This window comes from Halorussus rarus (assembly GCF_003369835.1).
Lineage (GTDB): Archaea > Halobacteriota > Halobacteria > Halobacteriales > Haladaptataceae > Halorussus > Halorussus rarus.
Window position 1 is genome coordinate 876,596 of sequence record NZ_QPMJ01000002.1, and the last position, 57,671, is coordinate 934,266.

Sequence of the window (57,671 nt, forward strand, 5' to 3'; positions counted from 1 at the left end):
CCGATCTCGCGGAGCGCGCCGTCGTGGGTCGGCGTGTCGGTGAGCGCGACGGTCCGGAGCGAGGCGTTGCGCCGGAGCGCCGTCAGGACGACGCTGACGTTCCGGTCTCCGGCGTCGGCGACGAGCGCGCTCGCATCGCCGATCACGGCCCGCTCGAGCGTCTCGCCGTCCTCGGCGTCGCCGTGGATCGCCTGGTAGCCGTCGTCCGAGAGCCGCTTGGCCTCCTCGGTGTCGGACTCGATCAGCACGTAGTCGACGTCCAGGCGCTCGAGTTCGTCGAGCAGGACGCCCGTGTCCCGGCGGTACTCGCAGACGACGACGTGGTCGTCCTTCGCGGTCAGGCGGTCGCTCAGATCGAGCGGCGCGCGCTCGAACAGCGGGATGACCAGCACCCGGAGGGTGGCGAACCCGATGGCGACGCCCGTCAGCTGCATGAAGGTGACGAACACGTTCATGGCGGGGGTCTCCCACGGCGCGTCCGCGCCGTACCCGGTCGTGGTCATCGTCTCGACCACGGTCTGGAACGACCGGAACAGCGAGTGGTCGTGGCCCTCGAGCGTCCGCATCCCGTAGTTGTAGAGGACCGTGTACACCAGGAGAACGGCGACGAGAGCGGCGGCGTACGCCATGACGAGGCGCTGGCGCCGGGTCAGCCACGGGAGCAGCGAGTCCTTACCCTCGAACCAGTTCGACCAGTCGGTCCTCATCGCCGGAGCAGCTCCCGTCGGGACCGACTATCGGACGCGCGAGCGGACATCTCGCCTGCCCTTGGCCGTCGAGCGTCATGAGTCGTACGACCGGCGACAGGTCGGCTCGCGGACTCACGACCTCCTGCGGAGGTTCTCGGTCCGGAGTTCGTCGCGGGCGTGCCACGTCCGGGGCCGGAGCGCGACCCCGGCCGCGAGGAGGTACCCCGCCGCGACGACCGCGGTCACCGCGAGGCCGGAAATCTGGCCGATGGCGGCGCTCGCGGGCCACGCCAGCGGGTCGAACGCGAGGACCCGAATGAGCCAGGCCGCGAGCAGCACCGAGAACAGCGGGAGGTACACCCGGCGGAGCCGGTGGGCCAGCGCCTCCTCGGCGGTGATCTTGATGGTCGGCGTCCGGTAGTCGTCGGCGAGGGCGGCCCGCCAGTTCTCGTCGACCAGCCCCTTCGTGGGGTCGAGTCCGTAGGCCCAGACGTTCTCCTGGAGGGTCCGGACCCGCGAGCGCCAGACGTCGTAGGCCCGGTAGCGCCGCGCCTCGACCACCAGGAACAGCCCGACCGCGGCGGCGCCGACCAGCAGGACGTAGTGGGGGTTGCCCGCGCTGGAGAACGCCCACGTCAGGACGCCCGCCATCACCAGCACCGCCCAGTTGGTCGTCCGGTCGAGCCGCTCGCGCCAGAGCTTCATCCGGTGGATCTCGCCGCGGTAGAGGTGGGCCAGCGCCGAGCTCGGCCCCATCTCGGCGTCGAGCAGTCCGCGGCCGACCTCCGGGTCGGCCGGTACGTCGTCGCCTGACGGCCGGTCCGACGCCTCCGCGTCTGGTCCCGAGTCCGGATTCGAACCCGCGTCGTCGGGCGTCTCCGCGTCCGGGTCGAGGGGGTTCGTCGACCCCGGCGCCCCGTCGTCCGAATCGCCGCCGCTCATTCGGACGACCCTCCGCGACGTCGATAGTCTTGTGCGTTCATCCCTATATTAGACTAATCCCTCGAGGTTGAAGTATTTCACTACGCGCTCTCGTTCGGCCGCGACCCGCGCTCGAAGCTATCGCGCCGCGACGGTCTTGGGAAGTCCGCGTACGCCAGTAGAGGGCGTCGAAACCAGAAGCGAGAAACGAGTCAGGCGAAGTCCGGGAGGTCGTCGTCGGTCTCGGCCATGTTGATGTTGACCTCGATGACGTTGGCGGCGTTGGTCACCTTCTCGACGATGCTGTCGTGGTAGTCGGGGTCGTTCATCCGCCGGAGCGGGCCGGAGACGCTGAGCGCCCCCAGGACGTCGCCCCCGCGGTCGCGGATGGGCGCGCCGATGGCCTGCAACCCCTCGATCTCCTCCTCGTCGTTGTAGGCGTAGCCGCGCTCGCGGACGTCGTCGAGTTCCGCGAACAGCTCCTCGCGGTCGGTGATGGTGTTCTCGGTCTTCCGGGCGAGCCCGTAGCGGTCGACGATTCCCTCGACCCGCCCGCGGGGCATGTACGCGAGCATCGACTTGCCGGTCGCCGAGAAGTGGAGGTAGTCGGGCTTCTGGAGCTTGCTGGTCTGGTAGTCGCTGCCGACCGCCTTCTCGCCTTTCACCTTGTAGAGGTTGACGCTGAGCCCGTGCTGGACGGTCGCGAGGTGGGCGTACTCGCCGGTCTCCTCGGCGAGTCGCTCGATCTCGCCCTTGCCGGTCTCGTAGAGGGTGTGCTGGTTCCGGACGTACTCGCCGAGCATCAGGAACTGGAGCGACAGCGAGTAGGTGTTGCCCTCCTTGACGACGAGCCGCTGGTCCTCGAGGGTCATGAGGTAGTTGTACGCCGCGCTCTTGGAGACGTCGAGGTGGTCGGCGACCTCCGTGACGGTGGCCCCGTCGAGTTCCTCGAGCGCGCGGACGACCTCGAGCGCGCGCGAGACCGTCTGCAGGATGCGCGGCGACTCCCCCGAACTCTCCTCGGTCATGGGTGTCCGTATCCCCCGGAGGTTCATAGGTGTTCGCGTATCGTGAATCGAGAGAACGGTAGCGTGAGTCCGAACGTGACCCGGCACCGGTCCGTCGAGCTCGGGACACCGACTCGGTGTTGTTCTTCATTCACCGCCAGAATCGACCGTTGATACCTCTTGTCCCGTTTCTCGAGATTAGGCGCGTCTGCGACCCGGTCGAACCGTGGCGTTCGCATTTCGTGCAACGGAGAAATCGGGGCGGTCCGGACGCCGAATCGTGATTTCGGCCGGGAAATATCGCGATTCCCCACTCCCGCTCGCAGCGTTCTCGCCGCAGCGTCGCCCCTACTCGACCGCCAGCCGCGCCATCGCGCCGGCCAGCACCCGGGTCGCGGCCGCGCAGTCCTCCCAGTCGGTCCACTCCAGCGGATTGTGCGAGACGCCGTTCTCGGAGGGCGCGAACAGCAGCGCGGCGTCGGTCGCGTTCGCCACGTGCATCGTGTCGTGGGCCGCCCCGGAGTGGAGGTCGAGCGTCTCGATGCCCGCGCTCGCGCCCGCCTCGTGGAGCGCGTCGCGGCACCGCTCGCTCATCGGCACCGGCGCGCGGTCCCACGGCCGGTCGAGGCTGGTCTCGACGCCGCGCTCGGCCTCCAGCCGGTCGAGGCTGGCCCGGGCCTCGTCGACGATGCGGTGGACCGAGTCGTGCCGGACGTCCCGGACGTCGATGGTCAGTTCGACCGCGTCGGCGATGACGTTGGGCGCGTTCGGACGGACGTCGAGCTTCCCGACCGTCGCGACCGCGGTGTCGCTCTCCGCGGCGACGACGTCGTTAGCGGCCGACTCGACGTCGAGGACGAACTCGCTCGCGGCCGCGAGCGCGTCGCTGCGCTCGTCCATCGCGGTCGACCCGGCGTGGTCGGCCTCGCCGCGGATCTCGACCTCGCACCGCGAGAGCCCGGTGATGGTGGTCACGACGCCCGCCGGCGCTCCGGCCCGTTCGAGGCGCTCGGCCTGCTCGACGTGGAGCTCGAACCAGGCGCGCCAGTCGCCGGCGTCCACCCGCCCCTCGCCCCGGGCGTCGATGCCGTCGAGCGCGGCTTCGAGCGAGACGCCGTCGTCCTCGAAGGCGAGCGCCTCTTCGACGCTGAGGTCGCCGGCCGCCACGCTCGACCCGACGAGACCGCCGTCGAACCGCTGGCCCTCCTCCTCGGTGAACGAGACGACCTCGACCGGGCGATCGGGCTCGACGTCGGCGTCCTGCATCGCCCGGACCGCTTCGAGCGCGGCGTAGACCCCGAGCGGGCCGTCGAAGATCCCGCCCTCGGGCACCGAGTCGAGGTGGCTCCCGGCCGCGACCGGGGCGGCGTCCGGGTCGGCGCTCGCGGGCACCCACCGGCCGACGACGTTGCCCACCGCGTCGACCCGCACGTCGAGCCCCGCGTCGCGGAGGCGCTCGATCAGGTACTCGCGGGCCTCGCGGTCGGCCGCCGTCCCGGTCAGCACGGTCCGTCCCCTGCCCTCCTCGACGGGCACGGCACCGAACTCCCCGTTGGTCTCGATGTCCTCCCGGAGCCGCGTCGTCCGTACGTCCATGGTTGACACGCCTCCGTTTCACCGACCGGTACTTGATTGTTTCTCACTACCGCGGTTTCCATACGCGACGAAGGCCCGAAACCCCCGAATTCGCCGCTTTCTGTCGGCGACGAACGTTCGTTTTTATACTTCCGCCCGCATCGCGGCCGAATCGGGTCGACGGCCGGCCGATGCCCCGTTCACATTTCGACAAACGTTTGGTGTATATGGGGTTTAGAAAAACGGTGGAAGGATTAACCGAGATATAACTTGATTTCCAGAAGTTTTATGAGCCGTAACCCTGAACCGGTATGTATGCCAAGAGATAGCAATGAAGGCGATGGGAGCGACTCGGGTCTCCCGCTCAATCGGCGGCAGTTCGTCGGCGCGGTCGGGACGTCGGTCCCGCTGGCGCTCGCCGGGTGTACGAGCGGCGGCGACTCGGACGGGAGCCAGAACACCACCACGAGCGGTGGCGGGGGCGGAACGACCCAGTCCGACGGTGGCAGTGGGGGCGGGTCGCCCAAAGCCGGCGGGACGCTCCAGTGGGGCGGCGCGGTCCCGGTGCAGGGCCTCGATCCGCACCTCGACAGCGCGGCGGCGTCCAAGCGGGTCCTCGAGAACATCTACGAGGAGCTGGTCCAGCTCCAGCCCGACTACTCGCTGAAGCCCCATCTGGCGAAGAACCTGAAGAAGCAGGAGAACAACACGCTGCTCTCGATGGAGCTCCAGCAGGGGGTGACGTTCCACGACGGCACCGAGATGACCTCGGAGGACGTCGTGGCCAGCTACCGGCGGGTCGCCGACGGCGACTACCTCGCCAGCGGCTTCTTCAAGTTCGTCGACAGCATGTCGGCCCCCGACGACTACACGTTCGAGATCAAGCTCAAGGAGCCGTTCGCGCCGTTCATCGCGAAGATGGCGACCGCCGAGCTCGCCATCATGCCGAAGAAGGAGGCCCAGAAGGAGAAGATCGGGAAGCCCGTCGGCACCGGCCCGTACCAGTTCGAGAGCCGCGAGATCGAGTCGTCGTTCACCATGACGAAGTTCGAGGACTACTGGGGCGCCGGCGACGGCGGGCCCTACCTCGACAAGATCGTCAAGAGCGAGATCACCGACCCGAGCGTCCGGCTCCAGTCGTTCCAGGCCGGCGAGTACGACTTCATCAACGGGGTCGCGCCCAAGGACGTCAGCACGGTCAAGAACATGCCCCAGACCCGCTTCGAGAAGCAGTTCCCGAAGTCGCTGGTCTACCTCGGCATGAACTGCAACCAGAAGCCGTTCGACGACAAGCACGCCCGGCTGGCGCTCGACTCCGCGCTCGACAAGCAGAAGATCATGCAGGCGGCGCTGTACGGCACCGGCCAGACCACGGCGACGCCCGCGACGCCGGGCAGCCCGTGGGTCAACGAGGACATCCAGCCCCGGCCGCGCAACACGGAGAAGGCCAAGGAGCACCTGGAGAAGGCGGGGATGCCCGACGGCTACAAGGCGTCGTTCAAGATCCCACAGTCGTACCCGACGCAGGTCCAGGCCGCGAAGGTCATCTCCGACCAGGCCAGCGACGTGGGCATCCAGCTCAACATCCAGAAGATCACCTGGAACAGCTGGCTCTCCGACGTCTACTCCAACCAGAACTTCCAGGCGACGACCAGTTCGTACCTCGCGCTGTGGTACCCCGACGTCTCGTTCTACAAGTTCCTCCACCCCGAGGGCGCGTTCTTCTTCACCGGCTGGACGAACGAGGAGTACAACACGCTGGTCGAGGAGGCCCGCCACATGTACGACCAGCAGAAGCGCGCCGAGAAGTACCACCGGGCGACCGAGATCCTCCACAACCAGCGGGCGGGCCACCTCTTCCTCTGGTGGCAGGCGAACCTCTATGGGGCCAAGAACCAGTACAAGGGCGACATCGGCGCGCCCGACGGGTCGACGCTCCGCTTCCAGGACAACTGGCTCGAGAACTGACGGTCGGCGGTCTCTCTCCTACCAATGTCGATGTACAACTACGTTGCTCGGCGGGTGGCGTTCATGGCGGTGACGCTGTTCCTCGTGACGGTCATCGCGTTCGTCGTCACCAACATCCTCCCCGGGAACGTCGCGCTGCTCATCCTGGGGCCGAACGCCTCCCCCGAGTCGATACAGGCGCTGAAGGCACAGATGGGTCTCAACCAACCGCTCTACCTCCAGTACTTCGACTGGGTCCTCGGGCTGCTCCAGGGCGACATGGGAACGTCGCTCCGGTACGAGGAGCCGGTCGTCGCGCTCATCACGGAGAAGCTCCCCCGGTCGCTCCTGCTGGCGTTCGCCGCGACGTTCGTCGCGGTCACGCTGTCGATCCCGCTCGGGGTCTACTCGGCGGTCCACCAGAACGAGCCCTCGGACGTGGCCACCTCGCTGTTCGCGTTCGTCGGCATCTCGCTCCCCATCTTCCTCTGGGGGCTGGTGTCCATCCTGGTGTTCGCCGTCTGGCTCGACCTCCTGCCGACCGGCGGCTACGTCTCGCCGATGGAGTCGCCGGTGCGCGCGCTGAAGCACCTCGTGCTGCCGGCGGGGTCGATGGGGTTCGCGCTGACGGCGTACATCATGCGGATGACCCGGTCGTCGATGCTCGAGGTGTTGAGCGAGGAGTACATCAAGCTGGCCCGCGCGAAGGGGATGACCCAGCGGGTCGTCGTGCTGCGCCACGCGCTCCGCAACGCCATCATCCCGGTCATCACGGTCATTGCCTTCCAGTTTAGCTACGCCTTCGGCGGGGTCGTCGTCCTCGAGAAGGTGTTCTACTGGCCGGGCATCGGCCAGCTCACGCTGACCGCCATCCAGAGCCGGGACATCCCCCTGATTCAGGGGTGCATCATCGTCGTCGCACTGATATACATGGCCTCGAACTTCGCCGCCGACCTGCTGTACGCCTACTTCGACCCGCGCATCCGCTACGGGGGTGAGGAGTGATGTCGACCGAGCCCGGGAACGCGCTTCGCGCCCGGCTGTCGATGTCCGAGTCCCAGCGCGAGCGCGTCTCGACGTTCGTCCGGAAGTTCCGCGGCAACACCAAGGCGATGGTCGGCCTCGTCCTCGTCGTGACGCTGATCGTGGTCGCGATCTTCGCGCCGATAATCGCGCCGTACTCCATCTCGGAGACCGACATCGACGCGCGGAGCGAGGCGCCGTCGCTCGACCACCCGTTCGGGACCGACGAGCTCGGCCGCGACATCTTCAGCCGGGTCGTGATGGGGAGCCGCATCTCGCTGTACGTCGGCTTCGGCGCCATCGGCGCGGCGCTGGCGGTCGGCACGCTCATCGGGGTGGTCGCGGGCTACTTCGGCGGCCTCACCGACGAGGTCCTGATGCGGGTGATGGACGCCGCGATGGCGTTCCCGCCGGTGCTGCTGGCGCTGACGCTGATGGTGGTGCTGGGACCCGAGCTCCGGAACGTCATCCTGGCGCTGGCGTTCGTCTACACGCCGTACATCGCCAGGGTCGCACGGAGCGCGGCGCTGACCGAGCGCAACGAGGCGTACGTCGAGGCCGCGGTCGCGCGCGGCGAGTCCGACACCCGAATCGTCTTCGGCGAGGTGCTGCCCAACTGCGCCGCGCCGCTGCTGGTCCAGGGGTCGCTCAACGTCTCGTTCGCCATCCTGGCCGAGGCGAGCCTCTCGTTCCTCGGCCTGGGCGCACAGCCGCCGACGCCGTCGTGGGGACTCATCATCGACACGGGCCGCGGGTTCATCGAGACCGCCCCGTGGATGATCCTGTTCCCGGGACTGGCCATCGGCATCACCGTCATCGGGTTCAACATGCTCGGCGACGGCCTGCGAGACGTCCTCGACCCGAAGGTCGACACGGAGGAACGATGAAGGTACCACGGACTGCGAATCCACGAGCGAGTCGAGCGGCTACCGAACGAGGAGCGTCGAGGACGGTGGCAGCATGAGCGCGCACACGCCGAACGACGAGGAATCGGCCGGAGTCGCATCGCCGAGGGACGACGAGGGCCACCTGCTCGACGTCCGGAACCTCCGCACGGAGTTCCTGACCGGGGAGGGGTCGGTCGTCGCCGCCGACGACGTCTCGTTCGCGCTCGACCGCGGCGAGACGATGGGCATCGTCGGCGAGTCCGGCGCCGGCAAGAGCGTGACCGCCCGGTCGATCATGCGGCTCATCGACTCGCCCGGCGAGATAACCGGCGGGCAGGTGCTGTTCGAGGGCAGGGACCTGCTGGAACTCGCCGAGTCGGAGATGCAGGGCGTCCGGGGCAAGGACATCGCGCTCATCCCCCAGGACCCGATGTCCTCGCTCAACCCCGTGCTGACGGTGGGCTCCCAGATAATCGAGACCATCCGACACCACCAGGGGCTCGGCGAGGAGGAGGCCCGGCGCCGCGCCGTCGAGGCGATGCGGGAGGTCGGCATCCCCGACGCCGAGGCCCGCATCGACGACTACCCCCACGAGTTCTCCGGCGGGATGCGCCAGCGCGTCCTGCTGGCCATCGGGCTGTCGTGCGAGCCCGACCTCATCATCGCCGACGAGCCGACCACCGCGCTCGACGTGACGACCCAGGCCAAGATGCTCGACCTCCTGAACGAGCTCCAGGAGGAGATGGGGATGGCGGTGCTGATCATCACCCACAACCTCGGCGTGGTCGCCCAGACCTGCGACCACGTCGGCGTGATGTACGCGGGCAACCTGGTCGAGACCGCCGAGCTCGGCGACCTGTTCGACGACCCGCAACACCCCTACACCCGGGCGCTCATCGACTCGATTCCCGAGGTCGACGCCGACTACGACGAGCTGCCGACGCTGGAGGGCGCGATGCCCGACCTGACCGACCTCCCGGAGGGCTGCAACTTCGCGCCCCGGTGTCAGTACGCGACGGAGGCGTGTCGCACCGGCGGGGACCCGCCGCTCGAACCGGTCCCCGGCACGAGCTCGAAGGCGGCCTGCATCCACGCCGAGGAGCTCGACCTCTCGGAGAGCGACGTCCGCGAGACCGGCGCGGGCCGGGCGGACGTCGACCGCAGCGGCGACCCCCTGTTCGAGGTCAGGAACCTGAAGAAGCACTTCAGCGCGGGTGACGGCGTGCTCGGGGACCTCAGCCTCTCGTTCGACGGCGGCCTGCCGTCGGTCGAACGGCAGTACGTCAAGGCGGTCGACGGCGTGAGCTTCGACATCTACGAGGGCGAGACGCTCGGGCTCGTCGGCGAGTCGGGCTGCGGGAAGTCGACGGTCGCCCGGACCGCGCTCAAGCTGCTCGAACCCACCGACGGCGAGGTGTACTTCGAGGGCGAGCCGGTCCACGAGATGGGGAGCTCGGACGTCCGGAGCCTCCGCCGGGAGATGCAGATGGTGTTCCAGGACCCCCAGAGCTCGCTCAACCCCCGCAAGACCGTCGGCCAGATCGTCGGCCGGGCGATGGAGAAGCACGGCATCGCCACCGGCGAGGAGAAGGACGAGCGCGTGCGGGATCTGCTGGAGCGGGTCGGCCTCTCGCGCGACGCGGCCCAGCGGTACCCCCACGAGTTCTCGGGCGGCCAGCAGCAGCGGGTCGCCATCGCCCACGCGCTGGCGGTCGAGCCGAAGCTCATCGTCTGCGACGAGCCGGTGTCGGCGCTCGACGTGAGCGTGCAGGCCCAGATCCTCAACCTGCTCAACGACATCCAGGCCGAGCGGGGCATCTCGTTCCTGTTCATCTCTCACAACATCGGCGTGGTCCGCCACATCTGCGACCGAGTGGCGGTGATGTATCTGGGCACCATCGCCGAGATCGGCACGGTCGAGCAGGTGTTCGGCCCGCCGTACCACCCCTACACCGAGAGCCTGCTGTCGGCGGTGCCCCACGCCGACCCCGACCGGGAGACCGACCGCATCCTGCTGGAGGGGTCGGTCCCGAGCCCCATCGACCCGCCGTCGGGCTGTCGGTTCCACACGCGCTGTCCGAAGAAGATCGGCGAAGTGTGCGAGCGGGAGGTCCCGGAACTGGAGGAGAAGCGGGCCGGAACCGGCCACGAGATATCGTGTCACCTCTCGGTCGAGGAGATGAGCGAGCGCGACTTCGAGACCGAGTCCGAGACTGCGGTGCGGGGCGACTGATTCTCAGAAGTCGGTCAGCTTCGCCTCGGTCGCCCCCTTGGCGTCGGTGTCGAACTCTTCGAGGCCGACGAACTCCAGGCCGTTGTCCCGGAGCGCCCGCTGCACGCGCTCGGAGGCCGCGGGCGCGACGAGCATCCCGCGGACCTCGTCGTTGGTCTCTTCATACAGCGAGACGTACCGCTGGAGCTGGTCGAAGTGGTTCAGCGTCGCCTGGATGCGCTTGACCTCCACGACGACCGGCGTGCCCTCGGCGTCGCGCGCGAAGAAGTCGATGAAGCCGTACTTGCTCTCGCGCTCGTGCTCGACGATGCGCAGCCCCTCCTCCAGCACGTCGGGGTTGGCCTCGATGTACTCGTGCATCTCGGCCTCGGTGCCCGACTCCTCGTAGGTCGCGCCGTCGGTGGCGTCGAACCGGGTCAGGCCGTAGGCGTCCAGAATTCTCGCCTCGACGCGCTCGCTCGGGTTGGTCCGCCGGGCGAGCAGGACCGCCACTCGCGGTTCGTCACCGTCGTCGCGCGGCGTCGCCGCTTGACTGTCCGCGGAGCCTCGCTCCGCGCTACTCGTCGATTCCGCGGCGGTGCCCGCCGCGCCCCCGTCGCTGGTGCGCGCGGAGACGCTGCCGCCGCCGGGCATCCAGTTGACGGGCTTGTGCCCGGTGGGCTGGTGGACCAGGAAGGTGCCGTCGGGCTTGGCGACCAGCACGCGGTCGCCCGGGCCGAGGTAGCCCGAGGTCCGGCCGTCGTACTCCACCTCGCAGCGGGCCTGCACGGTCAGCATCGCGCCGTCCCGGAACGCCGCCTTCGCCTCGGCGACGAGGGCGTCGGGGTCGGGCGCGTCGAGTTGCTCGGCGACCATCGGTCGTTGCGGGGTGGTCAGCACCGGAGCAAAAAGGTATGGGATTCTGGGTCAGGGTTTCGAGGAATCTGAAAATGAGCTACAGACGCGGCAGTCTGGAGGAAGCTAACTACTGCCATCACCTCTGTACCGTACAACACCGCAACCGCGGGCCTCACGCCTCCCCAGCCTCCTGCGGTGCTTGCGGTGCTGCGCTCCTCGTCCACCGTCGGAGGCAAGCTCCGACGAGCCTTCGGTCACTTCGTTCCCGAAGACCTCGCACGCACTGGCGCGGCACGGAGGCCGCGCCAGCGCGCGCCGGACAGTTTGCCGAGGAAGCGCCAGAGAACGGATGCGTCAGTCTTCAGAACGCCTCGTCGACCTGCCGGGCGGTCGCGTCGCGGCCGTCGGAGTTGTCGACCGTCACGTGGTCGGTCGCGATGGCGTCGAACTGCTCGCGGTACAGCTCGTGGACCTCGAAGTCGGCGTCGCTCGCGTCGCCCTCGCGGCGCGCGATCCGCTCGCGGACCACGTCCTCGGCGCACTCGACCTTGACCAGCCGGAACTCGGCGCCGAGCGATTCGGACAGCTCCGCGGCGCGGTCGCGGTCGCCGGCGTCCTTGAACGTCCCGTCGAGCACGGCGCTCCGGCCCGCCTCGACGATTTCGCTCGCGCGGTCGAACAGTTCGCGGTAGACCATCCGGGACTCCTCCTCGGTGTAGTCCGGGTCGGTCAGGAGCTCCTTGCGGACCACGTCGGTCCGGAGCAGGCGTCCGTCGAGGCGGTCGGCGATGTCCTCGGCGACGGTGGTCTTGCCGACGCCGGGCAGGCCGCAGACCACGATCAGTCGGGGCGTCTCGGGCCGTCGGTCGAGGGCGTCGGTCTCAGCCACGGTGACCACCGACCGCCACTGTACGCTGTGTCGCGCGGGTCCGGGTCATCTCGGTTACTGTACTCCACGAAGTCGACTCTTTATCAAAGTGTGGAAACGGCGTCGGGCGGGCGCGGTCGGAACTCGGCGTGCGGGGTTCCCCGTCCCCGCAAATCGGTCCTTAGAAACTCCCGGCCGCCACCGCGGCTTTCCCGACCGGAGCCGTACGAGCGGTGTTCACCATGGCGCGCAACTCCGACGCGGACGGACTCGTCTCGGTCGTCGTCCCGACCCACTACCGCAACGACCGGCTCCGCCAGGCGCTCGACAGCGTCGCGGCCCAGGAGTACCGACCGATAGAGGTCGTCGTGGTCGACGGCTCGGACGACGAGCACGCCCGGCCGGTCGTCGCCGAGTACGAGGCGGCCCGGTACGTCCGCCAGCGCCGCGACGAGGGGCCCCAGGCGGCACGGAGCATCGGTGCGGAGGCGTCCGACGGCCGGTACGTGCAGTTCCTGGACGACGACGACCGGCTGGCGCCGTCGAAGATCCGCAAGCAGGTGGCCCTGCTCGACGACGCGGAGCGAGTCGGCGTCGCCTACTGCGGCATGCGCGACGAGGTTCGGGGCGAGATCCCCCCGAACCCGGTCGTCCGGGGCGACGTCATCGAGCGGGCGCTGGAGATGCGGACGTTCCCGTGCATCAACTCCACGATGCTGATCGACCGCGAGGTGCTCGCCCGGGCCCTCCCGCTCCGGCACCGCCACGGCGCCGACGACACGGGCCTGAAGGTCGACCTCGCGCTCCAGACCGAGTTCGACTTCGTTGCCGAACCGCTGGTGGTCCGGGGCCGGCCCGGGGGTTCGCTGTCGGAGTCGTGGGGCTACCTCGACGGCCGGCTGGAGGTCATCGCCACGTACGACCGGCTCTACCGACAGTTCCCCGACCGAGTCCGTCGGCGCGCGCTCCGGGAGACCCGCTACCAGGCCGGCCGGAAGCTCCTGGCCGAGCGCGGCTGGTCGCCCCGCGCCACCGCCCAGTTCGCCCGGTCGGCGCGCCTGACGCCAGACGACCGCGCCTACCACCTCGCGGCCGCGCTCGGGTCGCTGGCGGGGCGGCCGGGGCTGGCGGCGGTCGACCGGCTGTTCGGCCGCGACGGCACCTGATCCAGGAGTCTTGCGACCAAGGCGGACGTGCCGACACCACCGGGACTACTATCGCCCTGGGAGCCAAAGCGCGACCTGTTACCGATGACCGCTTCACGCGACGAGCTCGCCGACCTCGCGGGCGATCTCGTCGCCATCCCGACCGAGAATCCGCCGGGCGACGAGCGCCCGGGCGCCGAGTTCGTCGTCGACTGGTTCGACGAGCGCGACATCCGGGCCCGCCTCGTGGAGGAGCCCGACCCCGACCGCGCCCAGGCGGTCGCGTGGGTCGGCGACGACCCGCGGGACGCGCGCTCGGACCCCGACGCCACCGCGCTCGTGCTCAACGGCCACCTCGACGTGGTGCCGGCGGGCGACCGCGCTGAGTGGCACCACGACCCCTTCGCGGGGACCGTCGCTGACGGCCGGCTCTACGGCCGGGGCAGCGCCGACATGAAGACCAACCTCGCGGCGGCCATGCTGACGCTCCGGGACCTCGCGCCCGCGTTCGAGGCCGGCGACCTCGACGGGTCGCTCGTCTTCCACGCCGCGATGGGCGAGGAGACCGGCGACCCCGGTACCCGGACGCTCGTGGAGGCGGGCTACGGCGGCGACTGCGCCGTCGTGCTGGAGCCGACCGATTGCCGGGTCGGGACCAGCGCGAAGGGCGTCGTCACGTATCGCGTCGGCGTCTCCGGGGCGTCCTCGCACGCGAGTCGCCCCGACCAGGGCACCAACGCCATCGACGCCGCCAGGCCGGTCCTCGCGGCGATAGACGACTACGACGCTCGACTCCGCGAGCGCGAGGACCCCCTCGTCGGCCGGGCATACGCGACCGTCACCGAGTTCGAGGCCGGCACCGACTCCAACATGGCGGTGGTACCGGGCCGGGCCGAGTTCCTGCTCGACCGACGCATCCTGCCCGACGAGGACATCGACACGGTCCAGGGGGAGGTCGAGGACCTGCTCGCGGCCGCGGAGCGCGAGGCGGGCGTCGAGACCGACCTGACCCGGATCATGCACTACGCCTCGGCTGGGATTCCGACCGATCATCCGCTGGCCGAGCGGTTCCGGGCGCTCTCTGCCGAGCGGGCGGACGCGCCCGGCGAACCGTGGGGGCTGGAGGCCGCGACCGACGCCCGGGAGTTCGTGGCGGCCGGAATCCCGGCCATCATCTGGGGGCCGGGCGAACTCGCGCAGGCCCACACCGCCGACGAGCACGTCGACCTCGACGACGCCGCGCTCGGCCTGGAGATCCTGCGGGAGGCCGCGGGGGAGATTCTAGCCGGTGAGTCCGGCGGATTCAGAGACGGACGCGAGACGGAGGAGCGGTCGGACGGCTCCTAGAGCGACACGCCGTCGAGGCTCGCGTCGAGGTCGTCGACGTACTCGTTGAACGCCTCGACGAACGCCGGCACGTCCTCGGCGAGGTTGCGCACGTCGGGGGCCGACGGCGGCTGGTACTGCGAGAGCAGGTAGATTCCGCCCTCGCCGCCGACCCGGAGGTACGACGCCTCGCCGCCCTCCCACTTGAGCTCCCACCGGTCGCCGGCGACCCGCGACGCGAACGACCCGTAGTCGCCGCCCTCGTAGCGGTAGAGCTGGTGGGCCATCTTGTTCGCGACGTCCCGGACCCGGCCGAGGATGCGCTCCCGCTGGGCCACGACCGACTCGGTCGAGGCGACCGCCGGGAAGTCGGTCGGCACCTCGTCGAGCACGCCGTCGAGCGACCGGACGTGGCGGTTGAACGCCGCGACGAACGCGTCGTAGTCCTCGAGCGCGGTCTCGAGCGCCTCGGGGTCGGGCGGCTGCTTGGTCGAGACGACGTAGGTGTCGGTCCGGCCGCCGTCGAACCGGAGGTACTGGAGGTCGCCGGCCTCGTACTTGACCGTCCACTCGCCCTCGTCGGTCTCGAAGGTGCGCTCGCCGTAGTCGCCGCCCTGGAGGAGCGCGAGTTCGCGGGCGATCGTTCCGGCGTGCTCGCGGACCTGCGCGACCACCTCGTCCCGGCGCTCGGCGGGGTCCCCGGCCGACTCGACCGGGAGGTCGAACTGCTCGGTCATTGGTGTCGGGAGGGACGCAGGGGGTAAAAGGGGCGCGACATCCCGGTTCGGAGGCGGCCGGTCCCGTCCTCGCCGGGCAGCACGCCCGCCGGCCGGATTACGGTCCGTCGCTGCGACGGCGAAAATTCCAGTAAGTTTTGCGACCTATCCCCGTTTCCGATAGATATTTACGGCGATTCTGCTACGGTCTGGACAGTATTGGTCAGAACGCATGAATCACAAGCGACGTGAAATCTGCCGAACGGTCGGAGTCGGACTCGGAACGGGCGCGCTGGCCGCGTCTGCGTCGGGCGCCGCGGCGGCCGGCGGAGGGTCGGGCGGCGAATCGGCGGCCGCGCGCGAGGTAGGTGCGGTCGCGACGGGCGCGGACCTCAGGATCAAGTCGGTCACGCTCCCGGACGAGATAGTCCTCGGCGAGCCGTTCTCGGCCGGCGCGGTGGTCGAGAACGCGGGCGACGCCGCGGTGACGACCGAGGTCAACTACACCTTCCGGAACCGGATAATCGCCGGCGTCGAGAAGGAGTTCGAGCCGGGGTCGGAGGTGATGGCCAGGCTCCCGAACATGAAGTCGGAGTGGCTCGAACGCGACGCCGACCTCGACCCGGGGACGTACACGCACGGAATCGGGATCGAGGCGGGGCCGCGCGAGTCGGCGTCGGTGAAGGTGACCGAGTCCTCGGGGACCGCCACCGAGACGGCGACCGGCGGGAATCTCGCGATCGACTCGGTCAGACTTCCGGACGTCATCCGACCGGGGTCGTCGTACAGCCCCTCGGTCCGCATCCGGAACACCGGCGACGACCCCGTGAGCGCGAAGGGCTCGTACAAGTTCGACGGACAGATGGTCATGGAGACGATGTCCGAGACCATCCAGCCGGGCAGGACCGAGTCGTTCAGCTTCCCGGAGGTGACCCTCGACATGATCGAGACGAGCGTCGGGTCCGTCGAGGCCGGCGAACACACCCACAGCATGGGGAAGACCGGCGGACCGCGGGCGTCAGAGACGGTCGTGGTCGGGGCGGACGCGACCGCTTCGTCCGATCAGTCGTCCGGGACGACTGACTACGAGACGGGAGGATCGGACGGGACGGACTCCGAGTCGGCCGGGCTGAGCGCCGAGGGGAGCCGGTCGGAGCGCCCCGAGCGGCGGACCCGCGGGTTCTTCTCGAACGACGGCGACGCGCCGGCGTTCCTCGGCGACGTGTTCAACCTCACGTTCGCGGGGTTCCTGCTGTCGGTCGCCGGGATCGTCCACCAGATGCTCAAGGGGTGACAGAGATGGCACGAGGACTACCAGCCGTCTGGAGCACGCTCGTCGGGTTCCCGTTCGTCGCGACCGGCGCGTACGTCGCACTCGGGAACGCGAACGTCCCGTCGAACGTCGGGATCCCGACCGCGATATTCGGGCTGTTCGTCGTCGTCGTCGGGATCTACATCCACGTCGTCGCGACCCCGGACCCGCCCACGATGCGGGACGGCGAGGAGGTCGTCGACAGCCGCCACCCCGCCCAGCGGGCCGCGCTCGCCAAGATTCTGGTCGGGTTCGCCGGCCTCGCGGTCACGGCGTACCTGCTGTTCTTCACGTTCGTCCCCTACGTCTACCCGACGGCGTCGTTCGCGGTCGGGCTCTACCTGTTCTCGACGGGGCTGTACACCTACTGGACGAACACGCTGACGACCTACTACGTGACGACCGAGCGACTCATCAAGGAGTACCGGTTCGTCTCGCTCGTCCGCCAGGAGCTCCCGTTCGAGAAGGTCCGCGGCGTCGAGGAGCGCCGGTCCATCTGGGAGGCGCTCGTCGGCCTCGGCAACGTCCGGGTCGCGTCCGGCGGCGGCGGGACGCTCGAGATCGTCGTCCGGAACGTCTACTCGCCGACGCGGTTCTCCGACGAGATCAGGGACCTGCTCTGACCCGTCGGAGGCGCAGCGACGCTCCCGTTCTCTCCTCCGCTCGACGGATTCACTCCGCGTTCAGCGGGTCGGCCAGCGCGTCCTCGACGGGCTCGTCGCCCGAGAGCACCTCGAACGTGAGCCCGTAGGTGGCCTCCATCTCCAGGGCGGCGACCAGCGTCTCGGCGGCGTCCTCGCGGGGGATGTCGCCGTCCTTCCGGTCGAGGTCGGCGCCGGTCCGGATGCGGCCGGTGCCGTCCTCGTTCGTCAGCGCGCCCGGCCGGACGATGGTGTACGTCAGGTCGCTCTCGCGGAGTCGCTCGTCGGCCGCGGCCTTCGCGTTCAGGTACGGTCGGAGCTCTTCGGGGCTGTCCTCGGGCGAGTCGGCGTTGATGGAGCTCAGCATCACGAACCGGTCGGCGTCCTCGCGCTCGGCGGCCTCGATGAGGTTGATGGCGCCGTCGCGGTCGACGCCCTCCACGTCCTCACCGCCCGAGCCCGCGGCGAACACGACGGCGTCGCACCCCCGGACTGCGCTGGTGACGTCCTGCGTCAGGTCGGCGAGGACCGGCTCGGCGCCGAGCTCCTCGACGTCGGTGGTCTGGGCCTCGTCGCGGACCATCCCGTGGACCTCGTGGTCCGACGCGGCCAGCAGCCGGGTGACGTGCTGGCCGACCTGCCCGTGCGAACCGGCTACGAGTACGTGCATGCGATACGAGAAGGGCTCGCGCTCGCAAGAGGCTTGTGACCGGGCGGGCGGCAGTCCCGTCGCGTCCGGTCGACGAGCGTCGGTCCCGCGGCGCGAGCGGTCGGGGGACACGGTCGAGGAAAACCGGGGTGAGCTTCGAGTCGATGCGCCGGTCAGGCGCCGGTGGCGTTGTAGACGACCACCGCGTCCGCGGTGACGGTGACCGACCCGCTCTCGAAGGAGGTGGGCGCGCCGTTGCCGCCGGCGCTGGCCGCCGCGTAGTCGAGCGACTGCCGGATGACCGGGGAGGTCGAGACGTCGACCGTACTGACGGTGTGGACGCCCGCGAGTTCGAGTCCGGTCCCGTTCGCGGCCACGGCCGCCTTGCCGCGGGCGTTCTCGATAGCCTTGGCCAGCGCCCGCTCGCGAAGGTCGTTCCGGGTGTCCTGGGTGATTGTGAACCGGACGTCCTCGACGCGGGTCGCGCCGTTCTCGACCGCCGTGACGACGATCTCGCCGGCGCGCTCGGTCTCGTCGACCGTCACGACGAACGCGTGCTGGCCCCGGAACTTGGGCTCGGACGGGCTCTCCTCGTGGCGGTAGTTCTGGCCGATGTCGTACCGGGTCGACGTGACCTGGTCGTCGCCCAGCCCCGCCTCCTCGAGCGCGCTCCGGAGCTGCGAGGCGTTCTCGGCGAGTCGCTGCCGGACGGTCTCGACCGAGTCGGCCCCCGCCGTGACGGCGACCCGGACGACCGCCCGGTCGGGCGCGGTCTGGACCTGTCCGGATGCCGACACCTGAACGGTCCGGTCGGCGTTCTGCGTCGGTCCGTCGACCGACTGCGGCGATGCGTTCGTGCTCAGCGAGCCGAATCCGGCGCAGCCGGCCGTCGCGGTCAGCAGCGCGAGCGCGAGGACGGCGAGTTTCCGTCTCATACGCACGGCGGTTGTGCGGGATGGAAGAAAGCAGTACCGTAGAGTGAAAGAAACGTTTGAGCCATCGCGCCGCGAGCGAGAACTGTCGACCGTAGGGGCCCCGCGACCGCGGCCGGCGCGCAATTGAGGGGAACTTACAAATCAGCGGCCCCTCAGTCCGACGCATGGCCGGGACTGAGGGAGAGCCCGAGGTCGACTTCGAGCTCAAGGAGCGCGCGATGGACGAGGCCCCGGTCGGGATCACGATCTCCGACCCGGACCGCGAGGACAACCAGCTGATCTACGCCAACGAGGCGTTCGAGCGCCTGACGGGCTACCCCAGCGAGGAGATCCTGGGCCGGAACTGCCGGTTCCTCCAGGGCGAGGAGTCGGACTCCGAGGCCGTCGCGGCGATGGGCGAGGCGGTCGCCGCCGAGGAGGCGGTGACGGTCGAACTGGTGAACTACCGGGCCGACAGCGAGGCGTTCTGGAACGAGGTGACAATCGCGCCCCTCAGGGACGGGGACGGCGAGGTCACCCACTTCGTCGGGTTCCAGAACGACGTCACGGCCCGCAAGGAGGCCGAGCTGGAGGTCGAGCGGCGCAAGCGCGACCTCGAACACCTCGTCGGTCGCATCAACGGACTGCTCGAGGACGTCACCGAGACGCTGATGCGCTCGACCTCCCGGGCGGAGGACGAGCGCGGCGTGACCGAGCGCCTCGCCGCCGCAGACCCGTACGCGTTCGCCTGGTTCGGCGAGCTCGACCTGGTCGCGGAGGCCGTCGTCCCGTCGGCGTGGGCCGGCGAGGGCGACGCGCTCGACGGCGTCGCGATAGACGTCGACGCCGACGACCCGACCGCTCGGGCGTTCGACGCGCAGTCGATACAGACGGGCGTCGTCGACGGGACCGCCTGCGCCGACCGCGTGCCGGGCGCCCGGTCGCTGGCCGCGGTCCCGGTCGCGTACCGCGACACGGTGTACGGCGTGCTGACCGTCTACTCGGACGAGCCCGACGCGTTCGACGAGCGAGAGACCGTCGTCCTGGAGGCGCTGGGTCGGACGGTCGGGACCGCCATCAACGCCCGGGAGAGCAGCAAGGCGCTCACTGCCGACAATCCGGTCGAACTCGAGTTCGGCGTGCGCGACCGGGGGCTGTTCTTCGTCGACCTCTCAGCCCGAGGCGACTGCCGGCTCGAGTACCTGGGGTCGGTCAACCAGGAGGGCGCGGCGCTCTCGATGTTCTTCACGACCGACGCCGCGCCCGAGCGCATCGAAGAGCTGGCCGCCGACGTCCCGGAGGTCGAGGACGCGACGCTCGTCAGCGGCGACGACGAGTCGAACCTCTTCGAGTTCCGGCTCGCCGACGGCACGGTGGTCGCCGACCTCGCCGAGCGGGGCGCGAAGACCCGAGAGATGTCGGCCGAAGGCGGGACGGGGCGGCTCATCCTCGAACTCCCGCCGGCGGTCGACTCCCGGGCGATCGCGGACCTCGTCCGGGAGCGCGTGCCCGGAAGCGAACTCCTCGCCCACCGGGAGCGCGACCGCCCGGCGACCACGCGGGGCGAGTTCGTCGCGGCGCTGGGCGAGCGGCTCACCGACCGGCAGGTCACGGCGCTCCAGAAGGCATACTTCGGGGGGTACTACGACCCCAGTCGCTCGACCACGGGCGACGAACTGGCCGAGTCGATGGGCATCTCGCGGGCGACGTTCCACCAGCACCTCCGGGCGGCCGAGCGGAAGCTGATCGGCGAGTTCGTCGACGCGGGTATCTGACTGGTAAGGTATCCTCCTTTTCCGAATCCGACGCTTTCGTCCATCCGAGCGGGGGCCTCCGCGCCGGCGCGGGCGCCGCGACCCGGATGCGAAGCGCCCCCGAGAGACCCATGCCGAACTGTGACCACTGCGGAAGCTACGTTTCGAACGCCTTCGTGCGCGTCTTCGCCGACGAGCGCGGCCGGATAGGCGCCTGTCCGGAGTGCTCCGCGAACGCGGGCATCGTCCAGGTGGCGATGAGCAGGACCGAGTCGTGACCGTCGGCGTCCCGACCCCCGAACGGAGACGATACCCATGGTGACGAACGAGCAACTCCGGACGAGCAGAGCGGTACAGCGACGGACCGGCCGGACGTTCCACGTGGCGACCCGGTTCCTCCCCGAGCGGGCGCGCTATCCGACGTACGTGCTGTACGCGTTCTTCCGGACCGCCGACGACGTCGTCGACGACCCCGACCCGGACGCGCCGGCCGAGCAGCGGGCCGAACTCGCCCGACTCCGCGAGGCCGCGCTCGGCGAGCGCGAGACCGACGACCCGGTGCTCGCGGCGTTCGACGACGTGCGCGAGCGCCGGGGCATCCCCGACCGGGAGGTCCGCGAGTTCGTCGACGCCATGGCGGCCGACGTCGACCCGGAGGGGTACGACACCGGCGACGAACTGGCGGGCTACCTCCGGGGGTCGTCGGTCGCGGTCGCCTACATGATGCTGGCCGTGATGGACCCCGAGAATCGCGAGGCGGCCCGACCCCACGCGAAGGCGCTCGCCGAGGCGTTCCAGCTCACGAACTTCCTCCGGGACGTCCGGGAGGACGTCACCGAGTACGGCCGGGTGTACCTCCCGCGCGAGACGCTCGCGGAGCACGGCGTCTCGACGGACGCGGTCCGCGACCTGCGCTTCTCCGAGGGGGTCGCCGCCGCGGTCCGGGCCGAACTCCGGCGCACCGAAGAGCGCTACCGCGAGGGGGTCGCCGGCATCGAGCACCTGCCCGCGGACTGCCAGTTCCCCGTGCTGCTCTCGGCGGTGCTGTACGCCGAGCACCACCGGCTCGTCCGCGAGCGCGACTACGACGTGATCTCGGCGACGCCGAGCCTCGGCTACCGCGATTACCTCCGACTGGTCGCGCGGACCTGGTGGCACTGGCGGCGCGAGCGCGACCCCGAGGCGGTCTTCTACCGGGCGAGCGCGATTTCAGCAGAGGACGGGATGGAACCGGAGGAGGGGACCGGGCTGTCCGGTGCGACCAGACGGACGGGGTCGGGCTGTCAGGTCGTGGATCGGCTGCGGTCGTGGTGGCCCGTGGGGTGACTGGGGGTCGGTGATTTATTACCGAGTTGACGTTCTAACTAGTAGTCGGTTCCCGCGTCACACGAGACGCTCTCGAACGCTACCCGACTGACGTAGTGCTGGAATTGCTCCTCGAAAGACGAACCAGAAAGCATTCATTCTGGTTGTCAATCAGAAATGACATGCAACGGCGTCAGTTCCTCGCAGGCGGAGCCGCCCTCCTCTCCGTCAGTCTCGCCGGATGCGCCCACCCCTCTGTCGTTCTCGATCTGGACGACGCGACGGCGGACGAGATCGCCGACGAAGTTTCGATGACCGCCGAGCCGGGTTCCGAGGAGTACAACCTCCTGACATCGGCCCGCGAGAACGGCTCGGCGACACGGAGCGGCCGATACGAGCTTTTCGACCGCACCAGCGCTGTCCGGGTCAACGATACCTTCTACAGCGTTTCCGAGACGCGACTCGAGAGCAGCGAGGTGACGGTCTACGAGGTCCTCATCGACTTCGATCCGGAGAATACGACGCCGGAACTCGGCAAGATAGAGTACGAGGACCTCCCCGAGGTGGACCGCGACAACCTCGCGTCCGTTTTGTCGGAGGAACGCCGGACGGGCCACGACGGATACGACGTGGGCGTCGGTTATGGAAGCGCCGAAGAGGTGGGGAACGACTCGGTGTTCGTCCCGGAGCGACAGTACGACATCCTCGTCCACGATGGGAACCGGTATCGGGTCGCAGTCGACTCCCGAGACGCCTCCGAGGCCGAGTACCGATACGAGGTGACGGAGATCGCTCCCGATGTCCACACCTTCGTTGACCAGATTCGCGAGCGGTACCTGTTCGCGCTCACGGATCTGTCCGACGACGAGCGGGCGGTCGTCGAGGGAGCAATTGAGGGAGGGTACTTCGAGGACGATGACGCCTTCCGGTCGGTGATCGACCGCATTCGAGAGCACCGGGGATTGAGCGTACACGATTTCTACGGGACGTGGCTCCTCGAGTACGAGGGTGTCGAGTACATCACCTACGTTGAGTGGTGAGTACTGCGCTTCGCCGACCAGTTCCTCGACCGACGACGCGGCCGGAATCACCCGCTCGTCCAGTTGTGCTCGAAGTTCTGGTACAACTGCACGATCCCGTCCGCCGGCCGAATCTCGAACGTGAACGTCAGCAGCTCCGCGTCCCACGAGACGCAGTGGTCGTAGCTGGCCTCGGCACTACCCCTTGATTGCCGAGCGAGCAGCACCCACGAGGAACAAGGCGCCGAACCCGATCACGAGAAACGGCTTGTTGCTACTCTCGTGTCTCAGATACGCGTTACCGGGAGACGCTGTCGGGACGTATGCCGTCACGGTCGCTCCGGACTCGTACCCCTTCAGTTGAGCCCTGGCTTTCTCCTCGCTCCCGAATTCCCTCGGGAGTTCGCCCGGATACACGTTCGAGGCGGTGTAGGTCTCGCCCTCGTAGGTGTAATTGAACGTCGCACGTGGCGTGTACGTGTTACCCTTCCCCGTGTTCGTCTCCACCGACGTCGAGATGATCGTCGCATCCACCTCCTCCGCGGAGTCCAGAGCGGCTGTCTGTTGACTGTAACTGTAGACACCGTATGCCATCGTAGCGAGTCCGACAAGCAGGGCTCCGATGATTCGGATTTTTCTGGAGGGGGCGTTGAACTCCATGCCAAAACGTTCAAATCCGTGACTGATGTCTCTGTTGGAATATTATCGTGTATTCGGTTATACCGAAGAATGCGTTGACATTGACGGCCCAAAGACCGAGTACAGAGTCCTGTTCTTCGACGCCGAATGAGGAAATGACCGCTCCTCGATTTCGATCTTGAACGAGCCCCTCCGCCGACGGGTTACCGGGAATCCCGACCCGCTCAGGAGGTCCTGCTCCAGGTCGGCGTACTCCTCGCCCATGTCGGCCAGCGTCGAGAGCCGATCGCCGTCGACGTGGTGCGGACAGTCCATCGCGTCGTCGACGACCAGCTCCGGGTGCTCGTCGCGCTCGATCAGGACCTCCACGTGGAGGAGGGTCTCCTCGAAGCGCCGGAGGAGAATTACGTCGACGTCGAGCGGCAGACCGTCGGTGAGTTCCGTCTCTGCACGAGGTCCGGAGGTCGAGAGGTTTCGGCGGAAGGCGCTCTTGATCTTCGAGCGCATTTCGTCGGTCAGCACGCGATCCATCGGCCAGTCGGTGTTGAGTTTGCTCATGGTGAGTCCGTGGTGCAGCTCGTGGTGGTCGGTCGCTTCGACGTAGCGTACTGCGGAGAGAGGCGGTAAGAAGCTCAGCCATGGACGGAGTGGAAGTGAAGAGGTCTTGTTTAGGCGAAGTGAGACAGCCAGATTTCTTGCGCTGAGGGCGTCAGCACCGTGCACAGTGTAGAACAGATATATAAGACAAATAACGAAACTGTTAATTGAATTGTTGCTACATCTTCATTTGTGACAGCCCTCCAACCCCGAATCACAATTATTCATCAGTGCCCTGTCTCCGGTTTCTTTGGGCGAAGTGAGCGTTTTCAACCGAACAGTCTCTGTTGGCCACCTCATGGTGATAGCGAATGAAACTCAGCATCGAAAACCTCGGAAAGCAGTACGGTGGAGACACCTGGGGGATTCGAGAAATCTCGTTGGAACTTGAAGATGGTATTCATGGGCTTCTCGGACCAAACGGTGCTGGGAAGTCGACGTTGATGGGGATTCTTTCGACAGTAGTGAAGCCGACGACGGGAACGGTGTACTGGAACGGGACCGACATCGTTGAGTCGCCTGGTGTCGTTCGCTCGGTTCTCGGGTATCTCCCGCAGGAATTCGGGCTCTATCCGGATCTGACACTCGAGGAGTTCTTGGAATACGTCGCCGCGCTCCGTGGTCTTGATAGCGAAACTGCCAGTGCTCGTATCGACGAGATGATCACACTCACGAATCTCGTCGACGTCAGGAATCGAAAACTAAAGACTTTCTCCGGCGGGATGCGTCAGCGTGTCGGAATCGCGCAAGCGCTGCTCAACGATCCGGATCTGCTCATCGTCGACGAACCGACTGTCGGCTTGGATCCAGAAGAGCGTGTCCGTCTGCGGAGTGCACTTGCAAACACTGCTACGGATCGCATCGTTCTCCTCTCGACGCACATCGTCCCGGATGTCGAAGCAACCGCAAACGAACTTGCGATCCTCGAAAACGGACGGCTGGTGACACACTCGACCGTGGATCAGTTCGTCGAACGCGTATCCGGCACAGTCTATGAGTGCCTCGTCTCACAGTCGGAACTCTCCGCGCTCAGAGGGGACTATCAGGTGTGTAGCACAGTCCAGCGTTCCGATGGCGTCAAAGTTCGACTAATCGCCGAGACACGCCCGACCGAAACTGCCGAGGTAGTACCCGCGACGCTCGAGGATGCATATCTCGACGCGGTCGACCAACCCACTGAGGTGTGAAATGCGCCAAGTATATCATACTGCCCGTGCGGACTTCCTCCAGCGGGTGCGTTCACGTCGGCTGCTGGTCGTCCTCGCCGTCGTCGCGTTCTTCGGGTACCTCGTCAACGTCGGACAAATCGAGCTCGCGTATCAAATCGAGCGCGGTGACACCCTGACGAACGTCGCCGGCGCGAACACGGCTTCGTTCGTCGGGTTGAAAGCAGCCATGACCGGGTCGATGGTGTTGCTGTTCGGCGGCTTCTACCTGATGAAAGGGACGCTCGAACGGGATCGGACCCACAACGTTGATCAGTTGGTCGCGAGCACTCCAATCTCCGACCAGACGTACCTGTTCGGGAAGTGGCTGAGCAATATCGGTCTCGGCGTCGTCATCCTCACCACACTCGGACTCGCGACGGTCATCAATCACGCAGTCCACGGTGTTGGACCGACGAAACTGGTCGCACTGGTGGGACCGGTCTTCGTTATTGCACTCCCATTGAGCGCGCTCGTCGGTGCCGTTGCACTCCTGTTTGAAACCGTCGATCGACTGAGCGGAACGCTCGGAAATATCGGGTACTTCTTCCTCGCAACGTTCGCCCTCGCTGGACTGCAATCGGCCGAGGGATACGCCCCGAACGAACTGCCGATTTTGGTTAGGGCGGTAGACATCATGGGTCACCTCACCGTCTACACGCTGACTGCCGATGCATTGCTTACGGAGGTTCCCGGTTCGATCGGCGTACTTCCGTCGTTCGGGACGCTCAGCGGTGATAAGCGGATCTTTCGCTACAGTGGCCGGCCATGGCCGTTGTGGATCTATGTTCAGCGAGCCGAACTTCTGCTGCTAGCCATCGCGACCGTCTTCATTGCAACGATACCGTTTACGCGGAGATCGCTGAACACTGATTCGGAGGGCACAGGTTGGCTATCGTGGCTCGGAACACGGGTACCCAACATTAGTCGCAGTCCCGATCCAGTCGAGAACGCGGCCGACGCTCCGACCGTCGATTCCATGTCGCTGACGAGTGTCGAAGACCGAACCAGCTGGAGCTTCTGGCGACTGGTTGCTGCAGAGACGCGACTTGCAGTTCGTGGCCAACGGTGGTGGTGGTACGTCGGCGCTGTCATCCTGGTCATGACCCCTCTCGGACTTCTCGCGGGATTCGGTTTCTCGAGTGTCTCGCCCGAACTCGCGCGAAGAGTGTTGCTACCGCTCGCATTCATCTGGCCGATCTTCGTCTGGTCCGAACTGGGTGTTCGAGTCACCAAACACCGGGTTGCGGATCTCGTACTCTCGTCGAATCATCCGGTCAAACAACTCGTTGCGGAATGGGTCGCCGGCGTCATCATGGCTGTCGGTGTCAGCAGCGGGCTAATCACTTTGTTCGTCGCCACCGGTCAGATGGGCGCACTCCTGGGGGTCGCAAGCGGGGTACTGTTTGCTCCGGCGCTCGCGATCGCTATGGGAATCTGGAGCCGCTCGTCGTGGCTGTTCGAGATGATATACCTGTTGGTCTGGTACATTGGACCACTCAATGGAGCGACAGCGGTCGATTTCATAGGTACGATGTCAGCAAGCGTGGAGAAGGGAATTCCGCTTGTCTTCATTGTACTAAGCGTTGTATTGGTCGGTCTTGCGCTCGCTCGGCGAACGATGGAATTACGGCGTTGATTAATTCAGAGGGGTGGTTCTCTGGCACGGCCTGAGCGGCGCGATTTACGTAGCTGTTGCATTATGCCACTCAGAGGTAGGATTCAGGTTTATTGGTTGCCTACATTCAGCTAAAATTCACCTCAATATTTTGGATAGCGTGTAAGCCCCCAGGGGTCGCACGCGCCCATAATCGCTCGCCCAGAATTGCACACGTGATCCGCGCACAGCGTGTGCAGAACTCCCCGCGCTCGACCGCGACCGCGCGCTCCCACTCCTGCTAATCGCGCTCGTGCGCTCGCACTTATATAAGCACACCCACTCGCTCACCCAAGCAAACTAGGATGTGGGGGTACGTGTGCAATTTCATGCGACTCCGAATGACCGACTCGCGGGAGCGTCGACTTGACCAGCTCTGCGAAGCCACCGGCGAGAACACCAAGAGCAAGGCCCTCGATCGGGTCGCCGTCTTCTACCTCAAGATGGCCGGCGACGCCACCGCCGTCCCGACCGGCGCGTTCGTCGAGCTCATGCAGCGCGCCGTCGACCAGGTCTCAGTGACGCCCGAAGAGATTGCTGCGATCCTCGATACCGACGAACTTCCGGTACAGGCCGAGACCAGTTGGGCGGTCGGAGAATCAGAACCGTAAGCGGAAATCGTCGGACGGTTTCCGCTACCCACAGAGTGGAAACTGTGGTGGCACACTTCGGCAAGTATGTGGTGCGAATTGATCAGGGGAATTCCTGGCAGATTCATAAGGTAATATCGAGGGCGTGCTGAATACAGAGTATACATTTAGCAAACCGTTAGCTTCCGCTAGACGGACGGAACTGCTATCAGCCATGTGTACGTAGGGAGACTATGAGCGTCTCCTCAACCGGCGACGAGATAGATTTTACGAACCGCAAGGTGGTTGAGGGCGTCTACCGGTTCGGCACGCGTCGGATCAACTGGTACGTCCTCGAAGCGGACGACGGGTTAACAATCATCGACGCGGGTCTTCCTGCCCACTGGCCACAGCTCGACAACTGGCTCGACGAAAATGGCTACGAATTCGACGACGTTGCTGCAATCGTGCTGACGCATGCGGACGTAGATCACGTCGGCTTCGCCAGAGTCTTGGCCGATCGGGGAGTCCCCGTCTACTGTCATCCGGACGACTTGCCCCTGCTGCGCAGCCACCCACAGAGCCCTCCCGGATGGTTTTTGCGGAACCTTTGGCGGCCACGTTTCTTCGCCTACGCGCTCGAGGTGATCCGCGACGGTGCCAGGTCGGTCAAGCCCATTGCCGATGTTGAATCGCTCAACGACGGGGATGTTCTCCCCGTGCCGGGTGAACCGCGTGTAATCTTCGCGCCCGGTCACACCCCCGGGTCGTGTGCGTTGTTCGTCGAAGACCGCGATCTTCTCTTCTGTGGCGACGTACTCGCCACGCGGAACATCTTCACCCAACGGGAGGGAGACCCGCAACTGCTCGGTTCCGCCGACGAAGACAACGATGAGGCCAACGCGTCGCTCGCTTTCCTCGAAGGATTGGGGTCGGTGACGCTCCTGCCCGGACACGGTAACCCTTGGCGCGGAGACATAGACACGGCACTTGCCCTCGCACGCTAACACCGAATCTCAATTGATTTTGTATCGAGTCTATCCGCGTATCGTACTGGGCGACTCACGCCCTCTATTCAGCATGCAGTTTCTACCAGCCACGCGGTAGGTCAATACCGGGCGTGATACATTCACGCTCTGTACTATTGGCTTGCTGAATACAGAGGATGAATCCAACATATCGGTAACGATAGGGTAGAGCGTTACCGGTAGGATCCGTGGCCAACGATAATATGCTGTGACCTTGTTGTCATTCCATGGTCAAATGTGCTCGATGCGGCCGTGATGTGGATGATCTTCAAAACATCTCGCCGGATGTTATCACGAAAGAACTAATCGACTCAATCGATCACGGCGAAGAAGACTTCGCCGGAGAGGGTGATCTAAAAGTTTGCGCCGAGTGTATGGATGAACTGAAGGGAGACTGAAAACGAAGCAGGTGTCGTTACTGACGATTTCGGCACGATCTGGATTACAGGATTCACGCCCTCTATTCAACATACCGCTTCTGACAGTGACTGAGCAGGTCTTCGTGGTCCGTGCTGAATACAGAGGGTGTAGTCAGAAAATTCACGTTCCCGCTAGATGGGTTTCAGCACGCTGTTGGACTTTCGACTAATCCCCGCCCCGGACAACGTGGCCGTACTTCAACAGGGCAACGAACACAACCCCGCCGACTGCGTTTCCCATCGTGGCCAACGCGAGGAACGATACGTAGTCCATCACTGATACGAGGGGCGAGAGAAAGACGCCGAATAGCACCTCGACGTTACCCGCAATTGAATGAGGGAGGTGGAGGATACCGATCACACCCGTGACGATCCAGATGATGATGAGACGGCTTGTCGTCTCTTGAGCAGCGGTAACTAGCCACGCTAGCAGTCCCATCAGCCACCCCGCAAGCACGCCAGCGACGAATAGCCACGTGAAACCGTGGGTAACGAGTGAGAGAGCGATAGTCTCGAAGGCCTCCGGCGAGGCGACACCTAGATCGGGCAGCACCGTGACGATGAGTGCGACGAACGCCGCACCACCGACGATATTACTGACGTAGACCAGGCCCCAGAGACGGCCTAGTTCCGCGAGTGACGCTCGTCCGTCGAGGACCGGCATCACGGCCACGGTCGTATGTTCGGTGAACAGTTCCAACCGTCCTAAGATGACGAACATGAATCCGACGGAGTAGGTACTTGCGAGTAGCAGCTCCGTCCCGAGATCACCGTACCCACCCGATGAAAGGGTGAGTATCACCGCCATCAGTAATGGCCCGAACCCAATATCGAGACCGGCCGAGAATCCAGACAGTAACAATCCGTTCGTCTCGCGGTTGATTTCGTGGAACCCGCTTTCGATCAACGAATTGAGGACCTCCGTAACTCGCATCGGATCAGCCGTGTCCTTGCTTTCCGGTCCTGAATCCTTCACGTACTTCCTCCGTGTCCGTCACTCCAAAAGCATACTGACCGACGCGAATCAGACTCATCTACGTGACCAATTCGGGAGAGTTCTGCCCCGACCAAAGCATAATGAACGGCATCCAGTGACAGATACGCGCCCTCTATTCAGCACGCCCTACGGAATCTATCATTCACTACGAAAATTTCGCGCGCCCCTTCGGGGCCGTTTCGCGTGTGCTCTGCCAACCGTCTGCGGTGATGTTTTGGGATTGTGGCCTTAGCCACACCTCTAACACGAATCTCGACCCCCGCCGTCGCGATCGGCGCACCGGCCACGCGCCGCTACTCATCGAGCGGCCACCAGAACACAACCACAGTTGCAAACCTTCCGGATATGGGCAAACAGTAGTTGTAGAAATCAGGGTGCTGGACAGTGATGCCTCTCAGCAGTCGGTGGCTACAGGAACTGCCAAGCGACCCCGTAGCCTTTCTCACCGGGCTGCAGCTGGGCCTCGCGGAGCCGCGCCGGATCTTTCCCAGCGTCGCACCACAACCGATACGCTTGCTCGACGCGCCGGCCCACGTCGCGCACGCCGTCCATCCGCAACGTCAGGCGCGCGTCCGAGCGATCGTCGACCTCGACACCGTGCTTCGCGCAGAATGCGACGAACGCGCTCGTCGTCTCGTCGAGTCCACGTTCCGCGGCCTCCGCCGCCTTTGCCGTCGCTTCGACCGCGCACCGCGTCGCGTCACGCGCTTGCTCGACTGCTTCATAAACGTACTCCGCGACGTGGTTACTCCGGAGCTTCACGCTCCCGTAATCGTGGTCAACCAGGTCGGGCAACCGGTTGAGCGCCCGCCGAACTGAATCGACGTGCCGGCCGTATTCGTCGGCGATGTCCGCAGGCGAAACCTCACCGCCGTCGGTCACGCACTTCCGACGGAGTTCGACGCCGCCGTGTCGGTCGTCGTCGTGCTGGGGGTCAGGTGGTCGACGTTCTTGCCGCACGCGGACCGCGCCTGAAGCCGGACCCAAGAGTCGCACGCGGGGCAGCGCTTCGCGCGGCGGTCCTCGGTCCCGTATGTCCGCCGGAAGTCCGCGGTGACGTGCGCGCCGCAGTAGTCGCGCGTAGAGCGGTCGCTATCGGAGTCGGGAAGCTGGACCGCCATCAGAACGAGCACCCCCTAAACCGGCCACTAACTGTCAGAGAATGCGGGGAAAGGGGTATATACGTAGTGGGCCGGCACGAATTTGAATCGCGCGAGACTCGCTACGCTCGCCTCGCGTACTCTCGTTCGCTTCGCTCACGAGAACGCGGTTACGGATCGAGCGTTCCAAACGATTTCGCGGGTCCTGCCGGGCATGCGGCCCTCCGGGCCGTTCCGGGCGGGCTTCCACCGTCCAAGGCCGACGGGTCTCACGCGGACTTCACCGGCAGGGTGCAGTCAAGCCAATCCCGGCCCGCCAACCCGCCCGTGCCCCAGAACAATGGCACGAAACTCTCCCGACAACGGGCTTGAACCCCTCACACCACGCGACGCAGTCGAACTGTACAAACAAGACCGAGAACGCGAACTCTCAGACGCAACCCTGCAGTCACACGGATACCGGCTGAAACGATTCACCGAATGGTGCGATAAAGAAGACATCGACAACCTGAACGACGTCACCGGCCGCGATGTTCAACGCTTCAAGATCTGGCGTAAACAGACGGTGAGTGACGTAACACTCAAATCCCAAATGGACACACTCCGTGTCTTCTTACGGTTCTGCATCAGCATCAACGGGTGCATCGACGGCCTCGATGAAACGGTCAACTCCCCCTCTCTCGCTGACCCGGGCGCGAAAGGCACCGACACGGTCCCCCGGCAGAAAGCCGAGCAAATCCTGCAGTACCTCGATAAGTACCAGTACGCGTCCCTACAACACGTTCTCTTCCGGATTCTCTGGGAAACTGGAATGCGTATGGGTGCGGCTCGGTCAATCGACCTGCAACACTACCACCCGCGCGATGAATACTTGGAGCTCCGGCACAACCCAGAGACGGATACTCCGTTGAAGAACAAACGAAAAGGGGAGCGGGCAGTCGCAATCAGCACGCGTACTTGCAGAATCATCGATGACCACATCGAACACCACCGTCACGACGTGCAGGACGACCACCGCAGAGACCCGCTGCTGACCACGGAATTCGGGAGGATCACGAAGAATACGATCCGCCTCAACGTGTACCGTGTTACCCGGCCGTGCACGTTTAACGCCGGTGACTGCCCGCATGACCGTGATCCGGGCGAGTGCGAGGCGATGAACAATATGACTGCGAGTAAGTGCCCGTCCAGCACTGCTCCTCACTCGATCCGCCACGGGGCGATCACTGATTATCTCGCGTCAGATGTCGCTGCAGACGTCGTCAGCGACCGTATGAACGTCGGTACGGATATCATTGAGGAGAGATACGATCACCGTGATTCGCGGTCGAAAATGCGGCAGCGGAGAGAACGCATCGACTGGCTGTAACCCGCGGGTTGAGGGGCAGGCACCCCAGACCCGCTCAACGAAGATTATACATCGACGGGCGATCCAACGCGTTCCCAACCGTCGCGCGAACGCACCCCAACATCGAAGCAGCCTCACGCTTCGACGTCTTCGAATCTCTGACCTGCTGCAGTACCGTACACACCTCATCGTAGCGGTCGGAGGGGACGAGACGCCCACCCTCAGCTTTGAAGCCCAGCGGAGGACGACCGCCAGTGTGCTGATACGTATTCTCTCCCTCAGCCGCACGGGGCTGCAACGAGTCAGCCAACGCCGTCACAACACGCTTCCGCGCGCCCTCAATCCGCTGCCCAGCGAGCAGTGCAATCTTTTGCGTTCCGATATGTAGAGTCGCACCACCATCTGTTACGAGCGCGTTCACATGATCGACACCGGCGGAACTGTCAACGAGGGAGTCAACGTCGTGAGCGATGACGTGACGGACGTGGTCATCGCGTTCAGTTTCAATCACCAGTGACTGCAACCCTGCATCGGTCCCGGCGCGATCGTGGTAGATGCGTAGCTTATTGAGTTTGTCTTCGAGCCCCTGCTCACGTAGTGTTGTGACTTCGCCGGGCTGTGAGGTTTCCATTGAGTTCATCGCACTGCTCACAGCTTGATTGATGTCGAGTTGGCGGAGCCAGGTTTCACCGGATCGGTTCGACGCGTGGACCAGGGAGGCTTTGAGATGCTCCGCTCGCTCAGTCTCACTGGTGCCTGTGACGTAGATGCTGGTCGATGCTGGTTTGTATTCCTGTGGCATCTTACTAGAACATAACACGTCCAGAACCATAAATGACAGGGGATTCCAACATGTGAAGAACGAAAATGACAGTGTAACGCGCCGCGAAACACGCGAAAAACACCGCTCAGGGCATATCCCATAACACGAATCAATTACACCAAATCGGAGGGGGTCAGACAGGGGTGAAATCCGGGGGTGCCAGGGTGTAATATCGGCGTTTTTCAAGCCGGGGCTTCTAAGCCGATTAAAAAGTTTTTCGAGTGCTTTGCTGTCGTAACTGGGGGTCGAAATCAGTAAATGACACTGTTTTTTCGTCCGAAGGTGTGGGTGTGGTATAGAGGGATTTACCCTCCGCGCGATGGGGCGTTGTTGATGGGCACTCATGCGCCGCTGGGCTTCGTAGAGTGTCACGACCCGCGGTTACGGTCAGTGTCACGCACAACACCTGGGGGTGCAGGGGGGGCGACGATAGTCACAATCGACACGACACCAGCGACACTGTCAACGACCAACCGCTCACACGCCGCCACCGGCTCACCCGACAGTAACACGACGCCGCAGCAACCGCTCACACGACGCGTAACACGTGCGCTGCCCGCGGCAGTGTCACGACCCTTAACGACCCTGACAGCGCGCGCACGCAACAGCAGAAACACCACGACCATCGATACTGACGCGGAGACGCTCACCAACAGACGAGCACACCTCGCCCCTTTCGCTCGCGCCCTATCGGCACCCGTCCGGGTTCACTACTATTGTTGGTGGTCATTTCGCTGGGACCATGCGCCCAAACTATCATATAATTTAGCACCAATTGTTATAGTTGATGTGTATTGGTAGTCAGATAGTTGATACTTTGGGGAGAGTGGCTCAGCAAAATGAACCACAACATAATCGCGCGCGGAGGAACAGCGGGTCTCTGACGATCTGTTAACGACACTGTCTCCCCCAGTGAACCCCCAGGGGGTCGGCACTCTACCAGGTTTAAGCGTGACAGAAGGTTGTAAGTCGTTGTCAGCAATTGATGCAGTCCACCTCACCCCTGCAGCAAGCGCCAGAACCCACCTCGATCTTCCCGGTACATGTCGAGGTTATCAGCCGCGCGTTCACCAAGAGTGGTGAGTTCGTAGATACCCCGGTCAGCTCGTTCCACCAGATCGTTGTCGCGGAGATGTTTGAGCCGGTTCTGGACGTATTGTTTCGATTCTGTGCTTTCGACGGAATTGAGGAGCATGTTTGGGGTTTGCCGGCTTTCCTCACTGAGGAGTTCGAGCAGTTCCTGGTCGGTATCGAGAAGGGATGGATGTTGGGTCATCATTCCTATCTTTATCTTTGCCCCCCAAACACTTATATATACCAGGTCATTAACAGGTGATAAGTGGTGAAGCGCGGGGCTGGACGGTCACCTAACCAGTGATCGGATGAAAGGACAGCGGGAGGGGACCACCCTCCCGCCTGGTACCGCGGAGTTCACCTGACCTCGATCATGTGCGGATGCGAGTCGAATCGATCGCCAATCAATCGATGCGATCCGCGAGTACCAATGCGACATAATACACGAAACCTTAAAAATCGTCCTACAACGGACGAACGCGACGACGTACAGCCCGCGACGACCCATCCTGTCACCGCTAACTGGGGTGAAGAGTAGTGGCAACGGAGAGCCAACCGGACGACGTCAGCATGCCGGACACGGACACACCAACTGCCCGGCTCAACGCAGCATTCGAAACATACCTGGAAGACGTGCAAGACGCGGATAACGCAGGGACCGCGATGAAGTTGTGTCTCGATGCTGCAGAGGACTTCGCCGAGTTAGAAGTTGAAGCCAGTGACGACAGCACCGACAGTATTCACGCGATGGCGAAAGCCTACCTGAACCAGCTGTCGGATTCGAAGAGCGGTGTTGCGCGGAAGAACGTACGGAAGCACTGGTTGGACAAGATTGACGAGTTGGAGAAGAAGCAAAAGCTCGCAGACGGTGAAGACGTCTGGTTCCACCAGATCATCAGCAACCACCTGGTTGCTGTGACGAAGAAGGTGAACACGGACAGGTCGAGCACGGAAGAGACAGAGTACGTGCTGGAATTCGACGCCGGCCCGAATCTCACCGTCACGCAGTCAGTGCTGTTCAACCGCCGAAAGTTGTGGAAGACGTACACGAGCTCCCGCGAAGGCGAGTACCCGGACAAGAGCGTTGATGACGATGACGAACAGGAAGCCTGGGATAACCTGATGGGGAGCATCATCGAGAACGTTGGGGAAGTCGTTGAGCGCGAACCCGGGCCGCGGACGGCAGCGCTGCAGAGCTTAGAAGACTACGTGTCGAACACGGTCGCGTACGGGAACCGGCAGGACGCAGTTGAGAACGGTGGCGTGTACGTCGATACGGAACCACCGGGGCACAACGAGGTAGTCGTGCCGCGGGAGGCGATCGCATCGATCACGAACACGCATGAAATCACGGACCGCGCGCTGCAGTCAGAGATTGCAGCGCGTGGCCTGTCGGGCCCGTCAACTGCGGGGAAGACAGTGTCGCAGTCAACGACAGTGCACGGGAACTGGCAGACGTTCTGGTACCTCGATGGGGACCACTTCGATCAGGTGGGTAACTACAAGGATGAAGCCGATGACCCCATCGACCGGATGCCCGATGCGCCCGGTGACAGCGACGACGACAACGGTGCCGGTGATGCGAACACGTCCGGTGACAACGACGATGATGACGGCAGCGACGACGGGTCAGATGCAGACACGACCAGCAACAACACCGACAGTGACGGTAGCGGTGAAGTTGTAAACGACGCGGACGCGCAGTCCGACGCGGATAGTGACAGCGCCGACGGCGAGGATAGTGGTCCCGGGAAAATCGGGTCATACGGCCCCGAAACGGAGGGTGATGCGTGATGCCCCGAGAAGCAACCAATTACGATGCAGCGACGGACTACGAGGACGCGACGCCCCCTGAAGCGGTCCGTGACGGCCTGCCGGACGAGCTCAAAGACGCACACGTCAAAGGCGCGGGGACACACCCGGTCACCGACAGTGTCCGCCTCAACGGCCCGCCTGGCGTGGGGAAGACCACGCAGGTGTGCCTGCGGCTCGCAGTGCTCATCGAGACCCACGATGTCGATCCCGGCGATATTACAATCGTGACGTACCGCCGGTCGCTCGCGGGGGAAATCACGGAACGGCTCCAGTCGTGGGGAATCCTCCATGAGGACGCTGATCCGGAGATGTGGACGACAGCGCACGCAGTTGCAAACCGTGTCACTGGCCTACTGTCCCGCGATAAAGCCGACTACAAGCAGAACAGCGGCCGTGGGCTCGGGCCAGCTGTTACGGCTTTCGAGCAGTCGTACTTTTGCGGTGAAGTGCTCAACGTCCAGTACTGGGCCCCGCAGCCGTGGGAGACAACGCGCGGACAACTGTTGTTCGACGTGTTCGAGTACGCTGCGAACAATCTGTTAGACGTTCACGACGAAAGTGACCTGTTCGATATCCCGGCGTACGAAGACCTCCGTGAGGAGTGGCCCGGGGTGGACGTCGGCACCCTGCATGACCGGTGGGAGGAGTTCAAGGACCGGCAGGACTTGGTTGAGTTCGCAGAGCTCCTCGATGCCGCCGTTACCGGTCCGCTGCCACCGACTGAGGTGGTTGTCGTGGACGAGTACCACGACGCGTACCCAGCGCTCGCACGAGTCGCCGAACGGTGGGTTGACGCGGCCAACACGGCAATCGTGGCGGGCGACCCGTTACAGGTTGTTAACGCCTACGCTGGCGCGGACCCCCGGTTCTTCACGGATCGGATGGACCACCTGCCGGAGGTGCTCCTCGATAAGTCGTGGCGGGTGCCGGAAGAACACTGGCAGGCTGCGACGCGGATGCTGCAGAAAGAGTTCGAAGCCCCCCCGATCGACCGTCACGGCCGTGGGGAGATTCACGAGTACGAGTCGCCGGAGTTCGGGTACGCGCAGGGTGCTGGGTGGACCGCCCCGTCGGCAAATCAGCCCGGGTCGCCAGGCGCGTTAGTAGACGAGTACATCGCCGGGAGCGACGACAGTGACATACTGTTGCTGGCGAGGACGCAGAAACAAGCGCAGGGCATCAGTGTCGCCCTTGACCGTGACGGTATTGTGCACGAGACACAGGACGTGGATGACGTCGGTGGATGGACAGAACACCGTCTCAACACGCTGAACGCGGTCCTGAAGCTGGCTGTCGTGCCCGGGTCGTACGGGCAGGACAGTAGCCAGTACGGTCTGCAGAAGTACGGTGATGCAGCTGCAGAGCTCCGGCTCACGACTGACGGGACGGCAGCGATCCTTCAGCACGCGCACGGCGGGACGCTTGACTTGACGTCGGACGAGGTTGACCAGAGGATTGAGTCGCTCCGTGACGACGACACGGACCGAACAGTGACTGCAGACGACCTTGATGGCCTTGTCACCCCGGCGTTCTGGCGGAAGTACACGGACGGGTCGGCATCGGTGAAACGACTCACGAAGGCCGGTGAATTCGAGGATGAAGACCTGAAAGCGCTGCAGAACGCCACCGTCAGGTACGACGACCCCGTGCCGGCGGATGCGTTGAAGAACGTCCGTGTGCTCACCATTCACGCCAGCAAAGGCAGTGAAGCGACGGACGTCGTGATTTACGACGGGATCACATCCACGATCGCCACCGAGATGGAACGGTCACGGGAGACACGGGAGAATGAAGCCCGGACGTGGTATGTCGGTCTCACACGGTCGAGCGAACGGTTGCACATCATGCGCGGAGGGTTCTCGTGGATGCAGCCGCACCTCCCGCGAGACATCGCGCCCGTGGCAGCGGCAGCTGCCGAACGCGCCACCACGGATGACACCGGCACGGACTCCGGCACTGACACGGTCGGGAGCACTGACGAGCCGGTTGACCCCGTGGAGCTGTACGCGGCTCAGTACGACGGTGAGAGCGCGGTGTCAGTTGCAGGACGCGTGTCCCGGGCAGTCAGTGGAGACGTGAACGTATCGGACCTGAAGGCGCGCGTTGAAGCTGCCCGTTCGGACGGGGGTGGTGCCGATGCGTGAAATGTTCCGCGAACTGGAACGCGCGGAGAGTGCGGTTGAAGTCGTTGAGGTGGGCAAAGAGTACGTCACACTGGATGTCCCTGAGTCAGTGCACGATGCGCCGCGAGCGGTGCCGTACGAACTGGTAGAGTTCGGGCAAGACGCCCGGAACTGGTTCGTGTGGGACATGGCGGAGAAGCAGCCGCGCGCCCCGCACAACGGCGGCTACGCTGGGAAAGTACAGTGGGGGCGACCGAATGTGGCCTGGGATAACCGCGCCGGAGGGACGTTCGAGGACGTGATGGACGCCCTTGACGGGAATATCAACGGACACGTCGCTGACAGTTGGCGGTGGGGAACCGTGGAAGACGAACACGGGAACGAGGTTCCGGAGGAACCCCGTGAACTGTACCCGATGGCGATTGTTCCGCACGCGGACTTCAGCCCGGAGCCGGGGTTGATGTTCTTCGACTTCGACGACGTCGTCGAACTGCAGGGCGACGGGACGGCGGTGATGACACGGGAAGTGTGGGGCATCATTCAGCGGCTTGATTGCTACGCTGAACTAAGCACGTCGTTGACGGGCGTTCACTGCTTTGCGCTCGGTGAAATGCCGGCGCGGGTTGATGGGAAGAAGGTCCTGAAAGACCTGAGTCAGTCGCTCCCGGGCGGGGAAGTCGGTCACATCGAGATCTACGGGTACCCCGCGAACGGTCGTGTGATGGGGACGACGTGGATGCATATCGATGCTACTCCCCGTCACACTGTTACGGAGCGGCAGGAGACGATCGACGCGCTTGCCGACGAACTGTTGGATGAAGAAGACACGATCACTGACGGTGAGCAGGCTCAACAGGCGTTTGACGAACGGACGGACGTGGACCACGGTAACACCGGTGGCGGGTCGAAGTCGGCGTACTACGGGCTCAATCCGGAGGTTATCGCTGACACGGGCCCGTTCAGCAGGCATGGTCGGAACGGGCAGGGCCCGCACCCAACCCACGGTGGCACCAGCACCCCGGATTCGGAGTCTACGAACTTCGGCGTGGACGCCGATGACGGGTGGAAGTGCTGGGCTCACGACGACGGTGGCGGTGCCCTGCAACTCATTGCAGTCATCGAAGACATCCGGCAGTGTGGAAATGCGTCTGACGTGATGGGCGACCCGATCGATGCGTTTCGAGTATGCTTGGCGGCGCGGGACAAGCACGCCAGCGCTGCATTGGAGGGTGAGAACCCGCCAACGCAGGCGCTCCGGGGTGTGTTGGAGGTTCAGGGCGTGGACTACAACGAAGACGGGCGGTTGTCGAAGGCGAACTATGCGTTAGCGATTGGGCTGTTCGAGGAAATGGAGTACACGGGGTGAACGAGATTGTCAACAACTGATTCAACGACGACGACGGCGACGTGGCAGTCGAACCGCGCGAGAGACTTCAAGAGCAGGACGGAAGGCAAACTCGCGGCTCACTGGGAAGAGATCCGCCGGCACCTCGCACCCCCGACCGTGACCTGGCGGTGGGGGGAGTCGGGCTTGTCAATGGAGATGAAGTATTACCTGAATGACAAGAGCCTCATCGAACGTGCGCCCAGCGGGTCGGAGTGGATGACCTCGATGGACCTGTGGCTGTACGTCATCGAGAAGGCTGGTGACGACGAAGTCGTTGGCGCGGACGTCGAAGGTCAGCAGTTGTTGTTAGAGGACATAGTGGGCGAGTCACGGGCGACGCGGTACTTGGGTGAAACATCCGCGCGCCCGAGTCGCGCGGAACAGGCGACGCTCACAGGCGACACAGCCGACCAGCGAGTTGTTCGAGCGCAGCACGAACCAGATTGGGCGGTTGTCAATCAGCAGAAGGGTATGCACGGCGACGACGACGGTCGCGCGGAAGCCATCAGGCACCCGGGGCAGTCGCGGTTGCAGACGTTCGAGGATCACGACACTGGAAAGTGGGACGTGTCAGTGCAGTGGTTCCGTGACAGTGTCGTGAGGACGCCTGCAGGCAGAGTGTACTAACCCCTCCCCCGTGACACCTCCCCCGTGACACTGTTCCTGACCGCGGGCCGTTGTTGCAAGGATTCTCGATTATAGTGTTGCGCGGTTTGAATAGCGTGTTTTTCGCAGATGCACACTTTCTGCGCGATACTGTTCCTGCAGTGGTTGTGTCGTTGCAAGGACGTTAATAGGCGTGTTTTGGCTGCGTGACACTGGAAATACTGGCTCTGTTGAAACCCTCTCCTTTATAGATCTATTCGCGTGAATTTACTACACATCACACGTGCAAACTGAATGCGGAGATTCCTATCAGTTTCAGTTGAGGATGCTTAAGTCGAGGCGGATACACATCATTCGACGGACTTCAACACGACTTCGGTGGACGATACAGTTACGCGGTATCCGTAGTACGTGAACGATACCTCCACATCCCTTTGCTCATCGGTGAAGAGTTGGTTGAGCGCATCGGCGGCTACAACATCATAAATTGGGGGCAAACTCGCTGGATCCCGGTTTTCAGCGGCAGCGATGGTGGCCACAATGACTTCTACAGGGGACTCGTCATCGCGGATGCGGTGAGTTGTTTCGTATCCCACGACATTCAACCTTTATTCTGTAGGTTGAAAAGTTGAAAGGTGTATCCTACCACTCAATATAAAAATATTACAGATTACTGCTTAATTGCTGGTAGAATGATCAGTGGTTTCTTCCTTAGAAGAGCAGACCGCTCGCATCTCACCCTCACGGCTAAGAAGGGAGTGATAAATTAATTATCTGCACTGAACGCAGACGGTCCCATTCTTATCATGTTCTAAGGGTTTCAACAGAGCCGAAATACTGTAAATACAGTCGTTGCAAGGAGTTGTACAGCCCTGATTCACCGTGCGCCTGTTGCAAGGATTCTCGATTCTAGTGTTACGTGCACTGAAGGTTGTGTTTTCCGTGGATGCACAGATTCTGCAGTACTGTTGCATAATCACCCCCGTAACACGAATCCCGACCGCGACCCTACCGGCTCTGTCAACGATCGTGGTGTTATCCGAAGAACTCCCCTACCGTCGCCACCCGTACCCGGCTTCCGGGTCGATGAACACCACAAGATCCTCCCCAGCAGCGATATCGAGCGCATCCACGACATCGAATCCTCGAAGTGAGCGAAGATTTCCCGCCGGTTCGAGCACGTCAGCACCGTGGCAGATCCCCGCACTCCGGTCGAGAATCGCCAACGGACCCGATGAGTGACCCGGTATCGGTACCGTCTCCAGCGTGCGATTACCGACCGGTATCTCTGCTCCGGGTTCCAGTGGATCGACGCCGGACACCGGCTCGATTGCGTACGATTCGAGGTCAAAGCCTTCGGGGAAGGCATGCGCGAGCGCGATCAAGCGACCGGAGCGCGGGTGAGATCCCGATCGATGAAGTGGGTGAAACACGTAAACTGAATGCCGCCCGAACGCAGCCGGGCGGCATGTTCCCGGCAAGAGAGAGTGAGAGTCCCGGTCGTGGTGGGCCGGGGCTCACCCGGACCGCCGTACCGCCGGCGGTCCGTACATACTGACGGACGGACAGACGTACACAGGGACGGACGTAAGTACGTACACGAGCACGGACGTGAGCACGTACATATCGGTGTACACGAGCACGACCACAGCCACTCAATGACGTACGCGTCTACGTACCTGCGTGACGATGGAGGTGCTACCGCACACGTTTTCGCCGCCACAGACGCCGGTTTTCATTTGGTATCCGCGGTATTCACGGTCAGGATCAGTGTTACCCCTCTTGTCTGTGTAATAACCTTACTGAGAGACATGATGCTACTCACAGCGATCGAACGTGCAGTCTCAGCGATTACAGAGACTCAAGACACGGACCACGTCACCATCATAGAGTGGAACACGAAGATGATGCTTGAGTCAGACGATGGTTCGCGGATGTACCGTACAAACGAACTACCACACCTTCGCGCCCCATCCCAAGAGGAGACCCGCGCGATCATGGAGAATCTCGATGATTTTGAAGCCCCGGAGGAAATGGAAGAAGCGATTGAACGGCATCGAGAACGCCTGGACGGGTAACACTTGAGTTCCGGACACACCCCGTCCCCGCGAACAGTGTTACCTCTCTCTATAGGTGTAACCCCTGGATTCGAATATGCAGGACCCAGCAGACGAGTATCGATCTTCCCTCCGGCAGTGGACAGTGTTGTGGGGCGGTGGCGGGTTGTTGAGTGTCGCCGCCGGGGATCACGCCGGTCAGACGGACGCAATCGTGGTTGGTGTAGTCGCGTTGGCTCTTGCCGCGCTCGCAATCTGGCGGGAGCACCAGGACAGGCAGCGCTGGCGTGACACGACCGGTGAGAGGCGATAAGATCCACTGTCACCGAAGCCGATCTCAAATTCACCGTGTCAGTACTGGCCCTGGCCGGGATCATCATTATGGTCACTGGTGCGCCCGGGGAGGTCAGTCGGGCCCTGGTTCTTGGACGTCTCGCAGCGGTAGGCGTGACTACACTACTCATATTCCAACTGTCACCAGCCAGTCGTGACAGATGGGTCAATGTCACGGATAAGGACGTCGAGGGCCTGAACCAGGATTACTGGTGTGCAGAGTGTGGGCGTAACCGTGAGACAGGCGGACGACCATCTGTATGTGACGACTGCCGCTCCGCCCGCGAGAAGGAAAACTAATGTTTCCCGCACCGTCAAGGAATCCTACTTCTTTGATAAGGGCATACCGACTAAGGTAGGTATGCAGGAATCACCCCAGAATGTCGCCGGTTATGTCCGTGTCAGCACAGACGACCAGGACGACGACCGGCAGCGCGAATCGATCCTCCAACACTACAACACCAGTGAAGTCGCGTGGCACGTGGACATCGAGTCCGGTGCGAGCATGTCCCGCGAGCAGTACAACCAGCTCCGGGAGACCATCGACCAGTACGACGTCGTCGTCACCACAGAAATCGATCGACTCGGCCGATCGTTCAGTGAGCTCGCCAGTTTCGTTGAGGAACTCCGCGAGAAGGACATCGACCTGCACTGCACAGAGCAACCCATCAGCACAGTCGATAACGACGACTGGATGGGAGACCTTCTACTCAACCTCATGATCGTGTTCGCAGACGCGGAACGACGGATGATTGCTGATCGCGTGCAGCAGGGCATCGACAAAGCGCGTAGGGATGGAAAGCGCGTTGGACGACCGCCTGCAGGGTACGACGTTGATGAAGACGGATTCCTGTACCAGGATCCAGCTGAGTACGCGAAGGTGCAGAACTTCATCCGCGAGCTCAAGAAAGGCCGTCCGAAGACGACGACAGCAGAGTACTTCGGAATCCCGGAGTCCTCGATCCAGTCGATCCTGAAGCGCGCGGAGAAGAACTACGAGATTGAGTTCGACAACGACTTGTGGACGATCGAACGGGCGAAGGTCGAAGCCGGGGAGAAACTGTTAGAACCGCTTGAATAGGACGACGACTGGCGACGACGCGAGCGACAAAGAAGACAACGCTGACGAAGGCTGACCGGATCGTCTCCTCGCAAGCCGTGTTACCTCTCTTATCGGGGTCATCGACCTACCCACAAGTAGACCAACAGCGTTTATCGCCGATATCCCGGGCAGATCCAAGTGCTCGTAGCGCCGCGGACAGAATCCTGGAATTCGTACGGTCAATGGGTGGGGCAATCGGGGTGTTCTGACAGGCTAGCGACTCAGATCTCGATGACGACGACTCAGGCCTGGATCCACTTCTACGTGGAGACAAAGGGCCATGATCGTAGACAACATAACACAAGATCGGTCCGTCAACAAGCTTACTCTGGCCCATCTCTCTCTAATATGGTCGATGATGTGCCCGTCCGCCCGTCAGTCCGATATCCGTGGCTGACACACGCACGTACGTAAGGACGCGCGTACGTGATGATGTACGTGATCGCGTACGTACCTGTGTACGTACGTCGATCCGCCCGGTCGAACCTACCTGTCTCGGTATTTGCGAGCGCAAAAGAACAATCGAGTCTGTCCGTAACAGACACTGTACCGCAGCTACCTTGGTGAGTACGACGGAGAAAGCATTCCAGCTTGGTGTGCCGAGACACGTCAGTCTCCCAAATCCAAGACTGGCCGTCGTGGTATGTAGCGTGCGCTGCGCCTATCAACCCGCCAAGCAACTGAATATGCCACCTTTGAAGACAGTAGGAGCGCGTCGACAAACTGCCGCCCGTATGGGGCGGCTGTTCCCGAAGAGAGAGTGAGCGGTTCCCGGTCCGTGGTGGGGCCGTGACCCACTCCCTGCCGTAGTGGCGTGCGGCCAGTCACTCGTCACTACTCTCGAAGCAATCCGTATGGTTGAGACTGGATCGACCTACCGTGAAGTGGAGGACGAACTGGATATTGCCCCATCAACGAGGCCCGGTATAATGGACAGGAGAGAGCAATATCTCAGCGTCAGTAAGAACGGTTAGATGAATATTGGCCCCTGCGGGCCAATAGGAATCTGCTTGGCTCTTGAACGGGATTTTATATACTCAGAACTACCTGTATCTGGTAATGAGCGATTCGTCGGACGACTATACGCTTGAGGATGCGCAAGACGAAGTCGGAATTCTTCGCCGCGTAACCGACGACGTCGTCGAAGCAATCCAGAATGCGGAGAACGAGGAGGTACTGGAGTTCCTGATTGAGGACGAAAAACTCGACGTGATCCACGACGGCGAGCGTGGGTTGGGCCAGGTCCGACGTGCCGTACTTGAGTCTCCATTGGCGTCAGATCGACTCAAGCGTGTCGTGAGTCTCCGCGGTGACGAAACGCCTAAAGAGATACTTGTTCCGAACGACGTTGAGCGGAACGCGAAGGTCGCGCTGGAAGCGGGCAAGCCAGTCGTCCTGTATGGGCCGACCGGGACAGGGAAGACGACGTTTGCTAAGCAACTCGCTCGTGAAACCGGAATCGGATACACCCTCAACACTGCCACTCCCTCGTGGACGCCGTCGGACATCATCGGTGGAATTAGCCCGGATTACACCGGCGACTCGCTAAGCTACCGGACGAAACTCGGCTGCGTGTCTGAAGCTGTTCAGCGTGCTCGCCGGTTCGACGTCGAATACGGCGTCATCCTCGATGAGATTACGCGAGCGGACATCTCGAAGATCTTTGGTCCGCTGTACACTGCAATCGAGAACCCACACCAAACCATCTTTGAGACCGACGAAGGTGAGACTATTGAGTTGGACGAGCGGGTGAACATCATCTGTACGATGAACATGTCCGACCGGACAGTGAACGAACTCGATAACGCCATCACCCGCCGGTTCGCCATGATCGAGTTGGACGAGTACGAGGAGGACAAGCGCCGACAGCTGTTCAAAGACTGGATCACCACGCACGTCACCGACCACACAGATCTCGGAGAAAGCGAGATTCTCCGGCTGTTCGAGCGGGACTACCAGGGGATCAATCACGGCCACGAATCGACGTCGCAGGGGTCGATCATGCGGTTCGGTCCGATGCACTACCGCGACGTCGCCGTCTTCCTCGGTGTCGGCTGTCGGGAGGGTGGAGAGTACGAGTACGACCAGACAGACGCGGTCGGACAGGCATTCCGGACGTATATCGTTCCGCGACTCCTGAACGCCGCTGCGTTCCCACAGATCGAGCGGATCGCGGAACACTACCGCGCGATGAACGGCGAGTTCGAGGAGTTCGATCTCGCCCCTGCTGCTGAGCTCGCCGAACGGGAACTCGAACAGGAACGACGTCAGATGGGCTCCTACGAGTAATGAGTACGGTTGACGAAGTTTACGAGTACGGGCAGGACACCTTCAACGTCCCCGAGCGCGGGGAGATCCGGATAGAGGGCTGTCCGTCGTCCATCGGGGACCAGCTTCGTCGCGCGTCCTTCACACAAGAGAGCCCCGGCGTCTTCACGAAGAGCCAGGCGGCACTCGACGGCGAGCAGGAGTACGAGGTCGTAACGGTCACCGTAGACGGCGACGAAAACGAGGTACTCCACGTGGAGGCGACGGACATCATCGGCGTCGTGAGTCTCACGCCGTCGTCGAAGGTGCAGGTCGATCCGAAGATCGACTGGGAACACATCTTCGACATGCTCCTGGCCGTCTACGACCAGAACCGGTCTATCGAGTATCACGGAATCCCGCTGCAGGATTTCCTCTCCGACGACATCCATCTTGACGACGTGTTCGTAGTGCTGGCGATCAACTACTTGGATGGCTTGGAGACTATTCACCGGCAAGGCTACATCCGTGACCTGGTGATTCGTCGGCTCGATAGTCTCGATGGGCGTGGGGAGATCGACGTCGAACAAACGCTGTTGAACCACGGGCGCGGGACGTTGGAGCCACACTGGATCCGCAACGAAACTGAGTACGACAACGCCGCAAACTCGCTGCTCCACTTTGCTGGAAAGACGCTCCTTCGACTCTTCCGACAGAACACCCACGAAAACGACCACCCTGCATACGATCGAATCTTCTCGGAAGTACACCGCGAGGTGGAGCGCCTGGAGAGTATGGGTGTCAGCAGCGGGTTGGACCGGATGGACGAGTATCGACGCCTCTCGCTCAGCGACCTTCCGAAGCAGCGACGGTACTACCAGAAGGCGTTCGATGTCGCCAAGGCAGTGATGTCGTCGTCGCTCGGCCAGCAACTCCGTGACGGCCCACGAGAGCTGGTCGTGGACTACGTCCTGAATATGGAGTCGCTGTTCGAGCAGTACTCGCAGGTCGTCATCGAGCGCGAACTCTCGTACATCAAGTCCTACGACCACCTCGGAGACCTCGACGACGTGACTCCCGTTCGGTCACCATCGGTGAACCCATTCGAGGGTGAAGGGCAGATATACCACGAACCGGACCACGCCCTGCAGGAAGGTGACGAGACACTGGCTGTACTGGACTCGAAATACTATGCAGAGGGTCACGATCCGGTGAAGGAATCCCCGTCCAGATCACGGCTCTTCAGTTACGCGTATCTGCTTCACTCCGATCGACTCGCGTTCCTGTGCCCACTCCTCGAACCGAAGCGACGGCGAGTCACCCAAACAGGTGCCGAACTGCAAATCGTTTCGCCCGAGCAAGAGTTCACGTTGGGCGGATACGGCGACGTCGTCCACGACTATCTGCACGACGTACTCGTCCGCAAATCCGCGGAACTCGAAGCCTTCCGCGCCGTTGCGGAGAACCGACTCTGCCTCGATGGCGTCGAAGAGACGGATCTTAGCAACGCGAAGTCGATGAGCGGTCCGTTCACGTTCAAGGATGCTCGGGACTTCTCCTTGCGTGTTCTCAAGGCTGCCGCCGACGAACACTCCTGGGAGGTCCGAAACCGGTACGACTTAGAGCAAGATGGCGACTGGACACGAGAGCAGATCGAAACACGATGTGAACAGCGCTACGAGCATACGACGACATGCGTACCGGTGTTCTGTCGTGAACAGGGACAAGAGTGGATCGACCTCTACTTCCTAGGCGGAGGGGGAGACGTTGAGAAGGAGGGCCCATTGAAGCTCTTATAGAGATAGTATGTACCAAACACCGTACCAGTGGACGACCAACGAAGGAACGACACACGTCTTCTACGACAATAATCTGCCTCCGAGCGAAGGATTCGGCTGGGATAGTCTCTGTGACGAAGGGAGAATTCCCATTGAAGGAGAGCACTTCGAACTCCAAGAGGATGTTACAGAGGAGTCGATAACGTGCGAACGCTGCCGTGACCAGCTCGGCAAATCGTATGTATGTCTTGGTGACGATGATACCGCAGGTATTCGAAGTTGCTTGGTTAGAGTTCGCCGGGATGGTGATGGGGTACTAATCGGTGCTCGTCGTCTCTGTCGGGGGAGACCTCTCCACTATGAAATCTCGTTCGAGCCTACGTCCTTTACTGGTGATCTTCAGACAGAGATGGACGAGGTTTGCGAAGACTGCTGGCAGAACTACGTTGATCGTCAGTGGAGCGGCGACGTCGAAGGAGGAGAGCTTCAAGTCGAATTCTGGGTGGATGGTGAGAAAGAAACGAACTATGCAGCCTCCGTTGAAGCAGTTAATACGGGCCCGAAAGCGAAGCTTCGACTGACCAGTGAGAATGGTCTCAAACAGGAGCTTGCCAGAGAGAAGATCGACTCAATCACACTAACGCCAGCACAAATCGTGGACTACTGATTCCGTCAGCCGGGCAGTTTCTTCAGAGAGTCTACTGGTTCCTTGGTTCAGGTTTTGGTCAGAACGGTGCGACGAGCCACTTGCCATCTTCTTTCCGTTCAAGTTGAGGGCCGAAAACCTGCTGGAGAGAGTGAAGTTCACCCTCGTACCGAAGGTCGTACGTTTTCCCACTACGATGGAACGAACCTTCGACGACAAACTGTACTGTCGGACTCTGGTACTCTAAATCGTTTGCGCGTTGGTCCATCTCGCGGGCCAACTCATTCGCCAGATCCTCATCCGCCAAGGCATCTGCGAGACCAACAACACTCACACTATCTGGAACATCGTCTTCTTGGAGCCGCTGTACAAACTCTTCCACAGGAATCTGATGCTCGAAGGTCTCATACGCACCTTCGATAACGAGATTGTAGCGTCCGGGTATCTGTCCGGGACCTGCCATTACGCATACAACGTCTCCGAAGGGACAAAAATGGATACGGTACCGTAGTTCCCAGTAGTTGCTAACGGGTTTTTCTATATTCAGATAGGTGTCTAAAGCTCAAACAACTGCGTTGAGAAGTAAATCTGCGTGCTGTGGTATTCGATACCAAAGGTGAGAACAGCGGGTGGGGGCCTGGAAGATGCCACGAAAGCACTATCTCGGTGTAGTCCTGCTAATTTTGAGCAGACATGACTAGTCTTAGGTCATCGGGTTCCACAGTACCCCATCAGTTGGCGACGATGTCACGTCGCGTTCTAAGCCCACACATCTAAACCTGGTTGAGTGGAGCGCAACTCTACCCCGTCTAAACGTAGAGCGGCCCGATGGTATACCGGGGGCTGAGCTTTATACGTGGCAGCAGGGTATAACGACATGTAATGGGAACAGCGAGCACATCTGACCGCATCGACCAGCAAACCCGGGATGACATCTACTCATTCTATACGGAACACCTCCAGGAGATCAGTGAGAAGTACGATGTCGCGTACGAGACTGAAGACATCGTCGTGATTACTGGTGCGAACGCTGAAATCAACGCTATCGCTGATTACTACGATGTCACGTACTCCGCAGTATGCAGTTTAATGCGCGAAGAATACCCCGAGCATCTCGGACGCAGTCTAAACACCTCGATAGAATACGGCACGCCACTCGTCATCCTCAAAACCGCGTAACAGGCGATATCCTCTCAAGTAACCCTGTTGAAACCCTAGTGGCCAGACACTTTTCCCCCAACAGGTAATTGAATAAATATACAATAGGGGCGTAGAGAGGTCTAAGGTGTTCTCAATCTACGATACGAACTGGACAGAAAGTGAAGCCGACGCGATCTTCTAAGAATATTCAGTCAGAAATCAGGTCGTCCACATCAGCTGGTCGGATTCATCAGGTTTCGGTATCTCTGGATCTGAGTCAGCAAAACTCGACAAGAACGTCTGTTTCTTGCTTCTTGGAGGAAGCACCGCGGAATCATTAATCATGATCTCTGTTGCTGGTGCAACTGTCGGATCAATCTCCTGCAACAGTCGGTAGGCATGTGGCGTAGTGAGTACCATCATACATTCACCACAGATCAACTCCGGATCTGACTCATCGAGATGAATCTGATATCTGGCGGATCCGTCACACCAACGGCACTCTGGTCTTCCGCGTTTTAATCGTTCTATCAGTTCCTCTGACCTCATCCACCGTTTGGCGATCTCTTTCAGTTGGCTATGTTCTCTTCTCTCCAAGTTGATTGTCAAACTTTGGCGATGGAGAGTGTTGCGTAGGTGTTGCAACCACGGACTCACCTGAGAGATATCGTCGCTCTGAGATTGGAACTCAATCTTATCATCTATATCATGTAGGATTTCCTGTCGTTCTTCCCATGTGATCGAGATTGTACTGAATGCCTCTATCTCTTCTACGATCAGGACTCTACGCTCCGTTGCTGCCACCAGCACCACCTCTCATTATATAGGAACTCACTGGTCGAACTCTTCGTGGTTGGTGGATGGTTTCGGTAGACAGCCACCGAACCAGATTTTGAATCATCGGGTCGGGATGTTTCATCGCTATCATACTCCGGAATAGGTGGAGTAACCAGGTAGGTAAAAACCTCTGCCCCCGGAACACCGTGATATCGATCCCATAGAGGCTATACGGCCAATATTCGGATTGAGAGTCGGGGCAGCAGACTCACAGCACGACCATATCGCCGACTCACCTTAGACAGACCGTAGGGAGATGGGCTACCGCAAGCAACGGGGGCACTCTCAGTGAGGGTCTCGAAATGGATTATCGAAAATCGCCACCGGGAGTTGTCTTCGCGTCCATCTTCGGGGTTCCTATTCGCCGTAGCTCGTGATGTCTCGATCCCCGAGTACGCGCGTGTACGTGTCGTCGCCGGTCACGTCGGCGAGCCGACCGGCGAGTTCGCGTAGGTCATCATCGACGTCCCACTTTTCGACGTAGTTCTGGACCGCCTGTCCCTTCTCGTAGCGATACCGCAGGAACTGGAGCTTATCGAGGTTCGAGAGGTGTTCGCCGCCGTCGCCGTTGACGCGTTCCTGGATGTACGCCTGGCGCTTCTCGTTGTCCCACGTGCCGAGTTCGAAGCCGTCGTCCTGGTTGTATAGGTGCGTCTCCTTGAGATCTTCCGGGGCAGCGTTCGTCCCACGGCAGAGCTTGTTGACGTCGTCGAAGGAGGGGTTTGACGTGTCGAGCAGGTCGATGAACACGTCTTCGACGCCGATGTCGCTGGCCTCCTGGATGATGCCGTAGATCTCCTGAACGACCTCCTTCGCGCTCATGATCTCTCCGTCGCGCTGTACCTTTCCGTGGTGCTTGGAGTACTCACGGAAACATGCGCCCATCTCCATCACACCGATGTCACCGCGCGAGAGGTCACGGTTTTCTTCGAGTTGCTTGCGGGTGCGCCGGGCCGTGCGGTAGATGTCGCGGCGAAGGGAGTTCCACGAGGCGGGTTCGGTGTCGTCAATAGGGCGGGCAACGACGACGATGTCGAAGGAGACCGCTTCACCTTCTATGAATTTATTGATGTCTGCGGTGATCGGGTACGTGGCAGTCACCTCGAAACCGACGTTACACAGCGATTCGAGGAGTTCCCCCCAGGATTCGGAGTCGCTGTGATGATAGGTGAACGTGAGCGTTCCATCGTCCTTGAGCGCTCGCTTGACGACGGAGAACGCCTGTCCCAGTTCGGATTCGAAGTCCTCTGCCGTCTTCTCTAGGTACGGGTTCGTTACGATGGACTCTGAGCGTGGCGTTTTATCTTGGGTAAATTCAGGGTACACGTCTTCGAGAAGTACCTTCTGCCAGACATAGAAGTAGTCGGCAACCTCGGAGTAAATGATGTTATCGTAGTATGGAGGATCAGTGATAACCGCGTCAAACTCGTTCTCGTAGTCGAGTTGGCGCATATCTCCTTGGTGGATTTCAGCAGATTCTCCAATAGATTGTGAGAACTCTGGCGTCTCCACAGACTCACCATCTTCTACGTAGCGTTCGGTGGGTGAATTGGCATATTCAACGCCTGTCTTCACCATGTCAAACATCGCACTAAACGTTCCACTCCCCCACTTCGCACCCCAGACGTTGTTTTCAACTGGATAGGTCGGTGGCGTGAAAGAGTTATTCCGGAAGAAGTCCCCAATTTTATTATATGTAGTATTATAGGATACCATCTTATTCGTATATCGCAGAGATTCAGAAGCCGCTAAAAGAAGGTATTCAGAGATATTCTGATCGTCCACAGATTCGATTGAGCGTAGGAGCTTAGCAAGCGACAATAGCTGGCGTTCTGTGAACATATCTCGCCAAGTCTCATAGCCGTGTTGGAACACGTCATTACCACTGATAGACGAAGCCGCAGTTATCGCTCCCTCTGGTATCTTCTCATCGGGAACGTATTCATAGAGTTCTTCGCTCTCCTCCCACTCATTCTTTGCTTCCTCAAAAAGCTCAATGTCGTAGCTTTCCGCCTGCTTGTACCCTTTGTATGCGCTCTTGTCTTCACCTGCGTTATCGCAATGTTCGCAGTAATACTCCAGAGCATAGAGGCGCAAATCAGGTGGGCCCTGCTCTTGAATCGCATCTGTAATCGCGTACTTCTGGCCACAGTCAGGGCAGTTGTACTTCCCACCGCGCGAGACGTTCCCTTCCTTCGGAACGAACCCGTGTCCACAGTCGTTACAGACACTCTCTGACTGCCAGTCGTCTACTAGAGTGACCGAGCCACAGTCCGGGCAAAGAACGTTGTACTGGTCGTCGTTCTCGTAGCGCCCTGCAGCGACGCGATAGTCCTTGAACAGTGGAACCGTGTGCCCACACGAGACGCAGTCCAACTCCTTCACCCAGAAGTTGTACATCACGTCTGCGTCGTGATCGCCGTTCGGGCATTGCGTCTTGTAGTACTGCGTGATTTCGTCGGCGACGTCTTCCTTCACCTGCTCGAAGGCCTCTTCGAGCTCTTCGACATCAGTCTGGCCCGCTTCGAGTTCCTTCTTCGTGACGAACCACGCGACAGGGTTCAGGTCGTTGCCGACTACCTCTGCGCCAAAGCGAGAAGCCTCCACGAGCGACGTGCCGCCACCCATGAACGGGTCGAGAATCTTCTTGTCCTCAACGCGAACGTCCTTTGGGTAGAGCTCCCAGAGGCTCTCCGGATCAGTCATGTCCACGCGTTCGAGCAGTGAGGCGATGTCAAGATCGGACTCGCCGTCGGCATCGTCGCCATAGTCCGCAAGCGTGCCGCCTTCGTGGCCCGGCTCATACACCGAGACCTTCTCCGGATCGTCCAGCAGCGTGTAGAGCGAGATTGCGCGGAAGACACAGCCCAGACGTCGCGCCCACCACTTGTGCATCGTGTAGATCGGGCGATAGTACATCTTCGCCCGGCCCTCCTTCTCGGCGATCTCGTTGACGCGCTCGATGGGGAACCCGCGTTCGATGGGGAGTTCGGTCCGCTCCTGCCGGCCCTGTGAAGATCCAGATTGTTCCGACATTATTCAGTATGTAGAAGCGATACGCCACGAGCCACATAAGTGTGCGTTCTTTCCACCAATAAGCAGCTCCAGCGAGCACTCGACCCCCTGTTCGCCAACACTGCCAATATCCATATATAGCGGCTGAGAGATGGATGAAAGCGATTAGAACGAAAGCTCAAAATGGTCCGTGTCGGGGTCAGTGGAAGTCATCTCGTAGTCGGGTACTGCGGTACAGTACTCCAGCATCTCTGGAAAGAGGTGTGCAAACGAGATGGCGAGGGAGTGTGTTACCGAATTAGCCGATGCATCGGTGTACTCCGCTGCGAACCCAGAAATTGCGTCACTATCGAATCGCCCCGAATCTCCGTTACCCGGTGCAACGGTGAAGTCAGCAATTTTCCCGTCAGAGATTGCTACAGCAATCTTCTCGGTAGTGGATGTCATGACCGCAAGTTCGATGTCTACTGAAGTCTGGTAGTGGCGAAGATCCTGAACGCGGAAGGATAGAATATTCTCCATCGAAAGATGATCTTCATCGTATATTGCTGTGAGTATCGGCTGATTCGGATCGTCAGTCGAATCTACAACAGAATCCTCCTGAATTGTCACCGAGGAGACTGTCCACGGATGGGCGGCGTGCGAGTCAAGAAGTAGCTCGTGATCTGGAGTCTGAAGCAGATCAACCAAATGGTCGTATGGAGACTTTCCGAAACCTTCCCCATCAAGGTGCTCGTCACACGCCTTCCGATCCGCTTCATCCATTACTGCGGAAGGAAGCCACTGCTGGATCCGTCGCTTCGTCTCCCTCGTGAAATCCTCTGAAACGGTACTGAAATCCACCGGGGGAGTTCGTTCAAACAATTCCTGCAAGTCGAAGTCGGAATCCGCTTCCGACTGTGTACTAACTTCGATGCGGTCTGCCAACTGTTCAAGATCTTCAGCATACTCGCCAGTATATGAATCGACGTATTGCTGAATACGTTCGACATCCTCCTGTGCGAGAACTGGTGCCGACTCTCCCGTTGGTTTAGAAGCGTCCGAGCGAGAAATGCCACTCTCCCCCGTCCAGTGGAGGTCCAGTTCGTATAGTGCCCAGACGAGTTGGTCCGGAATCTGATCACCGGCAGTGTAACCAGTGGATTGGTAAAAATCCGCAATCTCATCAGGGGTCTGAAGTGGGATAGGGTGATCAGCCCCCGGTATAGAGATATGCACGTAGTAACCCTCTTTCTCGTATCCCGATGAGTATTCCTTGAAAACAGCCATATATCAGATAACCTACCGTCCGCCTCTTCAATCTGGTGTGTTAGCCATACCTGACCCCCGATCAGAATGCTCGGTGGAGTGTTCGGCCATTGATGATGCCGATGCAACCTCAAAGATGTCTCTCGGAAGGGGCCACAGTACGCCAGTCACCCTTCCAAGAGGAATTTAGAGAAGTACAAGGAACTGTTATCACGTTCGAGTGTCAGTTGGCTGTATACAGACTCTGAGGGCACGATGGTTGATAATCTAATTCTCACTGTGAAGGATGTCGTTGAAGATGGAAACGAACTGGTTGTCGCATTTGGCAATCAGAACACAATTCTGGTGTACAATGACACAGGGGAAGAACTATCTCCCGGAGCAACGGTGCGGCTTGATGAAGACCAGATTAATGCAGTAGAGGTGATCCAGCCAGATGGATCCGATTCGGGAAACTTAGTCGGTGTCGTCAAGCGAATATCTTCTGAGAGAATAATTGTTCAGACAGAGAATACACACCTCAGCGTGTTGTATCCCGATGAATTGGATCTAAGTGTTGAGGACACTGTTGAGTTGGATTCTACTTCTGGAAGAATACTAGGTAAGATTGAGGATATTGATCCACCCACGTTTGATTCTTCGAACGAAATCTCCGATTTAAGTCGCTACCGAACAGAGAATCCGGACAATTCTTTCGACGATATTGGAGGGTTAGAGACCATCAAGGAGCGAGTTAAAGAGGTGGTCGAATTACCATTGAGCAAAAGCGACGAGTTTAGCGAAATCGGAGCAGATCCACCAACCGGTGTTCTATTCCACGGTCAACCAGGAACAGGTAAGACGCTGTTCGCAAGGGCTGTTGCTGATAGTCTGGAAGACGGAACGTTCTATAATATAAATGGCCCAGAAGTGCTTAGCAGATGGTACGGAGAAAGTGAACGAGAAATTCGGCGGATATTTGAGGATGCTAGTCAGAGAATTGGGCCATCAATAATTTTCATTGACGAAATAGAAAGCATTGCCTCTTCGCGGGAGGGGGCAAGGGAGGTCAACCGTCGAATTGTAACTCAACTGTTGACGGTGATGGATGGGTTCGATGAATTCGAAGATGTAATTGTTATCGCTGCGACAAACCGTCCGGAGGATATTGATCAGGCATTACGCCGTCCGGGTAGATTCGACCGTGAAGTAGAATTCCCTTCTGAGTTACCGATGGAGGACCGGGTTGATATATTAGAAACCGTCTCAGAGCAAGAGGAAATGAATGTCGCAGATTCAGTTGACTTTACCGGAATTGCAGAGGAAACCGAAGAATGGACCGGTGCTGAATTAAAGCGGCTATTGAATGATGCAGCAGTATCGGGTGTAAAGGACAGCCGAACAACGATTATACCAGAAGATTTGGCACTAGCGTTAAGGCGGATCGAGCGATCACGGCGTGGGAAGAAAAATGAATCCGGAGGTGGGGAAAACAATGCCTGATATGCCAATGTGGGTCCCCTCTTTCTTGAAATCAGAGGACGAAGATGAAGATGAGTTGCCTCTGCGTGAGTTCATATATCTTGACGAGGTGAGTGTAGTTAGCTTGTTAGCCTCGTTGACGCGGGAAGTGACGGAAGCTCGCACAGATATCGATATGACAGAGAACCGAAAGCGATGGCGGTTTCGACTGAAAGCCGCTCTTTCACATCTCCCGGTTGTTGGGGGCGGAAGTGCGAGCCGTGAGACAGTGAGTGTCGATAGAGATACTGAAGAAGTTGTTCGTCGGTCTCAGATCGAGTCTAAATTCGATGAATTATATGCCGAAACATCTCCCCATCTCCAGTTGACTGAGAAGGATACTAAATCAGGCTTTCCCGCGTCTAATCTCTCTAAAGGAGGTCTCTTGGAGGTAGATGTCGAATTTTCTGGTCATGAGTTATTTCACTACTACAAAGCATTCCAGTATCTGATTGATGTTGCTGAAGACGCTGAATACGAGTTTGATGATCAAGAGAAGCAGGCTATCGAGTTGATGGGCTCACTTTTTGGAGATCAAATTCCCGTCGTTGGTGAATTAGAGAATTATGTATTGGTTGACGGTGCGATTCAAGAGAAAGATGAGAACGTAGATGTTGAAGATGCGGAAAGTATCTGGATTGCTGGTACTCTAGACCCAGAGATGCTTTGGCAAGAGCCTAGCCAATTCTTATATGAGGAAAACAAGTTTACAGCGTACGTTAGAGTGTCAGAAGCGCAGATCCAGAAGGACTGGGATCCAATTAAGCTGACTCGTGTTATCAAGAGTATCTCGAAGCCGATTGGGAATCAATTAAGTTCCGTTATTGATGCTGCATTTTCACAAGCAAAAGAGGAGTTCGATACTTCCGAGTTAGAAGAAGATGATCCAGATAGTATCGTAACGGACCATCATAACGAATATTTTGACTACATTGAGGAAGATGGAAATCTGAGTCTGTCTTCAGATCGCCGTGAAGAGTTACTGGTCACCGCATACAGTGAAACAACAATACAACCGGATGAGTCGGAGTATGAACTTGAAACCCGGTTGCTAAGGGAGCTAACTCAAGTTGTGGAGGACGAGGAAGACGTGGACTTAGACCATGACACACTTGCTCAGCGAAGATCCGGAATAGTCGATAACGAGGAAAGTGTTACAGATTCCGACTCAAACACGTCCAAACGAAATTATCTTGAGGTGAGTTTTGTTGCAGTTTACTGGTGAGGGTGATCTGAGTGACTTTGGTCACCTCCCACAAGGGAAACCTCAGCCAGCACTAATCTGGGGACTGTCCTGTAGGATATGCTAGATGAGACAGACAGTAACGAAATCGTCGTCGAAGCCTTAGTCAGAAACGCCGACGCCGACCAGTAGAAGAAGCGGAGTTACTTCTGGAAGGTGATCTCGATCTTCAGGCTTGACGCCTCCTCGGGCATCCGCTCGAACAGGTCTTGGACCTTCGTGTAGTCCTGTCCGGATCGCAGCGTCAGGCTGACTTGCGTCCGCTCGACGTCGGCGGTCCCCTGAAGAGCGCCGGGAACACCCTCCCGGTCTGGTAACATGAATGTGACGTCGCCGTAATCGACACTTCCTGTCTGGTGGTTATTCCGCC

At 61.4% G+C, this 57,671-nt stretch carries 53 protein-coding genes (2 of these 53 running past the window's edge); 29 read left to right on the forward strand and 24 right to left on the reverse strand.

The genetic code is table 11. The features are described 5' to 3' along the window. From DVR07_RS12670 to DVR07_RS12685, 4 genes are all read right to left on the reverse strand, one after another. Positions 1 to 707: the beginning of a potassium channel family protein gene (locus tag DVR07_RS12670; RefSeq protein WP_165881756.1), read on the reverse strand. 961 nt of this gene lie to the left of the window's left edge; only the first 707 of its 1,668 coding nucleotides appear in the window; the start codon lies at positions 705 to 707; its stop codon lies off the left edge, out of view. A gap of 114 nt (positions 708 to 821) precedes the next feature. Further along, a complete protein-coding gene (locus tag DVR07_RS12675; protein ID WP_115797650.1) occupies positions 822 to 1,631 on the reverse strand; it encodes a DUF2270 domain-containing protein in 810 nt (269 codons plus the stop codon). A gap of 191 nt (positions 1,632 to 1,822) precedes the next feature. Beyond that, positions 1,823 to 2,638, reverse strand: a complete 816-nt coding sequence (locus DVR07_RS12680; protein ID WP_115798333.1) for an IclR family transcriptional regulator — start codon at positions 2,636 to 2,638, stop codon at positions 1,823 to 1,825. A 327-nt stretch (positions 2,639 to 2,965) separates the two neighbouring features. Beyond that, positions 2,966 to 4,213 (reverse strand): Zn-dependent hydrolase, encoded by a 1,248-nt coding sequence (locus DVR07_RS12685; RefSeq protein WP_115797651.1) that lies wholly within the window; start codon positions 4,211 to 4,213, stop codon positions 2,966 to 2,968. 294 nt (positions 4,214 to 4,507) lie between these two features. Here DVR07_RS12685 and DVR07_RS12690 point away from each other — a divergent pair, with 294 nt between their 5' ends. From DVR07_RS12690 to DVR07_RS12705, 4 genes are all read left to right on the forward strand, one after another. Then, positions 4,508 to 6,160, forward strand: coding sequence for an ABC transporter substrate-binding protein (locus DVR07_RS12690; protein WP_115797652.1), 1,653 nt, complete (start codon positions 4,508 to 4,510; stop codon positions 6,158 to 6,160). 24 nt (positions 6,161 to 6,184) lie between these two features. Beyond that, a complete protein-coding gene (locus DVR07_RS12695; RefSeq protein WP_115797653.1) occupies positions 6,185 to 7,144 on the forward strand; it encodes an ABC transporter permease in 960 nt (319 codons plus the stop codon). Beyond that, complete coding sequence (locus DVR07_RS12700; RefSeq protein WP_115797654.1) at positions 7,144 to 8,049, forward strand: ABC transporter permease; 906 nt, start codon at positions 7,144 to 7,146, stop codon at positions 8,047 to 8,049. Before DVR07_RS12695 ends, DVR07_RS12700 begins: the two co-directional genes overlap by 1 nt. Positions 8,050 to 8,122: 73 nt before the next feature. Further along, a complete protein-coding gene (locus DVR07_RS12705) occupies positions 8,123 to 10,282 on the forward strand; it encodes a dipeptide ABC transporter ATP-binding protein (protein ID WP_115797655.1) in 2,160 nt (719 codons plus the stop codon). 3 nt (positions 10,283 to 10,285) lie between these two features. Here DVR07_RS12705 and nucS read toward each other — a convergent pair whose 3' ends face one another. Together nucS and DVR07_RS12715 are read right to left on the reverse strand one after the other, a co-directional pair. Next, positions 10,286 to 11,137, reverse strand: a complete 852-nt coding sequence (gene nucS / locus DVR07_RS12710; RefSeq protein ID WP_115797656.1) for an endonuclease NucS — start codon at positions 11,135 to 11,137, stop codon at positions 10,286 to 10,288. Between the two features lie 343 nt (positions 11,138 to 11,480). Next, complete coding sequence (locus DVR07_RS12715) at positions 11,481 to 12,008, reverse strand: AAA family ATPase (protein WP_240318880.1); 528 nt, start codon at positions 12,006 to 12,008, stop codon at positions 11,481 to 11,483. 221 nt (positions 12,009 to 12,229) lie between these two features. Between DVR07_RS12715 and DVR07_RS12720 the strand changes: the two genes are divergently transcribed. Further along, positions 12,230 to 13,153: a glycosyltransferase family 2 protein gene (locus DVR07_RS12720; protein ID WP_115797658.1), complete on the forward strand. Its 924-nt coding sequence runs from the start codon at positions 12,230 to 12,232 to the stop codon at positions 13,151 to 13,153. Between the two features lie 84 nt (positions 13,154 to 13,237). Next, the gene (locus DVR07_RS12725; RefSeq protein WP_115797659.1) at positions 13,238 to 14,479 is read left to right on the forward strand and encodes a M20 family metallopeptidase; all 1,242 of its coding nucleotides are present in this window, start codon (positions 13,238 to 13,240) and stop codon (positions 14,477 to 14,479) included. Here the strand turns inward: DVR07_RS12725 and DVR07_RS12730 are convergent. Beyond that, complete coding sequence (locus tag DVR07_RS12730; protein ID WP_115797660.1) at positions 14,476 to 15,195, reverse strand: hypothetical protein; 720 nt, start codon at positions 15,193 to 15,195, stop codon at positions 14,476 to 14,478. The genes DVR07_RS12725 and DVR07_RS12730 overlap by 4 nt on opposite strands. 211 nt (positions 15,196 to 15,406) lie before the next feature. Here DVR07_RS12730 and DVR07_RS12735 point away from each other — a divergent pair, with 211 nt between their 5' ends. Continuing rightward, positions 15,407 to 16,468: a hypothetical protein gene (locus DVR07_RS12735; protein WP_115797661.1), complete on the forward strand. Its 1,062-nt coding sequence runs from the start codon at positions 15,407 to 15,409 to the stop codon at positions 16,466 to 16,468. Between the two features lie 5 nt (positions 16,469 to 16,473). After that, positions 16,474 to 17,109, forward strand: a complete 636-nt coding sequence (locus DVR07_RS12740) for a PH domain-containing protein (protein ID WP_115797662.1) — start codon at positions 16,474 to 16,476, stop codon at positions 17,107 to 17,109. Positions 17,110 to 17,158: 49 nt separating this feature from the next. Here DVR07_RS12740 and DVR07_RS12745 read toward each other — a convergent pair whose 3' ends face one another. Together DVR07_RS12745 and DVR07_RS12750 are read right to left on the reverse strand one after the other, a co-directional pair. Then, on the reverse strand, positions 17,159 to 17,797 hold the full coding sequence (locus DVR07_RS12745; protein WP_115797663.1) for an SDR family oxidoreductase: 639 nt from the start codon (positions 17,795 to 17,797) through the stop codon (positions 17,159 to 17,161). 152 nt (positions 17,798 to 17,949) lie between these two features. Further along, positions 17,950 to 18,711, reverse strand: a complete 762-nt coding sequence (locus DVR07_RS12750; protein ID WP_115797664.1) for an SIMPL domain-containing protein — start codon at positions 18,709 to 18,711, stop codon at positions 17,950 to 17,952. A gap of 164 nt (positions 18,712 to 18,875) precedes the next feature. On the opposite strand from DVR07_RS12750, the gene DVR07_RS12755 reads away from it, so the two are divergent. The 4 genes from DVR07_RS12755 to DVR07_RS12765 all read left to right on the forward strand — a co-directional run bounded on the left by DVR07_RS12755 (position 18,876) and on the right by DVR07_RS12765 (position 22,789). After that, the gene (locus DVR07_RS12755) at positions 18,876 to 20,465 is read left to right on the forward strand and encodes a bacterio-opsin activator domain-containing protein (RefSeq protein ID WP_115797665.1); all 1,590 of its coding nucleotides are present in this window, start codon (positions 18,876 to 18,878) and stop codon (positions 20,463 to 20,465) included. A gap of 110 nt (positions 20,466 to 20,575) precedes the next feature. Then, on the forward strand, positions 20,576 to 20,722 hold the full coding sequence (locus tag DVR07_RS22130; RefSeq protein WP_165881757.1) for a DUF7563 family protein: 147 nt from the start codon (positions 20,576 to 20,578) through the stop codon (positions 20,720 to 20,722). Between the two features lie 37 nt (positions 20,723 to 20,759). Continuing rightward, the gene (locus DVR07_RS12760) at positions 20,760 to 21,770 is read left to right on the forward strand and encodes a phytoene/squalene synthase family protein (RefSeq protein ID WP_115797666.1); all 1,011 of its coding nucleotides are present in this window, start codon (positions 20,760 to 20,762) and stop codon (positions 21,768 to 21,770) included. Positions 21,771 to 21,931: 161 nt separating this feature from the next. Beyond that, complete coding sequence (locus tag DVR07_RS12765) at positions 21,932 to 22,789, forward strand: hypothetical protein (protein WP_115797667.1); 858 nt, start codon at positions 21,932 to 21,934, stop codon at positions 22,787 to 22,789. 47 nt (positions 22,790 to 22,836) lie between these two features. Here DVR07_RS12765 and DVR07_RS21625 read toward each other — a convergent pair whose 3' ends face one another. The 3 genes from DVR07_RS21625 to DVR07_RS12775 are packed head-to-tail and all read right to left on the reverse strand — an operon-like array spanning position 22,837 to position 23,965. Continuing rightward, positions 22,837 to 22,995, reverse strand: coding sequence for a hypothetical protein (locus tag DVR07_RS21625; RefSeq protein ID WP_162829547.1), 159 nt, complete (start codon positions 22,993 to 22,995; stop codon positions 22,837 to 22,839). Further along, the gene (locus DVR07_RS12770; protein ID WP_115797668.1) at positions 22,967 to 23,428 is read right to left on the reverse strand and encodes a DUF3592 domain-containing protein; all 462 of its coding nucleotides are present in this window, start codon (positions 23,426 to 23,428) and stop codon (positions 22,967 to 22,969) included. Before DVR07_RS12770 ends, DVR07_RS21625 begins: the two co-directional genes overlap by 29 nt. 57 nt (positions 23,429 to 23,485) lie before the next feature. Then, complete coding sequence (locus DVR07_RS12775; protein ID WP_115797669.1) at positions 23,486 to 23,965, reverse strand: hypothetical protein; 480 nt, start codon at positions 23,963 to 23,965, stop codon at positions 23,486 to 23,488. Positions 23,966 to 24,315: 350 nt separating this feature from the next. On the opposite strand from DVR07_RS12775, the gene DVR07_RS12780 reads away from it, so the two are divergent. The 4 genes from DVR07_RS12780 to DVR07_RS12795 all read left to right on the forward strand — a co-directional run bounded on the left by DVR07_RS12780 (position 24,316) and on the right by DVR07_RS12795 (position 28,442). After that, positions 24,316 to 25,191: an ABC transporter ATP-binding protein gene (locus DVR07_RS12780; protein WP_115797670.1), complete on the forward strand. Its 876-nt coding sequence runs from the start codon at positions 24,316 to 24,318 to the stop codon at positions 25,189 to 25,191. Beyond that, positions 25,151 to 26,848: an ABC transporter permease gene (locus DVR07_RS12785; protein ID WP_240147532.1), complete on the forward strand. Its 1,698-nt coding sequence runs from the start codon at positions 25,151 to 25,153 to the stop codon at positions 26,846 to 26,848. The genes DVR07_RS12780 and DVR07_RS12785 overlap by 41 nt, the downstream gene beginning before the upstream one ends. Positions 26,849 to 27,195: 347 nt before the next feature. Then, positions 27,196 to 27,477, forward strand: a complete 282-nt coding sequence (locus tag DVR07_RS12790; protein WP_240147533.1) for a hypothetical protein — start codon at positions 27,196 to 27,198, stop codon at positions 27,475 to 27,477. A 212-nt stretch (positions 27,478 to 27,689) separates the two neighbouring features. Further along, the gene (locus tag DVR07_RS12795; RefSeq protein ID WP_115797672.1) at positions 27,690 to 28,442 is read left to right on the forward strand and encodes an MBL fold metallo-hydrolase; all 753 of its coding nucleotides are present in this window, start codon (positions 27,690 to 27,692) and stop codon (positions 28,440 to 28,442) included. Between the two features lie 606 nt (positions 28,443 to 29,048). Here the strand turns inward: DVR07_RS12795 and DVR07_RS12800 are convergent. The 3 genes from DVR07_RS12800 to DVR07_RS22745 all read right to left on the reverse strand — a co-directional run bounded on the left by DVR07_RS12800 (position 29,049) and on the right by DVR07_RS22745 (position 31,000). Continuing rightward, a complete protein-coding gene (locus tag DVR07_RS12800) occupies positions 29,049 to 29,816 on the reverse strand; it encodes a formate/nitrite transporter family protein (protein WP_115797673.1) in 768 nt (255 codons plus the stop codon). Positions 29,817 to 30,287: 471 nt separating this feature from the next. Then, positions 30,288 to 30,839 (reverse strand): hypothetical protein, encoded by a 552-nt coding sequence (locus tag DVR07_RS12805; protein WP_205410987.1) that lies wholly within the window; start codon positions 30,837 to 30,839, stop codon positions 30,288 to 30,290. After that, entirely contained in the window at positions 30,758 to 31,000 is a 243-nt protein-coding gene (locus DVR07_RS22745) for a DUF7563 family protein (protein WP_449272229.1), read from the reverse strand. The genes DVR07_RS12805 and DVR07_RS22745 overlap by 82 nt, the downstream gene beginning before the upstream one ends. Before the next feature lie 319 nt (positions 31,001 to 31,319). Here DVR07_RS22745 and DVR07_RS12815 point away from each other — a divergent pair, with 319 nt between their 5' ends. Further along, positions 31,320 to 32,348, forward strand: a complete 1,029-nt coding sequence (locus DVR07_RS12815; RefSeq protein WP_115797674.1) for a tyrosine-type recombinase/integrase — start codon at positions 31,320 to 31,322, stop codon at positions 32,346 to 32,348. Positions 32,349 to 32,382: 34 nt separating this feature from the next. Here the strand turns inward: DVR07_RS12815 and DVR07_RS21630 are convergent, their stop codons facing one another. Then, positions 32,383 to 33,129 (reverse strand): hypothetical protein, encoded by a 747-nt coding sequence (locus DVR07_RS21630; protein WP_162829548.1) that lies wholly within the window; start codon positions 33,127 to 33,129, stop codon positions 32,383 to 32,385. 1,018 nt (positions 33,130 to 34,147) lie between these two features. Then, a complete protein-coding gene (locus DVR07_RS21635) occupies positions 34,148 to 34,429 on the reverse strand; it encodes a hypothetical protein (RefSeq protein WP_162829549.1) in 282 nt (93 codons plus the stop codon). A 332-nt stretch (positions 34,430 to 34,761) separates the two neighbouring features. On the opposite strand from DVR07_RS21635, the gene DVR07_RS12825 reads away from it, so the two are divergent. From DVR07_RS12825 to DVR07_RS12840, 4 genes are read left to right on the forward strand one after another with little or no spacing between them, the layout of a single operon-like run. Further along, positions 34,762 to 36,018, forward strand: a complete 1,257-nt coding sequence (locus tag DVR07_RS12825) for a hypothetical protein (RefSeq protein WP_115797676.1) — start codon at positions 34,762 to 34,764, stop codon at positions 36,016 to 36,018. Beyond that, the gene (locus DVR07_RS12830) at positions 36,018 to 38,183 is read left to right on the forward strand and encodes a UvrD-helicase domain-containing protein (RefSeq protein ID WP_115797677.1); all 2,166 of its coding nucleotides are present in this window, start codon (positions 36,018 to 36,020) and stop codon (positions 38,181 to 38,183) included. Before DVR07_RS12825 ends, DVR07_RS12830 begins: the two co-directional genes overlap by 1 nt. A gap of 1 nt (position 38,184) precedes the next feature. Beyond that, on the forward strand, positions 38,185 to 39,528 hold the full coding sequence (locus DVR07_RS12835; protein WP_115797678.1) for a hypothetical protein: 1,344 nt from the start codon (positions 38,185 to 38,187) through the stop codon (positions 39,526 to 39,528). 6 nt (positions 39,529 to 39,534) lie between these two features. Further along, positions 39,535 to 40,176 carry a hypothetical protein gene (locus tag DVR07_RS12840; RefSeq protein ID WP_162829550.1) on the forward strand — a complete coding sequence of 214 codons (642 nt, stop codon included), beginning with the start codon at positions 39,535 to 39,537 and terminating at the stop codon, positions 40,174 to 40,176. A 329-nt stretch (positions 40,177 to 40,505) separates the two neighbouring features. Here the strand turns inward: DVR07_RS12840 and DVR07_RS21640 are convergent, their stop codons facing one another. Continuing rightward, positions 40,506 to 40,751, reverse strand: coding sequence for a HalOD1 output domain-containing protein (locus DVR07_RS21640; RefSeq protein WP_162829551.1), 246 nt, complete (start codon positions 40,749 to 40,751; stop codon positions 40,506 to 40,508). A gap of 456 nt (positions 40,752 to 41,207) precedes the next feature. Further along, positions 41,208 to 41,540, reverse strand: coding sequence for a hypothetical protein (locus tag DVR07_RS21645; protein WP_162829552.1), 333 nt, complete (start codon positions 41,538 to 41,540; stop codon positions 41,208 to 41,210). Positions 41,541 to 41,966: 426 nt separating this feature from the next. Here DVR07_RS21645 and DVR07_RS12845 point away from each other — a divergent pair, with 426 nt between their 5' ends. From DVR07_RS12845 to DVR07_RS21650, 5 genes are all read left to right on the forward strand, one after another. Further along, a complete protein-coding gene (locus tag DVR07_RS12845; protein ID WP_115797680.1) occupies positions 41,967 to 42,233 on the forward strand; it encodes a hypothetical protein in 267 nt (88 codons plus the stop codon). 673 nt (positions 42,234 to 42,906) lie between these two features. Then, positions 42,907 to 43,626, forward strand: a complete 720-nt coding sequence (locus DVR07_RS12850) for a recombinase family protein (protein WP_115797681.1) — start codon at positions 42,907 to 42,909, stop codon at positions 43,624 to 43,626. Between the two features lie 1,080 nt (positions 43,627 to 44,706). Next, the gene (locus tag DVR07_RS12855; RefSeq protein ID WP_115797682.1) at positions 44,707 to 45,936 is read left to right on the forward strand and encodes an AAA family ATPase; all 1,230 of its coding nucleotides are present in this window, start codon (positions 44,707 to 44,709) and stop codon (positions 45,934 to 45,936) included. Beyond that, the gene (locus DVR07_RS12860; protein ID WP_115797683.1) at positions 45,936 to 47,693 is read left to right on the forward strand and encodes a 5-methylcytosine restriction system specificity protein McrC; all 1,758 of its coding nucleotides are present in this window, start codon (positions 45,936 to 45,938) and stop codon (positions 47,691 to 47,693) included. Before DVR07_RS12855 ends, DVR07_RS12860 begins: the two co-directional genes overlap by 1 nt. Positions 47,694 to 47,700: 7 nt before the next feature. Then, entirely contained in the window at positions 47,701 to 48,339 is a 639-nt protein-coding gene (locus tag DVR07_RS21650) for a hypothetical protein (protein ID WP_162829553.1), read from the forward strand. A gap of 58 nt (positions 48,340 to 48,397) precedes the next feature. Here the strand turns inward: DVR07_RS21650 and DVR07_RS12865 are convergent, their stop codons facing one another. Beyond that, a complete protein-coding gene (locus DVR07_RS12865; RefSeq protein WP_115797684.1) occupies positions 48,398 to 48,781 on the reverse strand; it encodes a hypothetical protein in 384 nt (127 codons plus the stop codon). Between the two features lie 419 nt (positions 48,782 to 49,200). On the opposite strand from DVR07_RS12865, the gene DVR07_RS12870 reads away from it, so the two are divergent. Continuing rightward, complete coding sequence (locus tag DVR07_RS12870) at positions 49,201 to 49,497, forward strand: hypothetical protein (RefSeq protein ID WP_115797685.1); 297 nt, start codon at positions 49,201 to 49,203, stop codon at positions 49,495 to 49,497. 180 nt (positions 49,498 to 49,677) lie between these two features. Here the strand turns inward: DVR07_RS12870 and DVR07_RS21655 are convergent, their stop codons facing one another. From DVR07_RS21655 to DVR07_RS12880, 3 genes are all read right to left on the reverse strand, one after another. After that, entirely contained in the window at positions 49,678 to 50,262 is a 585-nt protein-coding gene (locus DVR07_RS21655) for a hypothetical protein (RefSeq protein ID WP_162829554.1), read from the reverse strand. Between the two features lie 390 nt (positions 50,263 to 50,652). Then, positions 50,653 to 53,331 (reverse strand): DUF1156 domain-containing protein, encoded by a 2,679-nt coding sequence (locus DVR07_RS12875; RefSeq protein WP_115797686.1) that lies wholly within the window; start codon positions 53,329 to 53,331, stop codon positions 50,653 to 50,655. A 144-nt stretch (positions 53,332 to 53,475) separates the two neighbouring features. After that, entirely contained in the window at positions 53,476 to 54,579 is a 1,104-nt protein-coding gene (locus tag DVR07_RS12880; protein ID WP_115797687.1) for a hypothetical protein, read from the reverse strand. A gap of 234 nt (positions 54,580 to 54,813) precedes the next feature. On the opposite strand from DVR07_RS12880, the gene DVR07_RS12885 reads away from it, so the two are divergent. Together DVR07_RS12885 and DVR07_RS21660 are read left to right on the forward strand one after the other, a co-directional pair. After that, the gene (locus DVR07_RS12885) at positions 54,814 to 56,040 is read left to right on the forward strand and encodes an ATP-binding protein (protein ID WP_115797688.1); all 1,227 of its coding nucleotides are present in this window, start codon (positions 54,814 to 54,816) and stop codon (positions 56,038 to 56,040) included. Continuing rightward, on the forward strand, positions 56,009 to 57,283 hold the full coding sequence (locus DVR07_RS21660; RefSeq protein ID WP_162829555.1) for a DUF6414 family protein: 1,275 nt from the start codon (positions 56,009 to 56,011) through the stop codon (positions 57,281 to 57,283). Before DVR07_RS12885 ends, DVR07_RS21660 begins: the two co-directional genes overlap by 32 nt. Before the next feature lie 161 nt (positions 57,284 to 57,444). On the opposite strand, the gene DVR07_RS12890 is transcribed toward DVR07_RS21660, so the two are convergent. Then, positions 57,445 to 57,671 carry the 3' portion of a DUF499 domain-containing protein gene (locus DVR07_RS12890; protein ID WP_115797689.1) on the reverse strand. The gene runs 2,980 nt beyond the window's last position, so 227 of the gene's 3,207 nt are visible here — the last part of the coding sequence; its start codon lies beyond the right edge, outside the window; the stop codon is at positions 57,445 to 57,447.

Bases quoted from the DNA above. Each gene is read 5' to 3' on its own strand.
- DVR07_RS12675 (WP_115797650.1), bottom strand. From the start codon at position 1,631: ATGAGCGGCGGCGATTCGGACGACGGGGCGCCGGGGTCGACGAACCCC.
- DVR07_RS12680 (WP_115798333.1), bottom strand. From the start codon at position 2,638: ATGACCGAGGAGAGTTCGGGGGAGTCGCCGCGCATCCTGCAGACGGTC.
- DVR07_RS12685 (WP_115797651.1), bottom strand. From the start codon at position 4,213: ATGGACGTACGGACGACGCGGCTCCGGGAGGACATCGAGACCAACGGG.
- DVR07_RS12690 (WP_115797652.1), top strand. From the start codon at position 4,508: ATGCCAAGAGATAGCAATGAAGGCGATGGGAGCGACTCGGGTCTCCCG.
- DVR07_RS12695 (WP_115797653.1), top strand. From the start codon at position 6,185: ATGTCGATGTACAACTACGTTGCTCGGCGGGTGGCGTTCATGGCGGTG.
- DVR07_RS12700 (WP_115797654.1), top strand. From the start codon at position 7,144: ATGTCGACCGAGCCCGGGAACGCGCTTCGCGCCCGGCTGTCGATGTCC.
- DVR07_RS12705 (WP_115797655.1), top strand. From the start codon at position 8,123: ATGAGCGCGCACACGCCGAACGACGAGGAATCGGCCGGAGTCGCATCG.
- nucS (WP_115797656.1), bottom strand. From the start codon at position 11,137: ATGGTCGCCGAGCAACTCGACGCGCCCGACCCCGACGCCCTCGTCGCC.
- DVR07_RS12720 (WP_115797658.1), top strand. From the start codon at position 12,230: ATGGCGCGCAACTCCGACGCGGACGGACTCGTCTCGGTCGTCGTCCCG.
- DVR07_RS12725 (WP_115797659.1), top strand. From the start codon at position 13,238: ATGACCGCTTCACGCGACGAGCTCGCCGACCTCGCGGGCGATCTCGTC.
- DVR07_RS12730 (WP_115797660.1), bottom strand. From the start codon at position 15,195: ATGACCGAGCAGTTCGACCTCCCGGTCGAGTCGGCCGGGGACCCCGCC.
- DVR07_RS12735 (WP_115797661.1), top strand. From the start codon at position 15,407: ATGAATCACAAGCGACGTGAAATCTGCCGAACGGTCGGAGTCGGACTC.
- DVR07_RS12740 (WP_115797662.1), top strand. From the start codon at position 16,474: ATGGCACGAGGACTACCAGCCGTCTGGAGCACGCTCGTCGGGTTCCCG.
- DVR07_RS12745 (WP_115797663.1), bottom strand. From the start codon at position 17,797: ATGCACGTACTCGTAGCCGGTTCGCACGGGCAGGTCGGCCAGCACGTC.
- DVR07_RS12750 (WP_115797664.1), bottom strand. From the start codon at position 18,711: ATGAGACGGAAACTCGCCGTCCTCGCGCTCGCGCTGCTGACCGCGACG.
- DVR07_RS12755 (WP_115797665.1), top strand. From the start codon at position 18,876: ATGGCCGGGACTGAGGGAGAGCCCGAGGTCGACTTCGAGCTCAAGGAG.
- DVR07_RS22130 (WP_165881757.1), top strand. From the start codon at position 20,576: ATGCCGAACTGTGACCACTGCGGAAGCTACGTTTCGAACGCCTTCGTG.
- DVR07_RS12760 (WP_115797666.1), top strand. From the start codon at position 20,760: ATGGTGACGAACGAGCAACTCCGGACGAGCAGAGCGGTACAGCGACGG.
- DVR07_RS12765 (WP_115797667.1), top strand. From the start codon at position 21,932: ATGCAACGGCGTCAGTTCCTCGCAGGCGGAGCCGCCCTCCTCTCCGTC.
- DVR07_RS12770 (WP_115797668.1), bottom strand. From the start codon at position 23,428: ATGGAGTTCAACGCCCCCTCCAGAAAAATCCGAATCATCGGAGCCCTG.
- DVR07_RS12775 (WP_115797669.1), bottom strand. From the start codon at position 23,965: ATGAGCAAACTCAACACCGACTGGCCGATGGATCGCGTGCTGACCGAC.
- DVR07_RS12780 (WP_115797670.1), top strand. From the start codon at position 24,316: ATGAAACTCAGCATCGAAAACCTCGGAAAGCAGTACGGTGGAGACACC.
- DVR07_RS12785 (WP_240147532.1), top strand. From the start codon at position 25,151: ATGCATATCTCGACGCGGTCGACCAACCCACTGAGGTGTGAAATGCGC.
- DVR07_RS12790 (WP_240147533.1), top strand. From the start codon at position 27,196: ATGCGACTCCGAATGACCGACTCGCGGGAGCGTCGACTTGACCAGCTC.
- DVR07_RS12795 (WP_115797672.1), top strand. From the start codon at position 27,690: ATGAGCGTCTCCTCAACCGGCGACGAGATAGATTTTACGAACCGCAAG.
- DVR07_RS12800 (WP_115797673.1), bottom strand. From the start codon at position 29,816: ATGCGAGTTACGGAGGTCCTCAATTCGTTGATCGAAAGCGGGTTCCAC.
- DVR07_RS22745 (WP_449272229.1), bottom strand. From the start codon at position 31,000: ATGGCGGTCCAGCTTCCCGACTCCGATAGCGACCGCTCTACGCGCGAC.
- DVR07_RS12815 (WP_115797674.1), top strand. From the start codon at position 31,320: ATGGCACGAAACTCTCCCGACAACGGGCTTGAACCCCTCACACCACGC.
- DVR07_RS21630 (WP_162829548.1), bottom strand. From the start codon at position 33,129: ATGCCACAGGAATACAAACCAGCATCGACCAGCATCTACGTCACAGGC.
- DVR07_RS21635 (WP_162829549.1), bottom strand. From the start codon at position 34,429: ATGATGACCCAACATCCATCCCTTCTCGATACCGACCAGGAACTGCTC.
- DVR07_RS12830 (WP_115797677.1), top strand. From the start codon at position 36,018: ATGCCCCGAGAAGCAACCAATTACGATGCAGCGACGGACTACGAGGAC.
- DVR07_RS12835 (WP_115797678.1), top strand. From the start codon at position 38,185: ATGTTCCGCGAACTGGAACGCGCGGAGAGTGCGGTTGAAGTCGTTGAG.
- DVR07_RS12845 (WP_115797680.1), top strand. From the start codon at position 41,967: ATGATGCTACTCACAGCGATCGAACGTGCAGTCTCAGCGATTACAGAG.
- DVR07_RS12850 (WP_115797681.1), top strand. From the start codon at position 42,907: ATGCAGGAATCACCCCAGAATGTCGCCGGTTATGTCCGTGTCAGCACA.
- DVR07_RS12855 (WP_115797682.1), top strand. From the start codon at position 44,707: ATGAGCGATTCGTCGGACGACTATACGCTTGAGGATGCGCAAGACGAA.
- DVR07_RS12860 (WP_115797683.1), top strand. From the start codon at position 45,936: ATGAGTACGGTTGACGAAGTTTACGAGTACGGGCAGGACACCTTCAAC.
- DVR07_RS21650 (WP_162829553.1), top strand. From the start codon at position 47,701: ATGTACCAAACACCGTACCAGTGGACGACCAACGAAGGAACGACACAC.
- DVR07_RS12865 (WP_115797684.1), bottom strand. From the start codon at position 48,781: ATGGCAGGTCCCGGACAGATACCCGGACGCTACAATCTCGTTATCGAA.
- DVR07_RS12870 (WP_115797685.1), top strand. From the start codon at position 49,201: ATGGGAACAGCGAGCACATCTGACCGCATCGACCAGCAAACCCGGGAT.
- DVR07_RS12875 (WP_115797686.1), bottom strand. From the start codon at position 53,331: ATGTCGGAACAATCTGGATCTTCACAGGGCCGGCAGGAGCGGACCGAA.
- DVR07_RS12880 (WP_115797687.1), bottom strand. From the start codon at position 54,579: ATGGCTGTTTTCAAGGAATACTCATCGGGATACGAGAAAGAGGGTTAC.
- DVR07_RS12885 (WP_115797688.1), top strand. From the start codon at position 54,814: ATGGTTGATAATCTAATTCTCACTGTGAAGGATGTCGTTGAAGATGGA.
- DVR07_RS21660 (WP_162829555.1), top strand. From the start codon at position 56,009: ATGAATCCGGAGGTGGGGAAAACAATGCCTGATATGCCAATGTGGGTC.